Origin of the sequence: Streptomyces sp. NPDC057900 (assembly GCF_042887885.1) — a bacterium.
GTDB lineage: Bacteria > Actinomycetota > Actinomycetes > Streptomycetales > Streptomycetaceae > Streptomyces.
Genome location: NZ_JBHVOI010000014.1, coordinates 57,672 through 113,653 on the forward strand (window position 1 = coordinate 57,672; position 55,982 = coordinate 113,653).

The window sequence follows — 55,982 nt, forward strand, 5'->3', positions numbered from 1 at the left end:
TGGGGCACTCGGCGACCGGGCAGAGCGAGAACCGGATGTCGCCGGAGGTGACGGAGGTGGGTTCGCCGAAGGCCAGGTCGATGACGTCCCAGGAGTCGGGCACGTCCGCCATCCGGGTGTAGCCGGAACCGTTGGCGAAGCTGGAGTGCAGATAGCCGACGAGGGCGTGGGCCGGCAGGTCGGAGCCGCTCTCTCCCCCGCTGCCGCCCGCCGGGGTGGTGGCGGTGACGGCGGCCGACTTGGCGGACTCCCCCGCGGCGTTGGTGGCGGCGACCTGGAAGCTGTACGCGGTCGAGGCGGTGAGGCCGGTCACGGTAGCGGAGGTACCGGTGGTGGAGAGAACCTTCGTGCCACCCCGGTAGACGTTGTAACCGGTGGCGCCGGTGGCGGCCGTCCACGACAGCGGGACCGAGGACGCGGTGGCGGTGCCCGCCTTGAGGCCCGCCGGTACCGCCGGGAGGGCGACCGGGTCACCGCCGGGGCCGACGAGGCTGAGGTCGTCGGCGTAGTACGCGGGGGTGCCGTACCAGCCGTGCGTGTACACCTTGACCGAGGTGGTGGAGGCGCCGGTCTTGAACGTGGTGGTGAGCTTCTGCCAGGCCCCGGCGGACTGCGTCCAGGTGGACACGTCCGTCGTGCCGGTGCCCTCCGCGCCCAGGTAGACGTAGCTGCCCTGCACCCAGGTGCTCAGCGTGTACGTGGAGTCGGGCTTGACCGTGACGGCCTGGGAGCACTTGGCGTAGTCGCTGCCGGCCGGGGTCGCCTTCAGCGCCGAGGTACCGCCGTGCACGGGCGTGCTGACGGTGGCTCCGCTGCCGCCCGTACAGCTCCAGCCGTCCAGACCGGCCTCGAAGTTTCCGTTGCGGGCCAGATCGGCGTCGGCAGCGGCGGCGCTCGGCGCGGCGGCGGCCAGGCCGCCCGCTGCCAGCAGGGTGGCCGTGAGGGCGGCCAGCAGTCCGGTAATGCGGGCAGGGGGTCCCGTACGTTCCACAACGGCCTCCGTGCAGGGGGGAATCGGGTGGCCACAACATGGTCCAGACCAATCAGGTTGTCAAGACCTCTGGCACCGAAGCCCTCGTTCCCGCCCGCACGCACTCACCCCCGGCCCGTCCCCTTCGCGTACCGCGGTGCGCGAAGGGGACGGGGCCACCGGCCGCCTCGGGTCAGTTGAAGGCCGCGGAGAACCTCGTGACGGCCAGGCCCGCACCGTTCTCCCACGGTTCGAACCCCGCCTGGACGCTGGTGAGGTACCAGTCGGGCGTGGCCAGGCCCTCCGATATGGCCCCGTTGACGAAGTCCTTCACGTCGAAGCTCAGATCCGTCAGAGCCGAGGGGGCGACGTAGGAGATGACGTCGTTGCCGCCGTTGTTCCCCTTCCAGACGTCCCAGGTCTGTCCGGCGAGGGTGGCGACGCCCGTCTTGGAGCCGATCGGCTGGATGGGGCCGACCCTGTTCAGCCAGATCATGATCTCGGTCCGGTTGACCCCGTCCGTCTTCGGCGTCGGGTCCAGCCAGATGTCGTACGCGGCGTCATAGACGGCGCCGTCGGTGTACCTGTACGCGATCTCGCTGGGCGCGCTCCCGATCGCACTGACCTGCTTGGGCAGCACGGTGCCCGGCGAGCAGTTGGTGTAGTGGCAGCCCGCGTAGATCGACGGGTACGACTTGGGGGCACCGCCCGTGGACACGGAGCCGTCGGCCGTCGTGAGTTCGAAGCCGTCGCCGACCTGGTTGACGCACTGCGGGGCGGTGGTGCCCCAGGCGTTGTTCTGCACGACGTAGCCGCCGGGGGTGGTGGCCGACCCGAACTGTTCGCAGGTCTGCGCATCGGCGCCGGCCGGGGCGGCCGTGGCGGTCACGGCGACGAGCGATCCGGCAGCCAGGGCGAGCGCGGCGGCCAGGGTACGGATGCGGTGCGCACGGTGGGGCGTGGCAGTCACGGTAGTTCCTTCCGTTGGGCAGGTGTGGGGGTGGATCGTGGGGGTTCAGCGAAGCTTGGGAGCGCTCCCAAGCTTCGCTGCAACGGAACCCTACGAACCCCTCGCCCCCGCAACAACGTGTCACCCGTCAATGGCGTGAACTCACCCTTGGACGCGCGTAATCGACGCCGCGTGCACGCGCCGCCAGGAGCCGGACGCCTCCCCTGACCCGAGGCGAGCAGGCACGCCACGCGGACGATCAGCAGTCCGGGGCACCTCGATTTTCGGCCAGGAGCCTTCCGGAGAACGGCCGCCCTTCCTACTCCCGGCCCTCCCCCGCCGCGGCCCCGCCCACGGCCTCGTGCATCGCCAGTTCCAGCAGCGTGGCGTCGGTGAGCGTGCCCGATCCGTCCGGCGGGATCAGCCACCGCATGCCACCGGCGACCCGCCCCGGGTAGGGCGCCACGATCCAGGTCCCCTGGCCCGCGCCCCGCACCCCCGTCCCGATCCACCGGTCCGTGGTGCCCGGCGGCACGAAGAACCCCATGCGGGCGTCACCGAAGCCGGCCAGCACCGGTCCCGGCCGGTCGATGAGCCGGGTGAGCACGTCGAGCGTCGGGTAGCCCAGCTCTCCCGGGAGGATCAGCACGTCCCAGCGCCGGCCGGCGGGCAGGAGCGCGATCCCCCGGGGATTGCGCTCCCACTCCCACCGGCAGGCGTCCGGGTCCGGTGCCACCGACACAAGCCACTCGACCGCTGCCCTGACCCCCGAGCCAGCCATGACCCGCCTCCGTTCGGTATCGCACCCACATCGAGTCGCGGGTGCGTTCACCGGAGAGAGGGCGGTGACGGCGATCCATTACGCGGGTTCGGCTACCAACCGGTAGTGAGCTGGGTCACGCCGGCTCAGCTGTCGAAGCCGAGCCCCAGCCGGTCCATCGTGCGCAGCCACAGATTGCGGTGGCCGCCGTTGTCGTCGGCCCGCGCCAGGGAGCGCTTCGTCAGCTCGATCCCGGCCCACGCGAAGGGCTCCGGCGGGAACGGCATCGGCTTGCCGCGCACCATCTCCAGCGCGGTCCGCTCCGTCTCGTCACCGGCCAACAGGTCGAGCATCACCTCGGCGCCGAACCGGGTGGCCCCGACGCCGAGTCCGGTGTATCCGGCGGCATAGGCGACCCGGCCCCGGTGAGCGGTGCCGAAGAAAGCGGAGAACCGGGAACAGGTGTCGATCGCGCCGCCCCAGGCATGCGTGAATCGGACTCCGGCCAATTGCGGGAAGCATTCGAAGAACTGTCCGGCGAGCTTCAGGAACGTTTCCGGCCGCTGGTCGAGCGCGGCGCTCAGCCGGCCCCCGTACGGATAGATCGCGTCGTATCCGCCCCACAGGATGCGGTTGTCCGCGGAGAGCCGGAAGTAATGGAACTGGTTGGCGCTGTCGCCCAGTCCCTGCCGGTTCTTCCAGCCGATGGCGGCGAGCTGGTCCTCGGTCAGCGGCTCCGTCATCAGCGCGTAGTCGTAGACCGGGACGGTGTACGGGCGCACCCGCTTCACCAGCGAGGGGAAGATGTTGGTGCCGAGCGCGACGTGGCGGGCGAGCACCCTTCCGCCCGGCGTCCGGACCGCCATTCCGGTTCCGGTTCTGGCCAGCTCCAGGCCCCGGGTGTGCTCGTAGATCCGGACACCCAGGTCCAGACAGGCCTGCTTCAGGCCCCAGGCGAGCTTGGCGGGGTGCAGCATCGCGACCCCGCGGCGGTCCCAGAGGCCGCCCAGGAATGTCGGTGAGTCGACATGGGCGCGCAGCGCGTCACCGTCCAGGAACTCGACGCCGCCGAAGCCGCGCCGCTCCAGCTCCTGGTGCCATTCCCGCAGCTCTTCGAGCTGGTGGGGCTGGGTGGCGACATCGATCTCCCCGGTGCGCTCGAATTCGCAGTCGATGCCGTAGCGGGCGACCGCCTCCTCGATGGCGTCGAGGTTGCGGGCGCCCAGCTCCTCCAGCTTCTCGATCTCGTCCGGCCAGCGCTCCAGGCCGTTGGGCAGGCCGTGGGTGAGGGAGGCGGCGCAGAATCCGCCGTTGCGGCCCGAGGCGGCCCAGCCCGTCTCGCGCCCCTCGATCAGTACGACATCGCGTTCCGGTTCGCGCTCCTTGGCGAGCAGCGCGGTCCACAGTCCGCTGTAGCCGGCGCCGATGACGAGGAGGTCGCAGTGCTCGTCGCCGGTGAGCGCGGGGAGCGCCTCTGGCCTGCCGGGGTCGTCCAGCCAGAACGACAGCGGCTTGGCGCCGGCGATTGACTGGGCGGCGGCACTCATGGCAACTGGGGCCATGTTTTCCAACTCCTTAGAGACTTTCAGGGTCGTGCGTTGTTCTTCCGCCGGTTCGCTATCAGCTGGCCGGCGAGAACCACCAGTACCGCAATGATGAACATCGCCGTACCGATGACGTTGATCTGCACGGGCGTGCCGCGCTGTGCCGATCCCCAGACGAACATGGGGAAGGTCACGGTCGAGCCCGCGTTGAAATTGGTGATGATGAAATCGTCGAAGGAGAGCGCGAACGCGAGCAGCGCTCCCGCGGCGATTCCGGGGGCGGCGATCGGCAGCGTCACCCGTACGAAGGTCTGCACGGGCCCGGCGTACAGATCGCGGGCCGCCTCCTCCAGCCTGGGGTCCATCGACATGACCCGCGCCTTGACCGCCGTCACCACGAAGCTGAGGCAGAACATGATGTGCGCGATGAGGATCGTCCAGAAGCCCAGCTGCGCGCCCATGTTGAGGAACAGGGTGAGCAGGGACGCGGCCATGACGACCTCGGGCATCGCCATCGGCAGGAAGATCAGCGAGTTGATCGCGCCGCGCGCCCGGAATCGGTAGCGGACCAGGGCGAACGCGATCATCGTGCCGAGCACGGTCGCGCCGACCGTGGCCCAGACGGCGATCTGGAGGGAGAGCGAGAGCGAGCCGCACATGTCGGCGACGCCGCAGGGGTCCTTCCAGGCGTCCAGCGAGAAGCGCTGCCAGGAGTAGTTGAAGCGCCCGTTGGGCTTGTTGAAGGAGAACACCATCACGACGATGTTCGGCAGGATCATGTAGGCGAGGGTCAGCAGACCCGCGATGACGATCAGATGGCGTCGCAGCCAGCGCAGTACGGGCATCAGACCAGGTCCTCCGTCCCGGAGCGGCGGATGTAGACAGTGACCGCGATCAGTACGACCGCCATCAGGATGAAGGAGAGCGCGGCCGCCGTCGGATAGTCGAGGACGCGCAGGAACTGGGTCTGGATGACGCTGCCGACCATCTTGGTGTCGGTGGAGCCCAGCAGTTCCGCGTTCACGTAGTCACCGCTGGCCGGGATGAAGGTCAGCAGGGTGCCGGAGACGACGCCCGGCATGGAGAGCGGGAACGTCACCTTCCGGAAGGTGGTGGCGGGGGTGGCGTACAGGTCCCCGGCCGCTTCGTGCAGCCGGCCGTCGATCCGCTCCAGGGAGGTGTAGAGCGGCAGGATCATGAACGGCAGGAAGTTGTACGTGAGCCCGCAGACCACGGCCATCGGAGTGGCCAGCACCCGGTTGGACTCGGTCCAGCCGAGCCAGCTGGTGACGTCGAGGACGTGCAGGGTGTTCAGTACGTCGACGACCGCGCCGCCGTCCGCGAGGATCGTCTTCCAGGCGAGCGTGCGGATCAGGAAGCTGGTGAAGAACGGCGCGATGACCAGCACCAGCACCAGGTTGCGCCAGCGCCCGGCCTTGAACGCGATGAGATAGGCCAGCGGGTAGCCGAGCAGCAGGCAGAGGATCGTGGCGGTGCCCGCGTACAGCAGGGACCGGACGAACTGCGGGTAGTAGTCGCTCAGCGCGTCCCAGTACGTCTGGAAGTGCCAGGTGACCTCGAACCCCTTCTCCAGGGACCCGGTCTGGACGGACGTCGACCCCTGGTAGATCAGCGGCAGCGCGAAGAAGACGACGAGCCAGAGGATGCCGGGGAGCAGCAGCCAGTAGGGGACGAGGCGCTTGCGGGTGGAGGGCTTGCGCACCTTCGGCTCCTCGGCGGGAGCGGGTGGCGCCTCCTGGGTGACGCTCACGCCGCGTCCTCCACCGTCTCCACACCCGCGGCGATGTCCTGGTCGGCGTCGAGGCCGAAGGTGTGCGCCGGGTTCCAGTGCAGGACGACCTCGGCCCCCGGGGTGAGCCTGGAGTCGCGCTCGATGTTCTGCTCGTACACCTGGAGCGACTTTCCGGCCGGGCTCTCCACCACGTACTGCGTGGAGACGCCGATGAAGCTGGAGTCGGCGATCCGGCCGGTGACCCGGTTGCGGCCCTCCGCTATCGCGTCCGCGTCGTCGCGGTGCGCGAGGGAGATCTTCTCGGGGCGGATGCCCAGGAGGAGTTTGCCGCCCTTCGCGGCCGGCACGGGACATCGGTCGCTGGGCAGCCGCAGCTTGCCACCACTGGCCGATACGACGATGTCGGTGCCGGTGGAGACGACCTCGCCCTCGATGAGGTTCGAGGTGCCGAGGAAGTTGGCGACGAACGTCGTCCGGGGGTTCTCGTAGAGATCGGCGGGGTCGCCCAGCTGCTCGACCCGGCCCGCGTTCATCACCGCGACGGTGTCGGCCATGGTCATGGCCTCCTCCTGGTCGTGGGTGACGTGGACGAAGGTGATCCCGACCTCGGTCTGGATGCGCTTGAGTTCGAGCTGCATCTGGCGGCGCAGCTTGAGGTCGAGGGCGCCGAGCGGCTCGTCGAGGAGCAGCACCTGGGGGTGGTTGATCAGGGCGCGGGCGACGGCGACGCGCTGTTGCTGGCCGCCGGAGAGCTGGTGCGGTTTGCGCCGGGCGAAGTCGCCGAGCTGGACGAGCTCCAGCATGTCGTCGACCTGCTTCTTGACCGACTTGATGCCGCGCCGGCGTAGTCCGAAGGCGACGTTCTCCGTGATGTCGAGGTGCGGGAAGAGCGCGTAGCTCTGGAAGACGGTGTTGACGGGCCGCTTGTACGGGGGGAGGGCGGTGATGTCGCGGCCGCCGAGCGAGACGGTGCCGGTCGTGGCCTCCTCCAGGCCCGCGATCATCCGCAGGGTGGTGGTCTTGCCGCAGCCGGACGCGCCGAGGAGCGCGAAGAAGGAGCCTTGCGGGACGGTCAGATCGAGCGGTTGGACGGCGGCGAAGGAGCCGTACCTCTTGCTGATCCCGGTGAGGCGGACATCGCCGCCTGTCTGCTGCTGTGTCATGGAGGGCGGTCCCAGTGGTGTCAGAGGGGGATCGGGGGTTCTTCGGGACGGGGCGGGGGCGGGGGCGGAGTCAGGCGCCGATGAGCTTGGCGAACTTCTCCTCGTACGCCGTCTCTTCCTCGGCGGTCAGGGACCGGAAGGCGTGCGAGGCGGCCGCCATCTTCTTGTCCGGGAGAATCAGCGGGTTGTCGGCCATCGACCGGTCGATCTTGGCGAGTTCCTCGCGGACGCCGTCGACCGGGCAGACGAAGTTGATGTACGCGGCGAGCTCGGCGGCGACCGGCGGCCGGTAGTAGTGGTCCATGAGCTTCTCGGCGTTGGTCTTGTGCCGTGCCTTCACCGGGACCAGCATGTTGTCGCTGGATATGACGTAGCCGGCGGCGGGTATCGCGTACTTGATGTCCGGGTTGCCGGCCTGGAGCTGGATGATGTCGCCGGCCCAGGCGACGCAGGCGGCGATGTCGCCCTTGTCGAGGTCCGCGGTGTAGTCGTTGCCGGTGAACCGCCGGATCTGGTTGCGGTCGACGCCCTTCTGGATCCGGCCGATCGCGGCGTCGTAGTCGGCGTCGGTGAAGGTGGCGGGGTCCTTGCCCATGTCGAGCAGGGTCATGCCGATGGAGTCGCGCATCTCCGAGAGGAAGCTGACCCGGCCCTTGAGCTTCGGGTCGTCGAGCAGCTGGCTGACGGAGTCGATCCTGCGGCCGCCGGTCGCCTTGGCGTTGTAGGCGATGACCGTGGGGATGCCGGCCCAGGGGTAGGAGTAGGCGCGGCCGGGGTCCCAGTCGGGGGAGCGGAACTGGGCCGAGAGGTTGGCGTACGCGTTGGGCAGGTTGGAGGCGTCGAGCTTCTGCGCCCAGCCGAGCCGGACGATGCGGGCGGCCAGCCAGTCCGTGACGCAGATGATGTCGCGGCCGGTGTCCTGGCCGGCCGCGAGCTGCGGCTTGATCTTGCCGAAGAACTCGACGTTGTCGTTGATGTCCTCGGTGTACTTGACCTTGATCCCGGTCCGCTCGGTGAACTGCTCCAGAGTGGGCCGGTGCTTGCCGTCGTCGGTGACGTCCATGTACTCGGTCCAGTTGGAGAAGTTGACCTGCTTCTCCTTGGCCGAGTGGTCGTCGGAGGCAGCCGCGGCGTCCTCCTCCCGCTTGGCGGGAGGGATTCCGCACGCGCTGAGCACGCCGAGCCCGCCGAGTGTGAGCGCGCCGGTACCGGAGGCGCGCAGCAGTGATCGGCGGGTGAGGGCTCCCCTGCCGCTGGTCAGAGTGCGACGCATCGCGGCCAGCTGGGCCGCGGAGAGACGCTCGGGCTCGTACTGCTCCATGCGCGTTGCCCTTTCGGGTGGGTGTGCGGCCGGACAGGCCTGGTTATCGGTCCCCGAAGATCGTGCGGTGCCAGTCCTTGCGGGCGACCGCGGTGTTGTCGTACATCACGTGCTTGACCTGCGTGTACTCCTCGAAGGAGTACGACGACATGTCCTTGCCGAAGCCGCTGGCCTTGTATCCGCCGTGCGGCATCTCGCTGATGATCGGGATGTGGTCGTTGATCCAGACGCAGCCCGCCTTGATCTCGCGGGTGGCGCGATTGGCCCGGTACAGGTCGCGGGTCCAGGCGGAGGCGGCGAGCCCGTACGGGGTGTCGTTGGCGAGCGCGATGCCCTCGTCGTCGGTGTCGAAGGGCAGCACGACCAGGACCGGGCCGAAGATCTCGGCCTGGACGATCTCGCTGTCCTGGGCGGCCCCGGCGATCAGGGTCGGCCGGTAGTAGGCGCCGTCGGCCAGTTCGCCGCCGGGGGCCTCGCCGCCGGTGACGACGGTGGCGTAGGCGCGGGCGCGCTCGACGAAGGCGGCGACCCGGTCGCGTTGGGCGTGGCTGATCAGCGGGCCCAGATCGGTGTCCGGGGCGAACGGGTCGCCCACCCGGACGCTCTCCATCAGCTCCGCGACGCCCTGCACGAAGGCGTCGTACAGCGGGCGCTGGACGTAGGCGCGGGTGGCCGCCGTGCAGTCCTGGCCGGTGTTGATGAGGGAGCCGGCGACCGCGCCGTGGACCGCGGCTTCGAGATCGGCGTCGTCGAAGACGACGAAGGGGGCCTTGCCGCCGAGTTCGAGGTGGAGGCGCTTGACGGTGGAGGTGGCGATCTCCGCGACGCGCTTGCCGACGGCGGTGGAGCCGGTGAAGGAGGTCATCACGACGTCGGGGTGGCCGACGAGGTGTTCACCGGCGTCCTTGCCCGCGCCGTTGACGATGTTGATCACACCGTCCGGGATGCCCGCCTCGGTGGCCGCCTGCGCGAACATCAGCGAGGTCAGCGGGGTGATCTCGGCGGGCTTCAGCACGATGGTGTTGCCGGCGGCGACAGCCGGGAGGACCTTCCAGGCGGCCATCTGGAGCGGGTAGTTCCAGGGGGCGATGGAGCCGATGACGCCGATCGCCTCGCGCCGTACGTACGAGGTGTGGTCACCGGAGTACTCGGCGGCGGACTTGCCTTCCAGGTGGCGAGCGGCGCCCGCGAAGAAGGACGCGTTGTCGACGGTGCCGGGCACGTCGAACTCGGTGGAGAGCTTGACCGGCTTGCCGCACTGGAGGGACTCCGCGTACGCGAAGTCGTCCGCCTGCTCGGCGAGGACCGCGGCGAACCGGTGCATCGCCTCGGAGCGCTCGGCCGGGGTGGCCCCGGACCAGCCGGGGAAGGCCGCACGTGCGGCGGCGACGGCCGCGTCGACGTCGGCGGTGCCGGCCAGTTCGTAGGTGTGGACGGTCTTGCCCGTGGCCGGGTTCACCACGTCGTGGCTGCGTCCCGAAGTGCCGGGCCGCAGTCTTCCGCCGATGTACTGCGCGCCGTCCGCGAAGCGGTCCTGTACCTGGAAGCTGTTACCCATCACGCTCTCCTCCGCCGCTGTTCCCGGAGTGCGGGGCGGCGTAGCTCCTGCTCGATTTGAGTGCCGATCCTGACAGAGGGGACCGAGCCCAACAAGTGATTCCGTTGTTGCCTTTTGGTTACGCAACGGAATCTGTCGACCATGTGTCGCGTCAGTGCGGAATTCCCCGTACGTAGTGTCAGTGGCGGATGCCAGACTCACGTGTCATGGAACACATGGCAGAGCTCGTGGCGCGTGCCGGGCGGGGCGAGCACGTGAAGTATCTGAGGTTCTGGGGGCACCGGCCGCGGCCGGACGGGGAGATCGGCGCGAGCTGCCTCAGCCAGTGGTGGCCGTCACCGTTCGTGGTCGACGGTGTGGAGTACGCCTCTGCCGAGCACTGGATGATGGCCGGCAAGGCGCGGCTGTTCGGTGACGCGGAGGCGGAGACCCGTGCGGTGGCGGCGAAGAGCCCGGCCAAGGCGAAGAAGACGGGCCGGCTGGTCCGTGGCTTCGACGAGGCCGTCTGGGAGCGCGAGCGGTACGGGCTGGTGGTGGCGGGCAGCGTCCACAAGTTCGGCCAGGATCCGGCGCTGCGGAAGTTTCTGCTGGGGACGGGCGAGCGGGTGCTGGTCGAGGCCAGCCCGATGGACCGGATCTGGGGTATCGGGCTGGCGGCGGACGATCCGCGTGCGCAGGACCCGGCGGCCTGGCGGGGGCTCAATCTGCTCGGCTTCGCGCTGATGGACGCGCGGGCCGCGCTGCGCGACGGCGCGGACGGCATATGAGCGGGGCCCGCGGGGGCGTGGATTGCGCTCCACGCCCCCGCGGGCCCCGCCTGCCGGCCGCTGCTTACCGGGCGCCGTCCAAGGCACCCGGGGCAACCGCGGCCAGGGATGTCATCGCGCGTCCTCGATGACCAGGGACGTCCCGTAGGTGCTGCCGTCGTTGTAGTTGTCATCGTCGAACTCGTCCGCGTGCGCGGCGAAGAACCAGATGAGGCCGCCGATGATGGCGACGCCGATGGCTATGCCTATGGACCCCAGGATGAGCCCGGCCAGCGCCTGGCCGGCGTTGTCCGCCTCCCCGCGCGTGGCCCGCTTGCGGCCGATGATGCCGAAGATCAGCGCGAGCGTGCCCAGGATCAGACTGGGGATCCCGTAGACGCAGAAGAGGCAGACGGCGAGGATGCCCAGCACCATCGACGCCGTGCCCATGCCGTTCGAGGGCGCCACACCCCACGCCGTCTGACCGCCGTAGCCCGGGTAGCCGCCGCCGTACTGCGGGGCGGCCGGGTAGCCGTACTGGCCGACGGGCGGCTGGGCCGGTCCCACCGGGTAGCCGTACTGGCCGGCGGGCGGCGGGCTCTGCTGACCGGGACCGTTCGGGCCGATGGGCGGTGGCGGCACGGCCCCCGAACCGTACGGCCCGGACGGCGGCCCGGACGGCTGCCCCGCGTCGGCCGGGGCGCCGAAGCCGGACGTCGGGCCGAAGCCCGAAGTCGGCGCGGATCCCGCCGGGGCGTCCTGCGGCCCGTCGACGCCCGGCATCGCCGTGACGGTCTGCTGGTCGTGCACGGCCGGCGGTCCGGTGTCCGGGGGGCGCTTCTTGTCCAGCGGTACCCGGTTGTCCGGCGGAGCCCACGGATCGCGTGCCGCGGCCCCGTCCTCCGGCTGCTCTGTGTTGTCTGACATGGGCCTCCCCCATCGTGATGCCCGTCATGCTACGGCCAGCCCCCGTCCTACGATGACTTCCGTCCGCCGCCCGGTTCCACGTATGTCCGGGCCCCGCGCCACTCACTGCCCCCGGAGGATCCGATGTCCGATCTGCACCCCTTCATCGCGGGGCTGCCCAAGGCCGAGCTGCATGTCCACCACGTCGGTTCCGCCTCGCCCCGCATCGTCGCGGAACTGGCCGCGAAACACCCCGACTCCAAGGTCCCCACCGCCCCCGAGGCGCTGGCCGACTACTTCTCCTTCACCGACTTCGGGCACTTCATCGAGGTCTACCTCTCGGTCGTGGACCTGATCCGCACCCCGGAGGACGTCCGGCTGCTGACCTTCGAGGTCGCCCGCGACATGGCACGGCAGAACATCCGCTACGCGGAACTGACCGTCACCCCGTACTCCTCGACCCGGCGCGGCATCCCGGAACAGGGCTTCATGGAGGCCATAGAGGACGCCCGCAAGGCGGCGGAGGCCGAGCTCGGAGTGGTGCTGCGCTGGTGCTTCGACATCCCCGGCGAGGCCGGACTCGCCTCCGCGGAGGAGACCGCCCGGCTCGCCGTCGACCTGCGGCCGGAGGGGCTGGTCTCGTTCGGCCTCGGCGGGCCCGAGATCGGGGTGGACCGCCCGCAGTTCAAGCCGTACTTCGACCGCGCCATCGCGGCGGGCCTGCACTCGGTGCCGCACGCCGGCGAGACCACCGGACCGCAGACGGTCTGGGACGCGCTGACCGCGCTGCGCGCCGAGCGCATCGGCCACGGCACCAGCTCCGTCCGTGACCCGAGGCTGCTGGAGCACCTGGCCGAGCACCGGATCGCGCTGGAGGTCTGCCCCACGTCGAACATCGCGACCCGCGCGGTGGCGGACATCGAGGAGCACCCGGTCAAGGAGATGGTGAAGGCGGGTGTGCTGGTCACGATCAACAGCGACGACCCGCCCATGTTCGGCACCGACCTCAACAGCGAGTACGGGGTGGCGGCCCGCCTCCTCGGCCTCGACGAGCGGGGGCTCGCCTCGCTCGCGAAGAACGCCGTCGAGGCGTCCTTCCTCGACCCGGCGGGCAAACGCGGGCTGTCCGAGGAGATCGACACGTACACGACGGACTGGCTGGCGGGCACCGGCCGGTGACCCCGGGCGGTGACAATGGCCCCATGGCCACCCCAGTCACCGCCGTCGCGCACCGCGGCGATCCGTACCGCGTCCGCGAGAACACCCTCCGCTCGATCCGCTCCGCCCTCGAACGGGGGGCGGACGCGGTCGAGATCGACGTCCGGGTCACCCGCGACGGGGTGCCGGTCCTGCTGCACGACGCCACGCTGGAGCGGCTGTGGGGTCATGACGTGCGGCTGGACCGGCTCACCCGGCAGGAGCTGGCCGAGCTGACGGCGGGCGGCGTGCCGACCCTGCGCGAGGCGCTGCTCGCCGTCGGCGCGCACCGCGTCATGGTCGATCTGCCCGGCTCCACCGAGGCCTCGGTACGGAAGATCGTCGGGACGGTTCGGGAGTGCGGGGCCGGTGAGCGGGCCTACTACTGCGCGGGTCCCGAAGCGATGCTGCGGGTCCGGGCCGCCGATCCGTCCGCCGAGATCGCGATGACCTGGACGACCCTCGCGCCGCCCCGGGCGGCGCTGCTGGAGGCGGTACGGCCGCGCTGGCTGAACTACCGGTTCGGCCTGGTGAGCCGGGAGCTGGCCGACCGCAACCACCGGGACGGGCTGCTGGTCTCGGCCTGGACGGCGGACACCGGGCGCACCATGCGCAGGCTGCTGCGGGACGGTGTGGACTCCATCACCACCAACCGGGTCGATGTACTGCGCAAGGTGATCGCCAACTCCCCGGACCACGCCTCCTCTTGATCGGTCCGGCATCATGGACGCACCTCATCGTCCCGATGCCAGGCCCGGCGCCAGAGGAGCAGACGTGCCCGTCCCCCACCGCAACTCCCTTCCCGCCCAGGTCCGTTCGGACGTCGCACACAACGCCCGGGTCTGGAACTACTGGCTCGGCGGCAAGGACCACTTCCCGGTGGACCGGGCCGTCGGCGACCGCGTCACCGGCATGTACCCCAGCATCGGAGAGGTGGCGCGGGCCGACCGGGCGTTCCTGGGGCGGGCGGTGCGGTATCTGGCCGGTGACGCGGGCATCGGGCAGTTCCTGGACATCGGAACGGGGCTGCCGACCGCGGACAACACCCACGAGGTCGCCCAGCACACCGCGCCGGACGCCCGCGTCGTGTACGTCGACAACGACCCGATCGTCCTGGCGCACGCCCGCTCGCTGCTCACCAGTTCACCGGAGGGCGCGAGCGAGTACCTCGACGCGGACGCCCGCGATCCGGAGCAGATCCTGCGGGCGGCCGGGCGGACGCTCGACCTGGAGCGGCCGGTCGCGGTCATGCTCCTGGGCATCCTCAACTTCGTCCTCGACACGGACGAGGCGCTGCGCATCGTGCGGCGGCTGATGGACGCGGTGCCGCCCGGCAGTTACCTGGTCCTCACCCATCCCACGCTGGAGCTGGGCGGCGAGGGCAACGAGGCGGCGATGCGGTTCTGGAACGAGAACGCCACGCCTCCGATCACCGCCCGCAGCCGCTTCGAGTTCGCCGCGTTCCTGACCGGTCTCGATCTCGTCGAACCCGGCATCGTCTCCTGCGCGCGCTGGCGCCCCGCGCCCGGCACCCGGGCGGCCGAGGTCGCCCAGTTCGGCGCGGTGGCACGGAAGCGCTGACCCGGCGCGCCGAGGGGCCGCCCGGATCCGGCGGTACGGATCCGGGCGGCCCGGTGGCAGCGGCGGGGCGGGGAGACCGTGCCGCGAGCCGCTAACGGACCCGGCCGCTCCCCCGTTCCTCGGCCGAGGCCCCTGCCGGGGCCCCGTTGATCACGAACTGCGATCCGGGTTCGACAGTCACGTCCCCGTCGCGCGAACCGCTGATCGTCACATCGGTGAGCGTGGCGCTGCCCCGCGCGCCGCCCATGGCGAGGATGCCGGAGCCGTTGGGGGACCCGGAGATGTTCACGTTGCTGATCTTGACGTCCGGCATCTCGCCGCCGCCGGTCTTGAACTGGATGCCGTCGTACGTCGAGTCCTCGATGTCGGTGTCACGGATGGTGACGCCCGGGATGGCGGAGCCCTGGGGGAACAGGGTGATCGCGCCGAACTCCTGGTCCTCGTTCCAGAACGCGCCGCCGGTCCGGTAGAGCCCGTTGTTGGCGATCAGGGTCTCCCCGGAGAAGGGCACCGGGTCGTGGTCGGTGGCCAGCATGATGCCGGGGTAGTTCATGGTGTCGTACACCAGGTTGTTCTCGATCTTGTTGCCGTAGCCGCCGTAGACCGCGATGCCGTTGGCACGCCAGGGCAGCTGGATCGTGTTGTTGCTGAAGACGTTGTCGTGGCCGACGTCGACCGAGGGGTCCTTGACGTACTTGCTCGCCCATACCGCCAGCGAGTCGTCCCCGGTGTTGCGGAAGGACGAGTCGGTGACGGAGGAGTTGCGGGTGCCGTTGGTGAAGTTGATGCCGTCCGCGTAGGTGTTGCGGATGCGCATCCCGGTGAACTGGAGTCCGTCGCCGGGGCCCCACAGCTCCGGGATGTTGCTGTAGTCGCGGCCGACCCAGGTGGCGACGTTGGCGTGCTCGATCCAGACGTTGCTGATCTTGGTGTTCTTGCCGAACCGGCCGTTGAGGCCGACGCCGCCCTCGGCGTTGCCGTCACCGCCCCGGATGGTGCCGGAGCCGAAGATCGCGATGTCCGAGATCTTGGTGTTGTCGTCGATGTCGAACCCGAAGTTCCCCTCGTGCGGGTGGTTGATGCCGCCCGCGTCCTGCGGCGCGGTCAGCGTGTACAGCTGGGAGTGCCACATCCCGGCGCCCCGGATCGTGACGTCGCTGATGCCGACCTGGTTGTACTCCCCGCGGTTCTGCGGGTCGTCGGTGAGGATCTTCTGCTCCTGGCGCCACTGCCCGGCCGGGATCCACACGCAGTCGATCTCGCCGTTCTGGTCGGCGGTGACGGCCGCCTGGATCGCGTCGGTGTCGTCCTTGCCGTCGTCGGGCACCGCACCGTACTCGGTGATCGAGGTGCACTCGGCGGGCTTGCTCGCGGGCGGCGCCACCTGCTCAAGGTCGACCAGGTCGACGACGTAGTACGCGGCGTCGTCACCGGCGTCCCGCTGGAGGCGGAAGGTGGTGCCCTCGGGGTAGGTCTTGTCGAGCAGCGCGTGCGATTCGTCGAACAGCCGCCGCGCGTCGCCGCCGGGGTTGTTCGTCAGGCCTTCCGGGTCGTCGGTGCTGCCGTACAGCCAGCTGTGCTTGGACGACAGGTCCAGCTTCTGTACGAACGTGCCGTCGGCGTAGAGGCTCAGCGTCTTGTCCTGGCCGCCGCCGCCCGGCGCGTCGGGGATGGAGTTGCGGACGACGATGGAATTGGTGCTGCTCTTCGAGGTGAACTCCACGTACTGGCCGGTGGAGTCGAGGCGTACCGACTTGCGGCCCGAGGACTCGGTGGCGAAGTTGGTGTGGCCGAAGGTGCGGGTGGCGTCCGTCTCCAGCAGGGTGCCGTCGTAGCTGCCGTCCTCCGCCTCGTACTCGGCGAACGGGGTGGCCGCGCCCCGGGCGGCCGCGGCGGCGGACGGCTCGGGGGCCACCGGCGCCGCGTGCGCGGCCGGTACGAGCCATGCGGCGGTCAGGGCGGCGCCGAGCGCGACGGCGATGCCCGGCCGGCTCCAGTCTCTCCTTGTCACAGCGTGCGTTCCTCTCGGTGGGGGGAGGTGCGTGGGGGGATGGTGCGTTCGTGGGGGGGGTGCCGCTAGTTGCCGGTGTCCGGCTCGGGCCAGGCGGAGCAGTCGTCCCAGGTGGTGTCCCAGCCGGTGTTGCCGCCGCCGTCGGTGAGCGTGAAGGTGCCGGAGCCCTCGGGGTAGGGGCAGTTGTATACGCCTGCCGCGCCGGTCCCGGTGGCGGTGACGTTCGACATCGTCACGGCGCCGGGCGTCTCGGCCTGCACGACGACCGTGCCGACGCCGTCGACGGCCGACCCGTCGACCGTCACGTTCTTGACGTCCTTGCCGGTGCCGCCGCCGGAGACGAACTCGTAGGCGCTGTAGGGGCTGTCCGTGATGGTGGTGTCGGTGATGTTCACGTTCGCCTCGATGGCGCTGTCGTACGCGTCCACGCGCAGCGCGCCCATCGGGTGGCCCCAGTTGGGGTTGACGGCTCCGGTCCGTACGAGGGTGTTCCCGGAGACGGTGATGGTGCCGCCGAGCGGGAAGAACGGGTCGGCGAACTTCTGGTTGGAGACGGCGATGCCGCTGCCCAGCGCGTTGGTGTCGCTGATCAGGTTGTCCTTGACGGTGATGTCGCTGCCGCCGTAGATCGCGATGCCGTTCGCCAGGTTGGGCTGGGAGATGGTGTTGTTCGCGAAGGTGGAGTCGGTGTCGGCGGCGTTCAGCGACCACATGGCGAGCGAGTCGTCGCCCTGGTTGCGCAGGAAGTTGTCGCGCACCTGCACGCCGTGGGCGCTGCCGTTGAGGTTCAGTCCGTCCGCGGTGGTGTCGAGGATGCGGTTGTTCTCGACGACCAGGTTGTCGTTGTTGCCGGTGAGCCAGAGCCCGACCTTGAGGTGCTGCAGCCACATGCCGCTGACCCGGGAGTCCGGGCCGAGGGAGCCGTTGACGAAGTTGTCCGGGTTGCTGTCGACCCGCTCGGTGACTTCTCCGACGACCGCGAAGTCCTTGATGGTGACCTTGCCCGCGGAGCTGCTCTGGTTGATGAACCGGGAGGCGTGCACGACCGAGTGCCAGCTGCCCGCGCCCTGGATCGTCACGTTCTCGACGCCGCTCAGCTCGGAGTCCAGCCTGAAGTCGCCGGCCGGGATCCACACGGTGCCGCCAGCGGCCCTGGCCTCGGTGATCGCGTCCCGGAAGGCCTGGGTGGAGTCCTGCTGTCCGGTGGCGTCGGCGCCCTTGTCGACGACGGAGACCGCGCCGGAGGGTGCGGTGGCGGGCTCGTCCACCTGCTCGAAGTCGGCCACGTCGACGGTGACCTCGGTGGACGCGGCCTCCAGCTTCACCTTGTCACCGGCCGCCAGGTCCCGGCCGAGCAGGAGACGGGCGTTGTCGAAAAGGTGATGGGTCTTGGCGCCGGCGATCCAGGGGGTGTCGACGTAGCTGTACTTGGACGTGACGGCCAGCGACGCGTCGAGCTTGGTGCCGTTGACGTAGACGGCGAGTGAACCGCTCTGCCCGTCCGGCACGTTGTAGGCGACGTTCACCGCGTTGGCGGCCCGGTCGAGGGTGAACTCGACGCTCTGCCCGCTGCTCAGCCGTACCGCCTGCCGGCCGGAGGCCTCGGAGGCGAGGGTGCCCTGGGTGTAGTCGGGGCCGATCTTCTGGCCGGTGGTGGAGGCGGACTCCGCCTCCGTGGAGCTGAACGGGAGGGTGGCGCCGGCCGCTGCCGCCGCTCTCGGCTCCGGGGCCCGCTGGGCGGAGGCCTGGCCGGTGACGCCGATGACCGTACCCACGAGGGCGACCGCGACGGCGAGGACATACGAACTGCGCGTGGGGGATGACGTGCGCATGACACTCCAATTCTGCTGTGACTGGTGCTTCCCGGTGGGGGAGGTGGGGGGCGAGGGAAGCGCCTGTCACTCAAGCATCACGGACACATGAAGACAAGATGTCGCTCAGATATTGCAAATTTTCGACAACACGTTGAAACAACCAACTGTCGCCCGGACGCTGCGTGAAGAGAGCCGGGCCGCACCACGAAGAACCGGCACCACGCGCATTCCGCGTGGTGCCGGTTCCGGTCCTTCAGTGCCCGCCGAAAGCCCTGGCCACGGGCGATCGGGGCGGTTGCCTCACAACCCGACTATGGAGTTCCACTTCTTGGCGAACTCGGTGCGCTCCTCGGAGGTGATGTCGCGGGCGATCGCGAGGCGCTTGCGCATGGCGTCGTCGGGGAAGATCAGCGGGTCCTCGGCGAGTGCGGCGGTCTCCTCGTCCTTGGAGGAGGCCAGCACCTCGCGGGCGGCCGGGACCGGGCAGACGTAGTTGACCCAGGTCGCCAGTTCCGCGGCGACCTCGGGCTCGTAGTAGTAGTCGACGAGCTTCTCCGCGTTGCGCTTGTGGTGGGCGAGGTTGGGGATCATGAGTGATTCCGCCCAGAGCTCGGCACCCTCCTCCGGCACGACGAACTCGATCTCCGGGTTGTCCGCCTGGAGCTGGATGACGTCACCGGAGTAGGCCTGGCAGGCGAGCACGTCCCCGGTGGAGAGGTCCTTGATGTAGTCGTTGCCGGTGAAGCGGCGGATGTGTTTCGTCTTCACCAGCTTCTCCACCTGGTCGCAGATGTCGTAGAAGTCGTCGCGCTTCCACCGGGTGATGTCGACCCCGTTGCCCTGCATCAGCAGCGCGAAGGACTCGTCGAGCCCGGAGAGCAGCGTCACCTTGCCGCGCAGATCGTGCGCCCACAGATCGCTCAGGTGCTTGATCTCGCGGCCCAGCCGCTTGCGGTTGTACGCGATGCCGGTGATCCCGGACTGCCACGGGACGCTGTGGGTGCGGCCCTTGTCGAAGGCGGGCGAACGCAGCTGCGGATCGAGGTACTTCGCCACGTTGGGCTGCTTGGCCCGGTCCATCTCCTGGACCCAGCCGAGCCGGACGAACCGGGCGGCCATCCAGTCGCTGATGACGATGAGATCGCGCCCGGTCTGCTGGTGGTTCATCAGCGCGGGGCTGATCTTCCCGAAGAACTCGTCGTTGTCGTTGATCTCCTCGGTGTACGTGACGGAGATCCCGGTGCGCTTGCTGAAGGCGTCCAGGGTGGGCCGCTTCGACTGGTTCTCGTCGTCGGTGTCGATGTAGAGCGGCCAGTTGGCGAAGTGCAGGGTGTGGTCACTGGCGGAGGAGTCGCGCCCGGCCCGGTCGCCCGGCTTCACATAGGCGGCGGGCACTCCGCAGCCGGCCAGCGCGGCACCGGCCGTGCCCGCCCCGAGGGCGCGGAGCAGGGACCGGCGGGACATGGGGTTCTTCGGGATCGCTCGCACCTGCGAAGGATGCCGCCCGTGGGGTACGGCGGGCAATGGACCAACCGTCCAGCGGTGGCGGTCCGCCGCGCACACCCTGTCGAGGGTCCCGCGCGGGGGCGGGGTACGGCACGGCCCCGGGCGCTCGCACAGTGCGCCCGGGGCCGTGCCCGTACCGGATGGAGCGGCGGTCAGCCGTCGAGGGACGTCATGACGTGCTTGATCCGGGTGTAGTCCTCGAAGCCGTACGCGGAGAGGTCCTTGCCGTAGCCGGACTTCTTGAACCCGCCGTGCGGCATCTCGGCGACGAGCGGGATGTGGGTGTTGATCCACACGCAGCCGAAGTCGAGGTTCTTGGACATCCGCATGGCGCGGCCGTGGTCCTTGGTCCACACCGAGGAGGCCAGGGCGTACTCGACACCGTTGGCCCACTCCAGCGCCTGCGCCTCGTCCGTGAACGACTGGACGGTGATGACCGGGCCGAAGACCTCGTTCTGGATGATCTCGTCGTCCTGCTTCAGCCCGGAGACGACGGTCGGGGCGTAGAAGTAGCCCTTCTCGCCGACCCGGTGGCCGCCCGCCTCGACCCTGGCGTGGGCGGGGAGGCGCTCGATGAAGCCGCTGACCTGCGCGAGCTGGTTGGCGTTGTTGAGCGGGCCGTAGAGCACGTCCTCGTCGTCCGGCTGCCCGGTCTTCGTGTCGGCGGCGGCCTTGGCCAGCGCGGTGACGAACTCGTCGTGGATCGACTCGTGGACCAGCACGCGGGTGGCGGCCGTGCAGTCCTGGCCGGCGTTGAAGTAGCCGGCCACCGAGATGTCCTCGACGGCCTTGGCGATGTCGGTGTCCTCGAACACGACGACCGGCGCCTTGCCGCCGAGCTCCAGGTGGACCCGCTTGACGTCCTTCGCGGCGGACTCCGCGACCTGCATGCCGGCCCGGACAGAGCCGGTGATGGAGGCCATCGCCGGGATGCGGTGCTCGACCATCGCGCGGCCGGTGTCCCGGTCGCCGCAGATGACGTTGAAGACGCCCTTGGGCAGGATCTGCCCGATGATCTCCGCGATCAGCACGGTGGAGGCCGGGGTGGTGTCGGACGGCTTGATCACCACGGTGTTGCCCGCGGCGAGCGCCGGGGCGAACTTCCAGACGGCCATCATCATCGGGTAGTTCCACGGCGCGACCTGCGCGCAGACGCCGACCGGCTCGCGGCGGACGATGGAGGTCAGCCCCTCCATGTACTCGCCGGCCGAGCGGCCCTCCAGCAGCCGGGCGGCACCCGCGAAGAAGCGGATCTGGTCGACCATCGGCGGGAGTTCCTCGGTACGGGTGAGCCCGACCGGCTTGCCGGTGTTCTCGGACTCGGCCGCGATGAGGTCCTCCGCGCGCTCCTCGAAGGCGTCCGCGATCTTCAGCAGGGCGCGCTGGCGCTCCGCGGGGGTCACGTCGCGCCAGGCGGGGAACGCCGCGGCGGCGGCCTCCATGGCGGCATCGACATCGGCGCCGCCGGAGAGCGGCGATGTCGCGTAGACCTCCTCCGTCACCGGGTTGACCACGTCGATGGTCCGCCCGTCGGCGGCGTCACGGAACTCTCCGTTGATGTAGTTGCGCAGACGGCGCACCTCGGTGGTCACAGCCGGCCCTCCTGCTCTGAAGTCCAATGGGTGAGACGCCCAGCGTAGTCGCTCGGGTAACGCTTTCGACATACCTAACCGCCGTGAACTTCGGATTCAGTGAGATCCAGGTCCCTCAACAACGAATTTCATCGATCGAGGGTTGCGAGACGGACGAGTCCCGGTGCACAGTGGCTCCGTGGCCAGTCGCAGCGCAGACTCCAGGAACGGGAACGGATCGTCCTCAACGGTCGATGCCGTGTCCCTCGCGATCATCGAACAGCTCCAGGAGGACGGACGGCGTCCGTACGCCGCGATCGGCAAGGCCGTCGGCCTCTCCGAGGCGGCCGTGCGCCAGCGCGTCCAGAAGCTGCTCGACCAGGGCGTGATGCAGATCGTCGCCGTCACCGATCCGCTCACTGTGGGATTCAGACGGCAGGCGATGGTCGGGATCAACGTCGAGGGCGACCTCGACCCCGTCGCGGAGGCCCTGTCGGCCATGGCCGAGTGCGAGTACGTGGTGATGACCGCGGGCTCCTTCGACCTGATGGTGGAGATCGTCTGCGAGGACGACGACCACCTGCTGGAGACGATCAGCAAACGCATCCGGGCCATTCCCGGAGTGCGCTCCACCGAGAGCTTCGTCTACCTCAAGCTCAAGAAGCAGACCTATATGTGGGGAACCCGATAGCCGTGAGCAAGGACCTCAGCCGAACCGCGTACGACCACCTGTGGATGCACTTCACCCGCATGTCGGACTACGAGAACGCGCCCGTTCCCACCATCGTGCGTGGCGAGGGCACCTACATCTTCGACGACCAGGGCAAGCGCTACCTCGACGGGCTGTCCGGCCTGTTCGTGGTCAACGCCGGCCACGGCCGCCACGAGCTCGCGGAGGCGGCCTACAAGCAGGCGCAGGAGCTGGCCTTCTTCCCGGTGTGGTCCTACGCCCACCCGAAGGCCGTCGAACTGGCCGAGCGCCTCGCGGACTACGCCCCGGGCGACCTCAACAAGGTCTTCTTCACCACCGGTGGCGGCGAGGCCGTCGAGACCGCGTGGAAGCTCGCGAAGCAGTACTTCAAGCTCAAGGGCAAGCCGACCAAGTACAAGGTCATCTCGCGCGCGGTCGCCTACCACGGCACCCCGCAGGGCGCCCTGTCCATCACCGGGCTGCCGGCTCTCAAGGCCCCCTTCGAGCCGCTGGTGCCCGGCGCGCACAAGGTGCCGAACACCAACATCTACCGCGCCCCGCTCTTCGGTGACGACCCCGAGGCCTTCGGCCGCTGGGCCGCCGACCAGATCGAGCAGGAGATCCTCTTCGAGGGCCCCGAGACCGTCGCGGCCGTCTTCCTGGAGCCCGTGCAGAACGCGGGCGGCTGCTTCCCGCCCCCGCCCGGCTACTTCCAGCGCGTGCGCGAGATCTGCGACCAGTACGACGTGCTGCTCGTCTCCGACGAGGTCATCTGCGCCTTCGGCCGGCTCGGCACGATGTTCGCCTGCGACAAGTTCGGCTACGTGCCGGACATGATCACCTGCGCCAAGGGCATGACCTCGGGCTACTCCCCGATCGGTGCCTGCATCATCTCGGACCGGCTCGCGGAGCCGTTCTACGAGGGCGGCAACACCTTCCTGCACGGCTACACCTTCGGCGGCCACCCGGTCTCCGCGGCGGTCGGCCTCGCCAACCTCGACATCTTCGAGAAGGAAGGCCTCAACCAGCACGTCCTCGACAACGAGAACGCCTTCTTCACCACGCTCCAGAAGCTCCACGACCTGCCGATAGTCGGTGACGTCCGGGGCAACGGCTTCTTCTACGGCATCGAGCTGGTCAAGGACAAGGCCACCAAGGAGACGTTCACCGACGAGGAGACCGAGCGCGTCCTGTACGGCTTCCTCTCCAAGGCGCTGTACGAGAGCGGCCTGTACTGCCGGGCCGACGACCGTGGCGACCCGGTCGTCCAGCTCGCCCCGCCGCTGATCTCCGACCAGTCCACGTTCGACGAGATCGAGTCCATCCTGCGGTCCGTACTGACGGAGGCCTGGACGAAGCTCTGACCGATCGCTCGACCGGCTGATCGAGCGAGCCCGGCTTGACCACCGCTTGACCCTCCACGGACGGTCCTCCAGCGGTCATTTCATACGGTCCACGCGGCCCGGATGCGCCCAATCGAGTGGGAAGAAGCGCACCCGGGCCGCGTGCTGTGCGCACACCGCGGTCCGAATCCTTACGGTGCCGAGTGACCGATCGGCCCTCTCTTCGTTCCCCCGTACGGGGGAACGGGATATCTGATCTGAACCGAGGTGTACGCCATGGTGGCCCCGCCGGACAACGACGTGATCTGGGCGCGCTCCCTGCACCACTCCCACAACGGCTCACCCGCGCTCGGCGGGGTGTCCCTGGGGATCCGCGACGGCGAGATCCTCGCCGTGACCGGCCCGCGCGGCAGCGGCAAGACGACCCTGCTGCACTGCCTGTCCGGCCAACTGGTGCCCACCGAGGGCGAGGTGTGGTTCAACAGCGTCCCCGTCCACACCATGGGACCCCGGCTGCGCGAACGGCTGCGCCGCGACAAGTTCGGCTGGATCGCCCCCGAGCCGCAACTCGTCCCCGAGCTGACCACCTGGGAGAACACCGCCCTGCCGCTGCTGCTGCGCGGCGCCTCGCACCGGGAGGCCAAGAAGGCCGCCATGGAGTGGCTGGAGCGCCTCGACATCGGCATGTGCGCCAGGAAGCGGCCGCACACCCTCCAGCAGAGCCAGCGGCAGCGGATCTCGGTGGCCCGCGCGCTGGCCACCGCCCCCGCGGTGATCTTCGCCGACGAGCCCACCGCGACCCTGCACCGCACCGACCGCACCCATGTCCTGCGCACCCTCACCAGCGCGGCCCGCTCGCACGGCATCACGGTGGTCCTCGCCACCCACGACGCGGAGATCGCCGCCCTCGCGGACCGCACGGTGCCGCTGCTGGACGGGCGCCGGGTCGCCACCGGCAAGCTGACCGCCGGGACCGACACGGAGGGCCGCGCGGCGTGCTCGCTCTCCGTCTAGCCCGCGGTTCCCATCCCCTGGTCCTGGTACGGCGGCTGCTGGTCGCGGCCGCCTCCGCCGGGGTCGGCTTCCTGCTGCTCTGCACCCTGGGCTACGCCTCCGGGCACCCGGCGCACTCCGCCGGTTCCGTGCTGCGGCTGCTGTGGTGCCTGGTGCCACTGGCCGCCACCGTGCAGTTCGCGGTCGCCGTGGCCCGGACCGACCCGAGCACCCGCCCGCGCCCCGGGCTGTCCGCCGTGGGCCTGGGCCCGGTCCGGCTCAGTGCGCTCGCCGCGGTCTCCACCGCCGTCTCGTGCACCCTCGGCTCCATGGTGGCGCTGCTCTTCTTCCTCCACCTGCGCGGCGACCTGTCCGGGCTGCCGTTCGACGGCGCGGCGGCCGGGCTGCTGGGCGCGGACGCGTCGCTGCCGCTGGCCGCCGTCGTCGTCCTGCTGACCCTGGTGCCCGCGGCGGCGGCGACCGCGAGCGCGCTGGCGCTGCGCACCAGTCCGGTGCGGGCGGCGGGCGTACAGGACGGTGTGCGGGACCTGCTGCCCGAGGAGCAGGTGCCCGCTCCGGCCGCGCCCCCTGCCGGGCTGCCGTGGGGCGTCGCCCTGACGGCCGCCGGCCTCGCGGTCGAGGCGTACGCGAGCCGCGGCTCGTCGGGCAGCCCGTTCCCGCTCCCCGGAAAGCTGGACTCCACCCCGGTCTGGGTCCTGGTGGGGTGGACGCTGACGGCGATCGGCCTCGCCACCGCGGGCCCCGGGCTGACCCATCTCGCCGGACGGCTGCTCCAGGCGGTGCGGCCCGGAGCCGTACGGCTGCTGGCGGGCCGGGTCCTGATGGACGAGGCGCGCCGGATCGGCCGGCCGCTGGGCGTCGTCTGCGCGGTGCTCTCGGCCGTCATCGCCGCCTTCGCCCTGTACGGGACGGGCCCCCGCCCCTTCGGACCGCTCACCGCACTCGGCGCCGTACTCGTCATCGGCTGCACGACGGCGACGCTGCTGACCTCCGCGCTGGAGGCGCGGCAGGCCCGCGCGGAAACAGCACAGGCCCTGCTGCGGCTCGGCGCCCCGGCCTCGGCCCTGCGGGCCGCGACAGCGCTGCGCGCCGCCGCACTGCTCCTCGTCTTCGCGCCGCTGACCTGGGCGATCGCGGAGCTGGCCGCCCTGCCGCTGACGGGCTGAACGGCGGGCCGGACGGCATCGAGTCGCCCGCCCCGCCCGTCCGTGGCGTGAGGCCGTGGAGACCCGACGAGAGTTCGCCCGGCTGTGGGCGAAGCAGCCGGGCCCGCTCCGCGGACACGTTCACCGCGCACCGCCGTCGGGCCGTTACGAGGGGTCGGCCAGCAGCCCCGCCAGCCGCTCGTACGTCCCGTCCCAGCCCCACTCCGCCCGTACCCGGTCGCGCCCCTTCTCCCCCATCGTGGCGGCGGTGACGCGGTCCTGGAGGAGGCCGATGAGCCGGGCCGCGATGGCCGCCACGTCCCGTCCGTCGATCAGGTGCCCGGTCACCCCGTCGCACACCGTGTCGGCCGCGCCGCCCGAGTCCCCGGCCAGTACCGGCAGTCCCGCCGCGGCAGCCTCCAGGAACACGATGCCGAGGCCCTCCACCTCCAGGCCCCGGCGCCGGGTGCGGCACGGCATCGCGAAGACATCGGCCGCCGCGAAGAACTCCGGCATCTCCGCATGCGGGTGCCCGCCCGCCAGGACGACCGCGTCCGCCAGCCCGGCCGCGGCTGCCGCACGGCGCAGCGAGCGCGCGCCGGGGCCGTCGCCGACCAGCAGCAGGGTCGTTCCCGGCACCGCCCGCCTGATCCCTGGCAGCGCGCGTACCAGCATGTCCTGGCCCTTGCGTGGAACGAGCCGCGCGGCGCAGAGGATCACCGGCCGGTCGTCCAGCCCGTACCGCCGCCGGACCGAGCTCTCCCCCGGGCGGGCCCGGAAGGCGTCGGCGTCCACCCCGGGCACCAGGCGCACCATCCGGCGCGCGGCCACCGGTCCGAGGGCGGCGGCGATCGGCAGCCGGGTCGCCTCTCCGAGATGGGTGACGGTGTCCGTGGCCGCCCCGATCCGCCGCAGGAGGGCCCGGGCACCCGGGGTGCGCGCCCACCAGACCTCGTGGCCGTGGGTGGTGGCCACGATCCGCCGCACCCCGGCTTCCCGCCGCAACCGGTCCGCCATCAGGGCCAGCGGCGCGGCCGCGCCGAACCAGACGCGGTCGCAGCCGTACCGCCGGGCCAGGGCGGCCGCCCGGCTCGCGACGCGCGGCGTGGGAAGCAGCATCCGGGCCCGGTCGCGGACCACCGGGTAGGACAGTGCGGCATCGTGTGCGGCGGCACCGGGCTCGGAGGAGGTGTAGACGACCACGGAATCGGCGGGAAAGCGGCTGGTCATCGCATGGACGAACGTCTCGATGCCGCCCTGCCGGGGCGGGAAGTCGTTGGTGACGACGAGAGTGCGGGCCATCGGGGCGTTCCTTCGGGTTCGGGCCGGTTCGCCGTGCCGTGCTGCGACACGGCCCAGACGGCGAGGACCAGCGGATATACGAGGTAGCCGAATCGGGTGGCGGGCATGAAGGCGGTGGCGAGGCCCAGCCCGAGAGCCAGCCGCAGTGCGGCGGCGGGTGCCGTGCCGGGTGGCCGGACGATCAGCGAACCGGCCAGCGCCAGGGCGCAGCAGAGGAGCAGTACGAGTGCGACGGTCCGGCCTCCGGGCAGCCAGGTGGCGAGCAGGTGTCCGGGGAAGGGCGTGGCCGCCGGTGACACGGCGTCGGTCAGGCCGAGCGGGTACCCGACGACGTGCGTGACGAAGGACGCCGGATCACGCAGTGCTGCCGGGAGCACGAGTACGGCGGTGGTGAGCACCGCCACGAGGGCGCAGCGCAGCGGCGATCCGCGCCCGGCGGTGCCGCCCCGGCGCATCGACACCAGGAGCACGAAGGCCACCGGGAGCGCGGGCCACGCGGTCCACTTGAGGGCTGCGGCCAGCCCCGTCACCAGACCGGCGGCGACCGGTCTGTCCCGCCCGGCAAGTGAGAGGCCCAGGCACATGAGCCCGGCCACCGGGAGATCGACGCCGCCCACCGCCAGCGGCAGGGCGACGAGAGGACAGGCGGCCAGCGCGAGCAGCGGCGGGCGCCTGGCGCAGAGTGCGAGTGCCGCGAGGAAGGCGGCTCCGGTCCACAGCCGGGGGTCGGTCAGCGGGCCCGCGCCGAAGAGCGCGTGCGGAATCCCGAAGACCGCCATCGCGGGGAGGTAAGGGTCGAAGTCCGCCACCGCCACGGGGTCGGGGGCGTACGGAGAACCGGTCGTCAGCAGCGACTGCGACGAGCGCGCGACGACTTCCACCTCCAACTGCGCCCGGCCCATGAGCACGAGGACCAACAGCGGCAGCACCACGGCGCCGACGGCCGCGAGCGCGGCCGCTGTACGGCGCCTCCCGCGAGCGGCGGGCCACACCGCGCCCGCGTATCCGAAGGCGGCCGACACACCCCAGATCCGGTGCGGGACGAGTCCGGAGCACAGCGCGAGGAGCAGGGCCGCCGCGGCGCAGCCGGCCCACCCGGCCGCGGCGCGCACGGGGCCGGTACCGAACAGGGCGGCGCGGACTGCGCGTTGCGCAGTCGATACGGTCTCCGCCGCCGCCGCGGGACCTGCTGTTACGTCCATGAACCGAGGCTAGGAACGCGGCTCCCACGGCACGTCACACCGGAATCCGGTGTTCGTTCTCAACCCGTGGCATGAGACGCGACGGGGAATTCCACCTCTGCTCCGATGCGCCGACGGCCGCTCGTGCCGAACAATCCTGGGTATGAACAGCACGATCACGCCCCGCGCCCGGGTCCAGCGGGTGCGCCTGTGGGCGCGCCGGTGGGCGGCGGCGCCCGCGTACCCGTGGCTGACCGGGGGCGCGCTGACGCTGTTCGCGACGGGGGAACTGATCGCCGTTCCGGGTTCGGTGATCACCACGTTCGGGGTGCTGGTCTGTACGGCCTCCCTGATGTGGCGGGGCACCCGGCCCGCCGTCGGCTTCCTGACCGTCGGCGCGGCCCTGCTGAGCTTCGGGACGGACGGCAACATGGCGTACGCGACCGTGGCCGGCACCCTGATAGGCAGCTACACGCTGGGCCGGCACCGTGTGCAGCACCCGGCCCTGCTCGTCGTCGGGGGTGCGCTGGCCTCGCTCACGGTCAACCTCGTGCACATCGACCGCTGGGCACGCGCCGGATCACCGGGGCTGCCCATGATCCAGGGCACCGACCGGTTCAGCCTCGGGCTGTACGCCGAGACGCTGGCGCTGACGGTGGTGATCCTGGGGGCCGTGAGCATGGGCGACGCGGTGCGCGCACGGGAGGAGACCCGCAAGGAGCGGGCCGCCGCCCAGTCCAGACTGCTGGTGATGGAGCGACGGCAGGCGGCGGAGGCGGAGCGGGCCGCCATCGCGCGGGAGTTGCACGACATGATCGCCCACTCCGTGTCCATGATCGCCGTGCAGGCGGAGGGGGCGACCTACACCACCCCCGGGCTGTCCCCGCAGGCCAGGGACGCCTTCCAGCAGATCGCCGGGACGGCGCGTGCGTCCATGAGCGAGTTGCGGCGGATGCTCGGTGTGCTGCGCACCGACCGGGAGCCGGGTACGGCGACGGCCCCGCAGCCGACGCTGGCCGGGCTGGACGACCTGGTGGAGCAGCATCGGGCCGTGGGGGGCAGGGCCGAGCTGCGGATCAGCGGTGAACAGCCGGAGCTGCCGCCCTCCTGGGAGCTGTCGGCCTTCCGTATCGTGCAGGAGGCGCTGACCAATGTGCGGTGCCACGCACCGGGGGCCCGCGCGGTGGTGGAACTCGTCTACGGGAGCGGCCTGCTGGCCGTCCGCGTCGGGGACGACGGGCCGGGGCCGCGCGGACCGCTGGCCGGGGGCACCGGCCATGGGCTGGTCGGGATGAACGAGCGGGCGGCGCTGCTCGGTGGCAGGCTCACCGCGGGGCGGGCCCCGGGCGGCGGCTTCCTCGTCGAGGCCGAGCTCCCGTGGTGATCCGGGTGATCGTCGCGGATGACCAGGCCGTCGTGCGGACCGCGTTCGCCGGGCTGCTCGCCACCCAGCCGGACATCGAGGTGGTGGGCGAGGCGGAGGACGGGACGGCGGCTGTCCGGATGGCCGCCGAGCACCGCCCCGATCTGGCGCTGCTCGACATCCGGATGCCGGGGCTGAACGGCATCGACGCGGCGCGCGAGATCATCGCCGGGTCCGGCGGTGCGACCAGGGCACTGATGCTGACGACGTTCGGGCTCGACGAGTACGTGTACGACGCGCTGACGGCGGGGGCCAGCGGATTCCTGCTGAAGGACGCGACGTTCCCCGAACTGCTGCACGCGGTAAGGGTGGTGGCCGACGGCCGGGCGCTGCTCTCCCCGGACATCACGGGCCGGCTGATCGCGGAGTTCACCCGCCAGCGGGTCGCCGCTCCGCCCGCGCGGTCCGTCGACGGCCTGACCGGCCGGGAGGTGGAGGTGCTCGTCCTGATCGCCCGGGGCCTGTCGAACGCCGACATCGCAGACCGGCTCACCATCACCGCCCACACGGTCAAGACCCATATCAACCGGTTGTTCGCGAAGATGGAGCTACGGGACCGGGCCCAGGCAGTGATCCTGGCGTACGAACTGGGACTGGTCGTGGCCGGGACCGGCTCGGGCGGGACACGGCCGGCAGGACCGGCCGGCGGCCGGTGATCCCGGGGCCGTCAGAAGACGGCGGGCAGTACGACGCTCTCCGCCGCGTCGAAGGTGACGCCGACGACCGCGCCCTCCTCCGGTGTACCGCGCAGGGCGCACTCGGCGTCGAGGGCCGGGCCGTGTTCCGGGGTCAGGGTCACGGCGACGTGGTTGCCCCGGAAGGTGCGGGCGGCCACGGTGCAGCGCAGCCCGTCCTCCGGGGCGCCGATCAGGACTCCGGCCGGCCGGACCAGCAGGTCGCAGGCGCCCTGCGGTGATCCGGCGGGCACCGGCACCTTGCCCCAGTCCGTGTCCGCGGCCTCTCCGGTGACGGTCGCCTCCACCACGTTGTCGAAGCCGAGGAATCGGGCGACGAAGGCCGACGCGGGATGCTGCCAGACCTCCAGCGGGGTGCCCACCTGGGCGATGCGTCCGTCGCGCATCACGACGACGCGGTCGGCCAGCGCGAAGGCCTCACCCTGGTCGTGGGTGACGGCGAGCACGGTCGTGCCCAAGCGGGCGAAGAGCGTACGCAGTTCGACGACGAGGCGTTCGCGCAGACTGCGGTCGAGCTGGCCCAGCGGCTCGTCCAGCATCAGCAGCCTGGGCCGGGGCGCGAGCGCGCGAGCCAGGGCGACGCGCTGCTGCTCGCCGCCCGAGAGCGCGGCGACGGCCCGCCGCTCGGCGCCGGGCAGCCCCACCAGATCGAGGAGTTCGGCGACCTTGCGGTCCTGCTCGCCCCGGCTCACACCGTGCATCCGCAGCCCGAAGGCGACGTTGGCGCCGGCGTCCCGATGCGGGAAGAGCTGGTGGTCCTGGAACATCAGGCCGAGCCCGCGCCGGTGGACCGGAACCCCGGCCTGGTCCGCGCCGTCGAGCAGTACCCGGCCGCCGTCCAGGTGCTGGAGACCGGCCACCACCCGCAGCAGCGTCGACTTCCCGCTGCCGCTCGGTCCCAGCACACAGACGATCTCGTGGTCCGCGACCTCCAGGTCCACCGCGTCCAGCGCCACCCGGTCACCGAAGCGCACGGTGGCCGATTCGAGTCTCAGCATTGTGTCAGCATCCCTAGAACTCGCCGGATCGGTCGGTGCGGATACGTTCGAGCAGCAGCAGCGACACCGCGCACACGAGCATCAGAATGGTGCTGAGGGCCATCGCCTGGCCGTAGTTGAGATCCCCGGACCGCCCGAGCAGCCGCGCCACCGCGACCGGAAGCGTCGGATTGTCCGGCCGCGCGATGAACACCGTCGCGCCGAACTCCCCGAGCGACACGGCGAACGCGAAGCCCGCAGCCACCAGCAGCGCCCGGCGCACCAGCGGCAGATCCACCTCGCGCCAGGCCCGCAGCGGCGAGGCGCCGAGCACCGCGGCCGCCTCGCGCAGCCGCCCGTCCACCGCGCGCAGCACCGGCAGCATGGTCCGTACGACGAACGGCACCCCGACCAGCGCCTGGGCGAGCGGCACCAGGATCCAGGAGGTCCGCAGATCGAGCGGCGGCTTGTCCAGGGTGATCAGGAATCCGAAGCCGACGGTGACGGCGGAGACCCCGAGGGGCAGCATCAGCAGCGCGTCGAAGCCCCTGACCAGCCGCCCGGCCCGCCTCGTCAGCGCCGCCGCGGCCAGGCCTCCGACGACCAGCGCGATGGCGGTCGCGACCAGGGCGTACCGCAGCGAGTTCCCGATCGCTTCGAGCGGCGCGACCAGGAACGTACCGCTGTTCGCGTCCGCAGAGGCCAACGCCCGGTAGTAGCCGAGGCCGTGGCCGCCGGGCAGGTCGAGCGAGCGCTCCACCAGGATGGCGAGCGGCAGCAGGATCAGCACCAGCACGGTCAGCAGGACGCCTCCGAGCAGCGCCCACTGGCCCGCGCCGCGCGGTCTGCGGGCGGTCTGTGCCGGGTCGACGAGCTTCAGCGCGGTCTCCCGGCGCCGTACGGTCCAGGCGTGCACGGCGAGGATCGCGCCGACGGCGGCGAACTGCACGAGCGTGAGCACGGCGGCCGTCGGCAGGGCGAGCAGCTGCGCGGTCTGGCGGTAGATCTCCACCTCCAGCGTGGAGAATCCGGGCCCGCCGAGGATCTGAACGACGCCGAAGGAGGTGAAGGTGAAGAGGAAGACCATCAGGGCGGCCGCCGCCACGGCGGGGGCGAGCGCCGGAAGCGTCACCCGCCGCCAGGCGGCGAACCGTCCGGCGCCGAGGACCCGCGCGGCCTCCTCCTGCCGGGGGTCCAGCTGTGACCAGAGCCCGCCGACGGTGCGCACGACGACCGCGTAGTTGAAGAAGACGTGCGCCAGCAGGATCGCCCACACCGTGGTGTCGAGCCGGACGCCCCACAGGTCGTCGAGGAAACCGCCGCGCCCCAGCAGCGCGAGGAACGCAGTGCCCACGACGACGGTCGGCAGGACGAACGGCACCGTGACGACGGCCCGGAGCAGCTGCTTGCCCGGGAAGTCGAACCGGGCGAACACATAGGCGCCCGGCAGCGCGATCAGGAGGGTCAGCGCGGTCGAGGCCAGCGCCTGCCAGAGCGTGAACCAGAGCACGTCCTGGATGTCGGACCTGCCCAGCACCTCGCCGATCCGTCCGAACTGCCACACCCCGCCGTCCTTCAGGCCGCGTCCGACGATCGCGACGACGGGGTAGGCGAAGAACACCGCGAAGAAGGCGACGGGCACGGCCATCAGACCGAGCCGCACCGCGCTCCCGCGCCGCGACCGGGAGCGCGCGGCCTTCCCGCGCGCGCCCGGTCCGCGTACGGGGGGCTTCGCTACTTCACTACGAGCGAGGACCATGACTGGACCCACTGCTCACGGTTCTTGGCGATCGCGTCCGGGGCGACGGTCGCGGGCTTGTCCGAGGTGGCCCCGAACTTCGTGAAGAGTTCCGGCACCTTCGCGCCCTTGGTGACCGGGCTGACGAACATGTTGAGCGGCATGTCCTCCTGGAACTTCTTGCCGATCATGAAGTCCAGCAGGGCCTTGCCGCCCGCCTCGTTCTTCGCGCCGTCGAGCAGACCGGCGAACTCGATCTGCCGGAAGCACGTCCTGGTGGCGACCCCGGTCGGGGCGGTCTTGGGCCGCGGGTCCGCGTACAGCACCTCGACGGGCGGGCTGGAGGCGTAACTGACCACGAGCGGCCGGTCGGCCTTGGCCTTCCTGCCGCCCGCGGAGCCGGAGAACTCCTCGTTGTACGCCTGCTCCCAGCCGTCGACGACCTTGACGCCGTTGCTCTTCAGCTTCTTCCAGTAGTCCTGGTAGCCGTCCTGGCCGTAGGTGGCGACGCTGCCGAGGAGGAAGCCGAGGCCGGGCGAGGAGGTCGCGGCGTTCTCGGTGACGAGGAGGTTCTTGTACGCGGGCTTCGCCAGGTCGTCGAAGGTCTTCGGCGGCGCGAGCTTCTTGTCGGCGAAGTACTTCTTGTCGTAGTTGACGCAGATGTCGCCGGTGTCGACCGGAGTGACCCGGTGCTTCGCCGCGTCCAGCTGGACGTCGGACGCGACCTGGCCGAGGCCCTTGGCGGCGTACGGCGTGAAGAGGCCGTTGTCGAGCGCGCGCGAGAGCAGGGTGTTGTCGACGCCGAAGAACACGTCACCGCGCGGTGATCCCTTCGTCAGGATCTCCTGGTTGAGGGCGGCGCCCGCGTCCCCGCTCTTCAGGACCTTGACGGTGTAACCGGTCTCCCGGGTGAACTCCTTCAGTACGCCCTTGGACGCGTTGAAGGAGTCGTGGCTGACGAGCGTGACGGTCTTGGAGCCGGATCCCCCGGTGCCGGACGATCCGGACGACGCGTCGTCCGAGCCGCCGCAGCCGGCGAGCGCGGTCGCGCCGATCGCGGCGGCGACGGCCGCCACCGCGACCTTCTTGGTGGTGCTCATGTGATTCCTCCTGGAGATGACCAGGAAGAGACGCGGCCCTGCCCGCGCCGGTGGAGAACCGGAAGCGGGCAGGGCGCAACAGCTTGAGTAAGGTCCGAACTTCCTACCCGGAATGACCCGGGCGAGGTTCAGAGGGTCTGCGGCCAACCTGTCCTTGGTGCCGCACTCTCAGCGCTGTGGCGCTCCCCTGTCGGAATATGAAGTTGAATTCACGCCCAGGCTACACGGCCGGTTCCGGCCTCAGCGCTCGGATGCCGCGAGCTGTCCGCAGGCCCCGTCGATCTCCTGGCCCCGGGTGTCGCGCACGGTCACCGGCACCCCGTGGGCGGCGATGGCCTCGACGAACGCCTTCTCGTCCTCCGGCCGCGATGCCGTCCACTTCGAGCCCGGGGTCGGGTTCAGCGGGATCAGGTTGACGTGCACCCGCTTGCCCTTGAGCAGCCGGCCGAGCCGGTCACCGCGCCAGGCCTGGTCGTTGATGTCCCGGATCAGCGCGTACTCGATGGAGATGCGGCGGCCGGACTTCTCCGCGTACTCCCAGGCCGCGTCCAGCACCTCGCGCACCTTCCACCGGGTGTTCACCGGGACGAGGGTGTCGCGCAGCTCGTCGTCCGGGGCGTGCAGCGAGACGGCGAGACGGCACTTGAAGCCCTCGTCCGCGAAGCGCAGCATCGCCGGCACCAGGCCGACGGTGGAGACGGTGATGCCGCGCTGCGACAGCCCAAGCCCGTCGGGCTCGGGGTCCGTCAGCCGGCGAATGGCGCCGACCACGCGGTTGTAGTTGGCGAGCGGCTCGCCCATGCCCATGAAGACGATGTTGGAGAGCCGCGCCGGGCCCCCGGGGACCTCGCCGTCGCGCAGCGCCCGCATGCCGTCCACGATCTGGTGGACGATCTCCGCGGTGGAGAGGTTGCGGTCGAGACCGGCCTGCCCGGTGGCGCAGAACGGGCAGTTCATCCCGCAGCCGGCCTGCGAGGAGATGCACATCGTGACGCGCTCGGGATAGCGCATCAGGACGGACTCCACCAGCGTCCCGTCGTGCAGCTTCCACAGGGTCTTGCGAGTGGTGTCGTCGTCACAGCTGATGTGGCGGACCACGGACATCAGCTCGGGGAACAACGCCTCCGCGAGCTTGTCCCGCGACCCGGCCGGAATGTTGGTCCACTCCGACGGGTCGTGCGCGTACCGCGCGAAGTAGTGCTGCGAGAGCTGCTTGGCGCGGAACGGCTTCTCGCCGGTCGCGGCGACGGCTTCCTTGCGCTCGGCGGGCGTGAGGTCGGCGAGGTGCCGCGGCGGCTTCTTGGCTCCGCGGGGCGCGACGAAAGTGAGTTCTCCGGGCTTAGGCATGGTTCATCCAGTGTCGCAGACACGCGGCGATGCCCCGCCCACCTCCAAAAGGGCCCTGATCCGGGCCCGACGGGGTACCCGGAGGGACAGGGACAGCTCGCCGACTCAGCAGGAGGTATCAGCCGTGCACACCGTGAAGCACTGGTTCAGCCACAGCCTGGCCGCACAGGGCCTGGTCCTCTTCGTGCTGGGACTGGGCTTCGGAGCCCTGTTCCGCCGGGACGATCATCCGGCCTTATGGGCGGTCCAGAGTCTGCTCTACACCGCCGTGATCATCGGCATCCTGGCGTACCAGCGCCGCCGGACCAGCCGGGCGGCCGGCACACGGCCCGGCACGGTCGTCGACCTCAACCGCAGGATCCGGCACCGCGAGGTGCCCGAGGACCCCGAGGAGCGGGCGGTCCTGCGGCGGCTGGTCGAGGAGCAGCTCGGGAAGATGGAACGGGGCAGCCGGTGGCTCCCCTACTGGCTGGGTTTCATGGGCCTGATCGCGGTGGTCATGGTGGTTCTCGGGGCCACGTCGGGCTCGCTGGCCTCTCCCGTGGTCTTCGCCGTGGGCGTGATCGTGTTCTGCTCCTGGGTCCTGTGGATGCGCAAGCGGGCGATGGAGCTCCATCACCACATGCGCTCGGCCCTGCGGGAACGTGGCTGACGTCACCGGACACGCGTGAGGGCCCACCGTCCGGGGACGGTGGGCCCTCACGCGTGGTGCCGCGTACGGACGCTCAGCCGGAGCCGACGAAGAGGACCATCAGCAGCCAGACCACCGGCGCGGTCGGCAGCAGGGAGTCCAGCCGGTCCATGATGCCGCCGTGCCCGGGGAGCAGGGTGCCCATGTCCTTGATGCCGAGGTCCCGCTTGATCATGGACTCGCCCAGGTCGCCGAGGGTGGCGCTGGCGGCGACCGCGAGGCCGAGCAGCAGGCCCTGCCACCAGGAGCCGTCGTCGATCAGGAACTGCATGCACAGCGCACCGGCCACCATCGCGAAGCTCACGGCGCCGAAGAGGCCCTCGCGGGTCTTTCCGGGGCTGATCCGGGGGGCGAGCTTGTGCTTGCCGAACCGCCAGCCGACGGCGTACGCGCCGGTGTCGCTGACCACGGTCAGCAGCAGGAAGGTCAGCACCCGCATGGGCCCGTCGTGCGCCGTCAGGAGCATGGCGACGAAGGTGGCCAGGAACGGTACGTAGAACGCGGCGAAGACGCCGGCCGTGACGTCCTTGAGGTAGCCCTCCGGCGGTTCGGTCATCCGCCAGACGAGAACCGCGAGAGCGGTCAGGGCCATCGCGGCCCAGGCGCCCTCGGCGCCTCGCGCGTAACCGGCCACGACCATGGCGGCGCCACCGACCGCGAGGGGTACGAGCGGCGCCTTGATGCCCTTGCGCTCCTCCAGCCGGGAGGTGAGCTCCCAGAGGCCGACGACGACGGCGACCACGATCACACCGACGAAGACGGCCTTGACGACGAAGAGCGATGCGACGACGACGGCACCCAGCCCCACGCCGACCCCTATGGCGGATCCGAGATCACGGCCCGCACGTTTCTTCTGCGGGGGTGGCGGCGCGGTGGACATGGGCTCCTGCGGCTTCTCGTCGCGGAACAGGGGGCCGCCGCTCAGGCGTGCGGCCCCCTGGTCCCGGTCATCACGGCTCTCAGCTTCTCTACCTGCGTCGGGAACGTCCGGCACGATGGGCATGGGCCGAGTCTGCTGGGCGTTATGCACATCGTATGCAGGACCCGCCGGAACGGACCGCATCTCGGGAGCGGCCCCGTGGCCGGCGTCCTGCGGGACGCCCCAGGAAGAGTCGTTCATCAGACTTCGAGCAGCTCGGCTTCCTTGTGCTTCAGCAGCTCGTCCACCTGTGCGACGTACTTCGCGGTGGTGTCGTCGAGCTCCTTCTCGGCACGACGGACCTCGTCCTCGCCGGACTCCTTGTCCTTGACGAGCTTGTCGAGGGTCTCCTTGGCCTTGCGGCGGACCGCGCGGATCGAGATCTTGGAGTCCTCGGCCTTGGTCTTCGCGACCTTGATGTAGTCGCGACGGCGCTCTTCGGTGAGGTCGGGGAAGTTCACCCGGATGATATTGCCGTCGTTGCTCGGGTTGACGCCGAGGTCGGAGTCGCGGATGGCCTGCTCGATGTTGCGCAGCGCCGTCTTGTCGAACGGCGTCACGACGGCCATCCGGGGCTCGGGCACCGAGAAAGAGGCCAGCTGGTTGATCGGGGTCAGCGCGCCGTAGTAGTCGGCGACGATCTTGTTGAACATCGCCGGGTGCGCACGGCCGGTACGGATCGCGGCGAAGTCCTCTTTCGCGACCACGACGGCCTTCTCCATCTTCTCCTCGGCCTCAAGGAGGGTTTCTTCGATCACCACGTGCTCCTGCGTGTCTTGAGTGGGCCCGGCGTGCTCGGGCCCGGCGGGTCCTGCGTCGCGTCCTCACCTGCACGGTGTCCGACCGGCAGGCCGTTGTCCATCCTTCGGGCCCCTGCTCGGGCCCCGGGAACCACCGGGTCTCCCCGGCCCGGCCCCCCGGTTCTCAGGCCCGGGTGCTCCGGTCGCTCACGAGTGAGCCGATCTTCTCACCCTTGACGGCGCGGGCGATATTGCCCGCCGTCGTCAGCTCGAAGACGAGGATCGGCAGCTGGTTGTCACGGCAGAGCGTGATGGCGGTGGCGTCGGCGACCTTGAGATCGCGGGCGAGCACCTCGCTGTACTCCAGCGCGTCGAACTTCACCGCTCCGGGGTTGGTCTTCGGGTCGGAGTCGTAGACCCCGTCCACACCGTTCTTACCCATCAGCAGCGCCTCGGCGTCGATCTCCAGGGCGCGCTGGGCCGCGGTGGTGTCGGTGGAGAAGTACGGCATGCCCATACCGGCGCCGAAGATGACGACGCGGCCCTTCTCCAGGTGCCGTACGGCGCGCAGCGGGATGTACGGCTCCGCGACCTGGCCCATGGTGATGGCGGTCTGGACGCGGGAGTCGATGCCCTCCTTCTCCAGGAAGTCCTGGAGCGCCAGGCAGTTCATGACCGTGCCGAGCATGCCCATGTAGTCGGACCGGGCCCGGTCCATACCGCGCTGCTGGAGCTCGGCGCCGCGGAAGAAGTTGCCGCCGCCGATGACGATCGCGATTTCCGCGCCGTCCCGGACGACCGCCGCGATCTCGCGTGCGATGGCGTGTACGACGTCGGGGTCGACACCGAGACCCCCGCCACCGGCGAACGCCTCTCCGGACAGCTTCAGCATGAAGCGTCCGGACACCTTGCCGTCGTCGCGCCTGTGGTCACCTTTTGCGGCGTCCGCGCCCTTGTTCATGGAGATTCTCCTCGTGCACATACGAAGAAGGCCATTGCCGGTGGGTCCGATGTCCCTCAGCGGCAATGGCCTCCTCGTCAGATCTGCGGTCGTACGGCGGTGTGCGGCCGTCGACTGCACCAGACCCTATCGGGGTCCACCGTTTTTCGCGGACGGACTCAGATGCCGACCTTGATGCGCGAGAAGCGCTTCAGGGTGACACCGGCCTCGTCCAGGACCTTCTGGACGGACTTCTTGTTGTCCAGCGCGTACGGCTGGCCGAGGAGGGTGGCCTCCTTGAAGAAGCCGTTGACGCGACCCTCGACGATCTTCGGGAGCGCGGCCTCGGGCTTGCCCTCGGCGCGCGTGGTCTCCTCTGCGACACGACGCTCGGTCTCGACGATCTCGGCCGGGACGTCCTCGCGGGAGAGGTACTTCGGCGCGAAGGCGGCGATGTGCTGGGCAAGGCCCTTCGCCAGCTCCGCGTCGGCCTTGTCGAGCTCGACCAGGACACCGATCTGCGGCGGCAGGTCGGGCATGGTGCGGTGCATGTACACGGAGACGTAGGCGCCGTTGAACTGCGCGAAGCGGTCCAGGACGATCTTCTCACCGAGGTTGGCGTTGGCCTCGTCGACGTACGCCTGAACCGTCTTGCCGGCCTCGATCTCGGAGGCGAGCAGCGCGGCCAGGTCGGCCGGGGAGGTGGCGGCGACGTGCTCGGCCAGCGCGTTGGCGACGGCCTGGAACTTCTCGCCCTTGGCGACGAAGTCCGTCTCGCACTTCAGCTCAAGAAGGACACCGGAGGTGTTGTCCTCGGAGATGCGGGAGACGACGGCGCCGTTCTCGGCCGAACGGCCCTCGCGCTTGGCGACGCCCTTCTGGCCCTTGATACGAAGGGCCTCGACGGCACCTTCGACACTGCCGTCGGCCTCGTCGAGCGCCTTCTTGCAGTCCATCATGCCGGCGCCGGTGAGCTCACGGAGCTTCTTGACGTCAGCGGCGGTGTAGTTCGCCATGAGTCTGAATTCTCTCTCGAAGTCTGAAAGATCTACGGGTGAACGGCGGGGGCGGTGCCTGTGCGGCACCGGCCCCCGCCGTCTTCAGCCGTGACGGGTGTCAGGCCTGCTCGCCGTCCGCGGCCGGGGCCTCGGCGGCGGGGGCCTCGACGGCCGGCGTCTCGGTGGCGGGCGCCTCGGCAGCAGCCTCGGCGGCCGGGGCGTCAGCGGCCTCGGCGTCCGCGACCTTCTCGGTCTCGGCGGAGGTCTGGACCTCGGCGTCGGCCTTCTTGTCGCCCTCCAGCAGGTCACGCTCCCACTCGGCGAGGGGCTCGCCGGCGGCCTTCTCGCCCGGCTTCGAGTCGCCGGTCGCTGCGCCGGAACGGGCGATGAGGCCCTCGGCGACGGCGTCGGCGATCACGCGGGTGAGCAGGGTGACGGAGCGGATCGCGTCGTCGTTGCCCGGAATCTTGTAGTCGACCTCGTCGGGGTCGCAGTTGGTGTCCAGGATCGCGACGACCGGGATGTGGAGCTTGCGCGCCTCACCGACGGCGATGTGCTCCTTCTTGGTGTCGACGATCCAGACGGCGCTCGGCACCTTCTGCATCTCGCGGATACCACCGAGGGTCTTCTCCAGCTTGGCCTTCTCGCGGGAGAGGACCAGGAGCTCCTTCTTGGTGAGGCCGGAGGCGGCCACGTCCTCGAAGTCGATGAGCTCAAGCTCCTTCAGACGCTGAAGGCGCTTGTAGACGGTGGAGAAGTTGGTGAGCATGCCACCGAGCCAACGCTGGTTGACGTACGGCATGCCGACGCGCGTCGCCTGCTCGGCGATGGCCTCCTGGGCCTGCTTCTTCGTACCCACGAACATGATGGAGCCGCCGTGGGCGACGGTCTCCTTGACGAACTCGTAGGCGCGGTCGATGTATGACAGCGACTGGAGCAGGTCGATGATGTAGATGCCGTTGCGCTCCGTGAAGATGAAGCGCTTCATCTTCGGGTTCCAGCGACGGGTCTGGTGACCGAAGTGGACGCCGCTTTCCAGCAGCTCCCGCATCGTGACGACGGCCATGGCCGTACTCCTTGAGGTACTCGGTTATCGCGACCGCAGGATTGCTGTCGCGCCTGACGCCCCGACGCGCCGTGCCACAAGGGACCGAGGAGCGCGGCCACCTCCGTTGAGAGGGAGATGGCGGGGCGTGCGAAGTCGACCCGGTGACCCGGATCGCCACAAGAAGTGTACGGGACCCACTGAGTGCCGGGTGACGGCGCTGTCCACAACCGGCCGGTACTCCACAGATCCGGTCCATGATCCCCGCGGACCGGGCCGCCGGGGGACGGTTGTGCCATGCGAAACACAGCTGACCAGGACGGATCCAGGACCCGCTCCGGGGGCCGCCGCGCACCGGGCGGCGGGCGGGACGGTGAGCGGGGCTGCGGGCCGGGGCGCCTGGCGCGCGCGTTATCCGCTGCGGCCACCGCGGCGGCGCTTCTCGCGGCGGGGTGGTGCGGGGCGGCGGGGTGGTGGGGCGGGACGGCGGCCGCCGCGGACCGGCCACCCCCGGCCGTGGCGGCGCCCCCGGCCGCCCCTGCACCCGCCGCTCCCCCGGTGGATCCGCCGCCCGCGCGCGGACGGGTCTGGCCGCTGGCGGGGCGGCCCGTGGTCGTACGGGGATGGGAGCCGCCCGCCACGGACTACGGGCCGGGGCACCGCGGGGTGGATCTCGCCGCCGGACCGGGTACGGAGGTGCTCGCGGCCGCTTCCGGCCGGGTCTCGTTCGCGGGCGGCGTCGCGGGGCGCGGGGTGCTGGCGATCGAGCTCGCGGGAACGGGCGATCCGCCGCTGCGGACGACGTACGAGCCGGTGCGCCCGCTGGTCGCGAAGGGGGAAGAGGTCACCGCGGGGCAGGTGGTGGCGGTCATGGCGGCGGGGCCGTCCCACTGCGCGTCCGGCTGTCTGCACTGGGGGCTGCGCCGCGCGTCGGTCTACCTGGACCCGCTGTCACTGCTGCCGCCCGGGCTGTTGCGGCGCGGACCGTCCCGGCTGCTGCCGGTGGCCGGTGTGCCCGAACCCGGTCAGGAGGCCGGCTCGCCGGGGGCGCCCCGGACGCCGCAGAGGATCATGGCGACGGCGGTGTCCGCGATCACGGCGGGCTCCTCCGCCACGCTGAGCTCGATACGCCGCACCGCCGCGTCGACGGAGCCCTGGAGCAGCATCGCCGCCAGCCGGGGCTGCTCGTGGCCGAGGTCGCCGAGCGCCTCCACGATCATGGCGATCAGCCCGCCGTGGGCGGCGCGGATCTTCTCCCGGGCGCCCGCGTCCAGCTCGCTCGCGGAGATCGCGACGACCGCCCGGTGGCGCCGGTCCCCCACGAGATCGAGCTGCCGTCGTACATACGCCTCGATCTTCTCCGCCGGCGTATCCGCCCGTTCCATCGCGTTCTCCACCTCGGCCGCCCAGACGGGGAAGTCGACGGTGCAGAGCTCCTCCACGACGGCGGCGCGGGAACGGAAGTACTCGTAGACGGAGGACCGGGCGAGGCCCGTGCGCTCGGCGAGGGCGGGGAAGGTCAACGCCTCCGTGCCTCCCTCGGACAGCAGGGAACGCGCTGCGTCCAGGAGGGCGCCGCGCTGCATGGTCCGGTGCTCGGCCACGGAGGCCGCTCGAATCCTGGGCACGCGTCCACTCTACGGCGACCGCTGCCCGGAAGGGGGTGGGTGGCCCCGATAGGCCGGCCCGGGTGGACAGCGCCGGACTTCCCCGGAGGCGGCCTCAGCGTCCGGCGTCGGCCAGTTTCGCGCGCAGTTGCAACACGGACTTCGTGTGGATCTGGCTGACCCGGCTCTCGGTGACCCCGAGGACGTTGCCGATCTCGGCCAGGGTGAGGCCCTCGTAGTAGTAGAGCGTGACCACGGTCTTCTCGCGGTCCGGGAGGGTGTTGATCGCGCGGGCGAGCAGCCGCCGGAGCTCGCGGCCCTCAGCCACTTCCACCGGATTGTCGGCGGCGGTGTCCTCCAGCGTGTCCATCAGGCTGAGCCGGTCGCCGCCCTCGCCGCCCACATGGAGCAGCTCCTCCAGCGCGACCACGTTCGCCAGCGACAACTGGCTGAAAACCGCGTGCAGTTCCTCCAGCCCGATCTCCATCTCCGCGGCGACCTCCGCCTCGGACGGGGTGCGCCGCAGCCGCGCCTCCAGCGTGGCGTAGGCGCGTTCCACCGCACGGGCCTTCTGACGCACGGAGCGGGGAATCCAGTCCAGCGCCCGGAGTTCGTCGATCATCGCGCCGCGGATGCGGGTGATCGCGTACGTCTCGAACTTGATCGCCCGCTCGATGTCGAACTTCTCGATCGCGTCGATCAGTCCGAAGACCCCGGAGGAGACGAAGTCCGCCTGCTCGACGTTGGACGGAAGCCCCACACTCACCCGGCCGGCCACGTACTTCACCAGCGGTGAGTAGTGCAGGATCAGCTGCTCCCGCAGCCGCTCGTCGCCCGTGGTCTTGTACGAACGCCACAACTCGTCGAGGGAGGAGGGAGCGGGAGGGCGCACAGTGCCACGCGCAGCCGGTGGTACTGCCGCGCGGTCAGACCCGGAGGTGTGCTGGGGCATGTGGTGCCTTGAGCCGTTCTGCAGTGAAGTGCTGGGGAATGTGCGTCTGGGGCGGAATCCTTGTGAGCGTAGCGTGACTGAAGTGTCGCGGTGCGCGCAGGATATGGGATCGGAGCCGCGCGCTTCCGGGAGACCGGACACGGCACCGGATCCGGTTACGGAGACGGCCGCGCACCCGGCCGAATACATGGGGGACATGGCTGGCGGCCGGGGCCGACACGTCGCGCGCCGGCCCCGGAGACGTTGCCGAACGATCCGCCGAGGTCATCGGCATCACCTTTTCACCCGAATGCTCCAGGTCAAGTACCGCCTCGCCGCGCGTCGTCATTGCAAGTCGGCCGCCGCGTCAACCGCCATCCATCGCCATGACGTTCGACGAACCCCAGTGAGTGCAGTTCGTACAGCTTGGCGAGCGCCTCGTCGGCGCTCGTCCCGGCGGTACGGGCCGCCTCGCGCGCATCGGCGGTGCCACGGGCCGGAAGGGCGTCGAGCACCCTGGCGCAGCCGGTGTCCAGCAGGTCCCTCGGCAGCACCGCGCCGCGTCTGGGCGGGGCGAGTTCCCCCATGTCACCGACCAGTTCGATGATTTCGGAGGCGTCCGTCACCAGCACCCCTTCGCCACGCAGGAGTTCGTGGACGCCTGCTGACAGACCGCTGGTGGCGGGCCCGGGGACGCCCATGGTGAAGCGGCCGAGCCGCTGGGCGCAACGCGCCGTCACCAGGGAACCGCTGCGGTATTCGGCCTCCACCACAACGGTTCCCCTCGTCAACGCGGCGATCACCCTGTTCCGGAGGATGAACCGGCTGCGCGTGGGGTGTTCGGCAGGCGGCAGCTCACCGATGACGAGCCCCTGTTCGGCGACGCGCCCGATCAGTTCCGCATGTCCGCGGGGGTACACGACGTCCACCCCGCAGGCCAGCACCGCCGCCGTCGCCCCGCCCGCGGCGAGAGCACCCCGGTGAGCGGCCCCGTCGACCCCGAACGCCGCGCCCGAGACGACCACCCACCCGCGCTCCGCGAGACCGGCGCCGAGGGTCGTCGCCATGTGCGCCCCGTACGGGGTGCAGGCGCGGGCGCCGACCACCGCGACCGAACGCAGCGCCCAGAGCCGCAGATCGGCCCTCCCCCGCACCCAGAGCCCGGTCGGCCGGGCGTCCCCCAGGTCGTCCAGCTGGCTCGGCCACTCCTGGTCGCCCGGACAGACGAAGCGCCCGCCGGCCGCGGCCACCGCCGCCAGGTCCCGCGCGGGGTCCGCCGCCTCCGCCCGCAGCCGGTAGCCGGCCAGCCGACGCGCCGTCATACCGCTGAGCCGCTCGGCCGATCCGTCCCTGGCCGTGATCCGCCGCAGCAGTTCCCCGGCGCCGCACTCCCGCAGCCAGCGGCCGCCCCGTTCGTCCCCCGGCTCCAGGACCCGCGTCAACGCGACCCGCGCCAGCCGCTCCCCGTCCCCCGCCGCCCCCGCCCCCTGCCCCGGCAGCGCCACTGACTGCACCGCCCACGGCCCCGTCATGCCGCCCCCGCCGTCATCGGAGCCCCGCGCGGAATGCCGGTGCGCAGCTCCAGGGCCACCGCGATGTCCGAGGCGTCCGGCCGGTCCGCGCCCCGCAGATCCGCGAGGGTCCACGCCACCCGCAGGACCCGGTCCAGGCCGCGCGCGGTGAGCATGCCCCGTTCCATATCGCGCTCGGCCGCCAGCAGCGCGCCGGGCGCCGCCACCAGGCGGGTCCTCAGCTCGTGGCCGGGCACCTCGCTGTTGGTGGTCCAGGGGGTACCGGCCAGCCGCTCCGCCGCCCGTGCCCGCGCCTCCCGCACCCGGGCGGCGACCGTCGCCGTGGACTCGCCGCGACCGCCCTGGCCCATCAGGTCCGCGCGCCTGACCGGGTCGACGGTCACCCGCAGATCCACCCGGTCGAGCAGCGGACCGGAGAGCCGGGCCTGATAGCGCCGGACCGAGGAGGGCGGGCATTCGCAGCCGGCCCCGCTCAGGGTGTGCCGTCCGCACGGGCAGGGGTTGGCGGCCAGCACCATCAGGAAGCGGGCGGGCAGCCGGACCACACCCGCGCTGCGCGCCACCACCACATGCCCCGACTCCAGCGGCTGGCGCAGGGCGTCCAGGGCGCGCACCGAGAATTCCGGTGCTTCGTCCAGGAAGAGGATGCCGCGGTGGGCCAGTGACACCGCGCCCGGCCGGGGCAGCCCGTTGCCCCCGCCGACCAGGGACTGCATGGTCGCCGAGTGGTGCGGTGCGCAGTAGGGCGCCCGGGAGACCAGGGGCTCGCCCGGCGGCAGGATGCCGGCCACCGAGTGCACCGCGGTGACCTCAAGGGACTCCTGCCTGGTCAGGGCGGGCAGGATCGCGGGCAGCCGTTCGGCGAGCATGGTCTTGCCCGCGCCCGGCGGTCCGGACAGCAGGAGGTGGTGACCGCCCGCCGCCGCGACCTCCAGGGCCTTGCGCGGCCGCTCCTGGCCCGCGACGTCCGCCAGGTCCGGCCGGTTTCCCTCGCCCTGCGCCGAGCCGCGCGCGATGCCGGTGCCCATACCGGCGCCGGGCACCATCAGACCGGCCAGCATGGTGTCCGGGCGCCCCTGGTCGTGCGGCTCCCGTTCCTCCGGCACCGGTTCGTCGCAGAGCACCGCGATCAGCTGCCGCAGGCTCCGCACCCCGAGCACGGAGACCCCGGGTACCAGCGCCGCCTCGCCCGCCGTCTGCTCGGGGACGACCACCTGCCGGTAGCCGGCCTCCGCGGCGGCCAGCACGGCGGGGAGCACTCCGCGCACCGGGCGCACCCGGCCGTCGAGCCCCAGCTCGCCGATCATCACGACGTCCGCGATCGACGCGGGGTCGATCCGCTCGGCCGCGCCGAGTACCGCGCACGCCACGGCGAGATCGAAGCCCGAGCCGCCCTTGGGTACCGACGCCGGGGACAGGCCCACCGTGAGCTTCTTCTGCGGCCACTCCGCACCGGAGTTGGTGACCGCCGCCCGCACCCGGTCGCGGCTCTCCACCAGGCTCTTGTCGGGCAGCCCCACCAGGGTGAACGTCGCCACCCCGGCCTCCAGGTCCGCCTGGACCTCCACCACCACGCCCTCGACGCCGACCAGGGCGACCGAGCAGGCCCGCGCGAAAGCCATCAGGCCACCCCCCGCGCGTGCTCGGCCAGCGGCGCACCGCGTCTGGGCAGCACCACGCCGACCAGGTCGATCCGCACGCCGCCGGGCGGCGGGCCGCCGTGCCGGTCCAGCCAGAGTTCGGCCAGCCGGCGCAGCCGGTCCGCCTTGGCCGGTGTCACGGCGGCCATCGGGTGCTCGAAGCCACCCGCCCTGCGCGTCTTCACCTCACAGATGACGAGCGCGTCGCCGTCCAGCGCGACGATGTCGATCTCGCCGGTGCGACAGCGCCAGTTCCGTTCCAGTACGGACATGCCGGCTTCGGTCAGCAGCCGTGCCGCCAGATCCTCGCCGTACCGCCCGAGTGCCCCCCGTGCGTTCATTTCGGCACCACCTCCGGCACCGACTCTGACGCGTCCGCCCGCAGCTAGTGGATCTTGGTGGACAAGTGGGCGGATGTGGAAAACTCAGCCACCCGGAAGTTCGAGATCGCTCTTGTTGAGCTCCTCGATGTTGACGTCCTTGAACGTCAGCACCCGGACCTGCTTCACGAACCGGGCCGGCCTGTACATGTCCCAGACCCAGGCATCCGCCATGGACACCTCGAAAAACACCTCGCCCTGGACCGAGTGCACCTGCATCTCGTAGTCATTGGTGAGGTAGAAGCGCCGTTCGGTCTCGATCACATATTTGAACAGACCGACGACATCGCGGTACTCCCGGTAGAGCTTCAGCTCCATCTCGGTCTCGTACTTCTCGAGGTCCTCGGCGCTCATTGGCATGTTCCCCTTCAGCCGTGCGTGCCCCCATTGTGCGCCAGGCCGGGCGCCCCGGACGCTCAGGCGATTTCGGGAGCCAGAACCAACGGCGTACGCGGGGGACCCTCGTCGAGCAGCGTGTGCAGCAGCCCGGCGAGTCTGGTCGGGTACACCGTCTCACGCGTCGACGACAGTTCGGCGGAGGTCCACCACCTCAGGCCCGCGACACTGCGCCGTTCCAGCCCGGTCTGCCCACTCGTGTCCGTCAGGGTCTGTGCCGTACGGGCGAGGAAGTACCACTCGTCCTGCTCCCAGCGCCTGCCGTCGAACGGAAAGGAACACATCCGTTTCCACAGGAGCGGGCCCAGTTCGACGTCCCTGATCCCGGTCTCCTCCGCCAGTTCGCGCAGCGCCGCCTGCTCGCGGGTCTCGTCGCCCTCCAGCCCTCCGCCCGGGGTGAACCACCAAGTGCTCGCCGGGTCCTCCGGTTCGAACCCGTGCATCAGCAGAACGCGGTCGTCCGGATCGAGGAGAACCAGGCGGGAGACCTTGCGCCTCTCAACGGACACCGGCGGCCGCCTTCCCCTGCCTGTTCCGCTTCGACCGGGCGGAGCGGGCCGCGAGGGGGCCGTACACGGACCCGCCCAGGATGAGCAGCACGCCCGCGATCACCGCCGCGAGCTGGAGCTTGACCGGCCCCGGAGAGGAGACTCCGCCGGGCAGGGCGGCGAAGGCGCCGGGCCGCTCCACCATGCTGCCCAGCGGCCATGCCACGGCGTCCACCCGGGCCGTCACGGCGCTGCGGGGCACCGAGCCCTGTCCGCCGTCCTCCAGGTGGACCCGGGAGTCCAGCGAGACCAGGCGGTCGTCGCCCAGGAGGAAGAGCTGTCCCTTGGGCACCTGGGCCGTGAAGCCGTTCGCGGAGGCGGGGCCGTCGGAGCGCAGATACGGTTCCGCAACGGGTATGCCGTTGATCGTGAGCCGGCCGTCCTTCTCGCAGCAGGCGACCTTGTCGCCACCGACGCCGACGACCCGCTTCACCATCGGCATATCGCCCCACGCCGGATCGGTGAAGACCACGACATCGCCCCGGCGCACCTCGCTGCCGTCCACCCGTTGCGCGAGGACCCGGTCGCCCGCGTTCACCGTGGGGGTCATCGACTCGGTCGGCACGGTGTACGGCCGGTACACCACGGCCGCCCAGGCGAACCCGCCGAGGAAGAGCACACAGCCGACGGCCACCACCAGCCCCGACAGCTTGCCGCCGAGCCGGCCGCGGCCGTCATCCGTACGTCCTGATCCACTCATCCCAGCGTCCCCCATCGGAGATCGACAATCGCTGATCCGAGTCGGCACCCTACCCGGCGGTACGCCCGCCGGTCAGTTTCCGCCGGCGCCGGATCACGAGCGGCAGGGCGCCGGCGAGGCCGAGCGCGCCGGGCGCCACGGCGGCAGCGGTGTTGATCCCCTGCTGGTCGAAGGTGTCCGGGACGGGCAGGGTCGCCCAGCGGTTTACCGGCCACGCGACCAGGACGGCCCGGCCCACGACGTCGTCCACCGGCACGAAGCCCTTGTTCACGTCGTTGGTGTGGTACCGCGAGTCCGAGGAGTCCTGCCGGTGGTCGCCCATCACCCAGATCTTGCCGTCGGGCACCTTGAACGGGCCGAAGGGCATGTCGTCACAGGGTGTGCCGCCGGGGAAGATGTACGGCTCGTCGAGCGGCTTCCCGTTGACGACGACCGGACCGCCCTTCTTGCAGGACACCGTGTCGCCACCGACCGCGATCGTCCGCTTGATCAGGTCCTTCTCCTGCGACGAGGGCATCAGGCCGATGAAGCTGAGGAAGGTCTGCACCGCGTTCGACTCGGGCGTCGGCTCGCCGTCCAGCCAGCCGCTCGGGTCGTGGAAGACGACGACCTCACCGCGCTCCGGCTCGGAACCGAACCACGGGGTGAGCTTGTCGACCAGCACCCGGTCGCCCTGCTGAAGGGTGTTCTGCATCGAATCCGACGGAATCGAGAACGCCTGCACCAGGAACGTCTTGATCAGCAGCGCCAGAACCAGCGCGATACCGATCAGGAGCGGCAGCTCCTTCCAGAGGGGACGGGGCTTCTTCGCCCGCTTGCCCCCCTGTTCCGGGATGCGCGCGGCTTCCGGCGCGGCCGGACCCGGTGTCCCTGCCACGGGATCGAGGGCAGCGTCAGCGGGCTGCTCCGTCCCCTCCGTGGACTGTCCGTGTCCGGATCGCGCTCCGTCTGCCACGTCGCTCACATTCATTCCTCACTCTGCGCCAACGACGGCCCACCCGGGCCCGCCGATCACCAACCCACCCCCCTGGACAACGAGCGGGGGTTCCCGGGGCTACTTCCGCCGCGCCGCCGCGGCCCTGCTGCGCCTGCGCCAGAGCACGAGGGGCACCGCGCCCGCGAAGCCCAGCGCGCCCGGTGCCATCGCGGCCGCGGCGTTGATCCCCGGCTGGTCGAAGGTCTTCGGGACGGGCAGGGTCGCCCAGCGGTTGATCGGCCACGCGACCACGATGGCCCGGCCCACGACCTCGTCGTTGGAGACGGTGCCGCCGCCCGGCAGCTGCTGGTGGTAGCGGGAGTCGAGGGAGTTCTGACGGTGGTCGCCCATCACCCAGATACGGCCCTTGGGCACCTTGACCGGGCCGAACGGCTCGTCGTTGCAGGCGGTGTTCCCCTTGAAGATGAACGACTTGTCGTCCAGCGCCTTGCCATTGACCGTGACCGGGCCGTTGTTCTTGCACTCCACCGTGTCACCGCCGACCGCGATGACGCGCTTGATCAGGTCCTTCTCCTCCGCGGACGGCATCAGCCCGATGAAGCTCAGGAACTTCTGCACCGCGTTCGGATTGGCCGTCGGGGTGTTCTCCAGCCAGCCGCCCGGATCGTGGAAGACGACGACCTCACCGCGCTCCGGCTCGGAACCGAACCACGGGGTGAGCTTGTCGACCAGCACCCGGTCACCGCGCTGAAGCGTGTTCTGCATCGAATCCGACGGAATCGAGAACGCCTGCACCAGAAACGTCTTGATCAGCAGCGCCAGAACCAGCGCGATACCGATCAGGAGCGGCAGCTCCTTCCAGAAGGAGCGGGGCTTCTTCCTGGCCGTACTGCCACTGCCCTGGGCGTCGTCGTCACTCTCCGTCCGGTCCGCCGTCGTCCCGGCCGACTCGGTGTTCCCCGGAATGTCCGGCCGGTCCTCGGGTTCGTCGTGTCCGGATCGTGCGCCCACCGCCAAATCCCCCACATCTGCTCCTTATTCCGTGCCACCGCCTGCGCCCTAGCCGGTGCAGGCCAACCACTCCCATAACGAGCGGGAGTTCCGCAGGGGTCGGGAGCCGGATCATTCCGTTGGGATCCTGGGACACACTATTCGACGGTCCCGGGGCAGCCGCCGTCCCGGCGCGCGGGTCAGGGACCGAGGAGAACGCGGAACGTTCCTCAAGCTTCGTCCAGTGCCCGACTGGCCAGCCGATGACCACGGCCCGTCCCACTACGGCATCTTCGGAGACCGTGCCGTCGGCCGTCTTGTCCAGGTGGAAACGTGAATCGGCGGAATTGGAGCGATGGTCACCCATCACGAAGATTCGTCCGGCTGGAACCTTTACCTCGAATTTGATCGTGGAAGGGGGATTGCCGGGAAAGAGGTAGGGCTCGTCGATCGGCCGGCCGTTGACCATGAGGCGGCCGTCCTCGTCGCAGCACTTCACCGTGTCGCCGCCGACGGCGACCACGCGTTTGATCAGGTCCTGTTCGTCGTCCGACGGCAGCAGCCCGATGAAGGTCAGTGCCTCCTTCACCTGCTTGATGACGACGGGCGACTCCTTCGCCTTCACCGGATTCGGCGGCGGCCAGTCGGAGGGGTTCTTGAACACGACCACATCGCCACGCTGCGGCCGGGTCCCGAACCACGGGGTGAGCTTGTCCACGAGGACCCGGTCACCGATCCGGATGGTCTGTTCCATCGACCCCGACGGGATCACGAAGGCCTGCACCAGGAACGTCTTGAGGACCAGCGCGATCACCACCGCGACGGCGATGAGCAGGGGTATCTCCTGGACGGCCGATCTGCGCCGCTTCCGCTTCACCTTGCGGGCCAGCCGGCGCCGCTCCGCCCTGGTGGGCAACGAGCGGGACGCCGTCTCGTCGCCCCCCGGCGCCCGTACCCCGGGACCGGCGGCGTCCTGCCGCCGCCCCCGGTTACCCATGCGTCGCCCCCGGTGCGGGCACGCCGTCGAAGGCCCCGGTGCCCGGCAGCGAGGCCACCCGCCCCAGCGGCCAGCCGATCCAGTCGACCCTGCCGATCACCTTGTCCACGGGCACCATGCCGCCGCCCGGTTCGCCCAGGTGATCGCGGGAGTCCCGGGAACGGCTGCGGTGGTCGCCCATCATCCAGAGCGTGCCGTCCGGCACCACGATGTCGAACGGGGCCCGGGAGGGCGCATCACCCGCGAACAGGTAGCCCTCGTCCAGCGCCCGGCCGTTGACCTGGATCCTGCCCCGCTTGTCGCAGCAGACCACCCGGTCGCCCCCCACGCCCACCACCCGTTTCACGAAGTCGGTCTCGGCGGGCTCCGCGAGCCCCAGGGAGGCCGCCGCCCCGTGCAGCAGCCCGGTGACGGGGTTCTCCGGCGGCGCCTCCTGCATGAAGGAGCCGGTGCCGTCGAAGACCACCACGTCCCCGCGCCGGGGTTCGGAGCCGAAACGGTACGCCAGTTTGTTGACCAGCACCCGGTCCCCGACCCGCAGCGTGGACTCCATCGAGCCACTCGGGATCAGAAAGGGCTGCACCACGAAGATGCTGAAGAGCAGGACGAAGACCGAGCAGACAGCGCCGAGCGCGACCGTGCGCCGCCATGACATCGCGGCGGCGAAACGGTGCGGGATACGCGAAAAGCGCGACCCCTCCTCCGGCCCCGTGGGGGCTGCGGAGGAGCGGTCGCGCTCCGTGGTTCTTGCTTCCGTGTCCATCGGGGCCAGAGCTTATCCGGCCGTGCCGCGGACCTGGGAGCCAGCTCAGCGGTCGCGCTTCTCCTTGATCTTCGCGGCCTTGCCGCGCAGCTCACGGAGGAAGTACAGCTTGGCGCGACGGACGTCACCGCGGGTGACGAGCTCGATCTTCTCGAAGATCGGGCTGTGCACCGGGAAGGTGCGCTCGACGCCGACGCTGAAGGAGACCTTGCGGACCGTGAAGGTCTCGCCGACGCCCGCGCCCTGGCGGCGGATGACGATGCCCTTGAACTGCTGGATACGGGAGCGGTTGCCCTCGATCACGCGGACGTGAACGTTGACGGTGTCACCGGGGCGGAACGCCGGGACGTCGGTACGCAGCGAGGCGGCGTTGACGCCATCGAGCAGGGAAGTCATGTTGTCTGCTTTCTTCGCCGATGCCACAGGTCATCGACGGGAGAGTGATGAGATTCGGGTGCTGATCGCGTCGGACGGGCGTCTTTCCCCCTGTGGCAGGGGCGCACGCGGACGTACAGCAGCGGCCTATTCTTCCACGGCCTCGGGCCTGCGCCAAAATCGGCCGCCCGGCTCGGGCGACCAGCCGAGGATCGAGAGCATCTCGCGGTCCTTCTTGTCGAAGCCCGCCGCCTCGCAACGCTCGATCAGATCGGGCCGGTTGAGCGCGGTACGGCGGAACGCCTCGTCCCGGCGCCAGCGCGCGATCCGCCCGTGGTGGCCGCTGAGCAGCACGTCCGGAATGCCCCGGCCGCGCCACTCGGGCGGCTTGGTGTAGACGGGCCCCTCCAGCAGATCGGCCATCGCGCCGGGTGCGAAGGAGTCGTCCCGGTGCGATTCGGCGTTGCCGAGCACGCCGGGCAGCAGCCGGGCCACCGCCTCCGTGATCACCAGCACCGCGGCTTCCCCGCCGGCCAGCACGTAGTCGCCGATGGACACCTCCACGACCGGCATCCGGCCGGCGTACTCCTCGGTGACCCGCCGGTCGATGCCCTCGTAGCGGGCCGGGGCGAAGATCAGCCAGGGGCGCTCTGACAGCTCGACCGCGAGTTCCTGGGTGAACGGCCGGCCGCTCGGCGTCGGCACCACGAGCAACGGGGAGTGCGCCCCGGACTCGTAGCCGTCGGCCAGTGTCTCGTCCAGGGCGTCGCCCCACGGCTCGGTCTTCATGACCATGCCGGGGCCACCGCCGTAGGGGGTGTCGTCGACCGTGTTGTGGCGGTCGTACGTCCACTCCCGCAGATCGCGCACGTGCACGTCGAGCCGGCCGCGGGCGCGGGCCTTGCCGACGAGCGAGACGTTCAGCGGTTCGAGGTACTCGGGGAAGATCGTGACGACATCGAGGCGCATCAGGTGTCTTTCCCGCCCTCGGCTCCGTCGGCCGCCGCGTCCTCGTCCCGCGAGGAGGCCACGACCGCCTCGCTCTCGTCGATCAGACCGGGCGGCGGCGTGATCACCGCGCGCTGCTCCTCCAGGTCGATCTCGGAGACGATCTCCTCGACGAACGGGATCATCACCTCGGTACCGTCCGGGCGCTCCACGATGAAGAGGTCCTGGGACGGCAGGTGCGTGATCTCGGTGATCCGGCCGATCTCGGTGCCGTCGGCGAGCACCACGTCCAGGTCCATCAGCTGATGGTCGTAGAACTCCTCGGGGTCCTCCGGGAGCTCCTCCGGGTCGACCTCGGAGATCAGCAGCGTGTTGCGCAGCGCCTCGGCGGCCGTACGGTCCCGTACGCCCGCGAAACGCAGCAGCAGCCTGCCGCTGTGCACCCGGCCGGTCTCGATCGTCAGCGGTCCCGCCGAGGCCGGCTCCGTGGCCAGTACCGCGCCGGGGCCGAGCCGGAGCTCCGGCTCGTCCGTGCGCACCTCGACGGTGACCTCGCCCTTGATGCCGTGGGCGCGACCGATCCGCGCGACTACCAACTGCACCTTGTGTCTCTCCTGTCATACGACGACGGGCCGGGGCGGGCGCATGGCCCTCCCCGGCCCGTGCCGGTGTTCAACTCTGTCAGCGAACCTGATCCACATCGACGAGGTCGACGCGGATACCACGGCCGCCGATGGCTCCGACGACGGTACGCAACGCGCGTGCGGTGCGGCCGTTACGGCCGATCACCTTGCCGAGGTCGTCGGGGTGGACCCGTACCTCAAGCACACGGCCGCGACGCAGGGTGCGCGAGGCGACCTGCACGTCCTCGGGGTTGTCGACGATGCCTTTCACGAGGTGCTCAAGAGCCTCCTCGAGCATGATCAGGCCTCGGTCGACTCGGCGGGCGCAGCTGCGTCAGCAGCCTCGTCCGCCTTCTTGTCGGCCTTCTTCGCCTTCTGCGTGATGGCCTCGCCCTTGGACTCCTCAGCGGTGTCCTTGGTCAGGGCCTCGAACAGGGCGCGCTTGTCAGCCTTGGGCTCCGGCTGCAGAAGCGGCGCGGGGGCCGGGAGACCCTTGTGGGCCTGCCAGTCACCGGTGAGCTTCAGGATCGCGAGGACCGGCTCGGTCGGCTGGGCGCCGACGGACAGCCAGTACTGCGCGCGCTCTGCGTTGACCTCGATGCGCGAGGGGTTCTGTACCGGGTGGTACAGGCCGATCTCCTCGATGGCCCGGCCATCACGGCGGGTACGGGAGTCGGCGACGACGATGCGGTAGTGAGGCGAACGGATCTTGCCCAGACGCTTCAGCTTGATCTTGACTGCCACGGAAGTGGTGTCTCCTGGTCTATGACGTGGTTGGGCACAACGAAGATGCCACGTGGGGTTGCGGTACTCGGGTGCCCGATGGACGCGTCAGCCGGAGGAGAGAGGGGTCCTATGCGACTGTCGAGTACAGCTAGCCATTGTGCCACACCACATCGGCTCACCCCACCGCGACCACTGCCTCCGGGATCCGGAACGGCTTTCCGCAGCCGCCGCAGACGATCGGGGCCTGCGCGAGGACCGAGGGGACCACACGCACATTGCGACCGCAGTCGCAGACGGCCTTGACCCGCACGCCCCCTCCGGAGGAGCCGTGCCGGGCGGCCGGGCCGCGGAAGGAGCGCTTGGTGTCGGCGGCGGTGGCCACGGTGTGCGCCTTGAGGGCGCGCTGCAGCCGTTCCATCGTCGGCCGGTACCGGCGCTTGGCCTCGGGGTTGAGGGTGACCAGCGAGAAGCCACTGCTGGGGTGGGGCTCCTCGGCGTGGTCGAGGCCCAGCTCCTCGGCGATCGCGAGGAATCGGCGGTTGTGATAGCGGCCGGCGCGTGAGGTGTCTCGGACACCTCTCGCGGCGGCGATGCCGTGGACTGCCTCATGGAGCAGCCGTTCGAAGGAGAGCTCGGCGCCACAGGCGGACGAGGACTCTCCGATCAGGGACTCGGGCGCGGCAAGATCGGGCAGCTCGGGGTGGTACCGCTGAATGTCGGCCCACGCCTGTGCCAGCTCTGCGGCAAGTACAGGTGGTGTCGTGCTCACGTCGTGACAACGAGCGCGAGTGCCCCGGTGTTCCGATTCCGGGCCATCCCAAATAATTTGCACGTACCAGTCAGTTGCCGTTCATGCGTCCTGACGAGGGCGGGTGCGCTGATCTGCGGAGAACTCTCACAGCTCGCACCAAGGTGGTACGTAGCGACGTGTACGCCCGAGCGCGTAGACGGCGCGTACGCCCCCTGGGCCCGCACCACCCGGGCTCCCGGTGCGGCAGCGGGCGCGGCCCTCGGGAACCGACAGTACCGGGGCCGGGTCCGCACCTCCCACCCCTCCCCCGGCCAGGGTGACGGCACCGTCCGGCGCTCGACGTGCCCGGCCCCGCCCGCCGGGTGAGACTGGACCGGCGGGCGGTACCGGAGACAACCATTGCCCGTAGACCCCTGGACGCGGCGGCGGATGCGCAGTTCCCTGGCATACGGGGGAAGCGCGGCCGCGGACACGGGGGAACCGTCCACTCGGACAGGAC

54 protein-coding genes, 1 pseudogene and 1 riboswitch (1 of these 56 only partly in view) are annotated in these 55,982 nt (G+C 70.6%); of the genes and pseudogenes, 12 read left to right on the plus strand and 43 right to left on the minus strand.

The genetic code is table 11. From position 1 onward, the window contains the following. The 9 genes from ACFVQ0_RS32565 to ACFVQ0_RS32605 all read right to left on the minus strand — a co-directional run. Positions 1-991: the 5' portion of a chitinase gene (locus ACFVQ0_RS32565; protein ID WP_390092801.1), read on the minus strand. The gene continues 839 nt to the left of window position 1, outside the view; 991 of the gene's 1,830 nt are visible here — the first part of the coding sequence; the start codon lies at positions 989-991; the stop codon falls past the left edge of the window. A gap of 172 nt (positions 992-1,163) precedes the next feature. Continuing rightward, a complete protein-coding gene (locus ACFVQ0_RS32570) occupies positions 1,164-1,940 on the minus strand; it encodes a glycoside hydrolase (RefSeq protein WP_390092802.1) in 777 nt (258 codons plus the stop codon). Positions 1,941-2,238: 298 nt separating this feature from the next. After that, on the minus strand, positions 2,239-2,700 hold the full coding sequence (locus tag ACFVQ0_RS32575) for a hypothetical protein (RefSeq protein ID WP_390092803.1): 462 nt from the start codon (positions 2,698-2,700) through the stop codon (positions 2,239-2,241). Between the two features lie 125 nt (positions 2,701-2,825). Further along, positions 2,826-4,241, minus strand: a complete 1,416-nt coding sequence (locus tag ACFVQ0_RS32580; protein ID WP_390092804.1) for an NAD(P)/FAD-dependent oxidoreductase — start codon at positions 4,239-4,241, stop codon at positions 2,826-2,828. Between the two features lie 23 nt (positions 4,242-4,264). Continuing rightward, positions 4,265-5,068, minus strand: coding sequence for an ABC transporter permease (locus ACFVQ0_RS32585; protein WP_073739146.1), 804 nt, complete (start codon positions 5,066-5,068; stop codon positions 4,265-4,267). Continuing rightward, positions 5,068-5,994: an ABC transporter permease gene (locus ACFVQ0_RS32590; protein ID WP_390092805.1), complete on the minus strand. Its 927-nt coding sequence runs from the start codon at positions 5,992-5,994 to the stop codon at positions 5,068-5,070. The genes ACFVQ0_RS32585 and ACFVQ0_RS32590 overlap by 1 nt, the downstream gene beginning before the upstream one ends. After that, positions 5,991-7,139 (minus strand): ABC transporter ATP-binding protein, encoded by a 1,149-nt coding sequence (locus ACFVQ0_RS32595; RefSeq protein ID WP_390092806.1) that lies wholly within the window; start codon positions 7,137-7,139, stop codon positions 5,991-5,993. Before ACFVQ0_RS32595 ends, ACFVQ0_RS32590 begins: the two co-directional genes overlap by 4 nt. Before the next feature lie 70 nt (positions 7,140-7,209). Then, a complete protein-coding gene (locus ACFVQ0_RS32600; RefSeq protein WP_390092807.1) occupies positions 7,210-8,460 on the minus strand; it encodes a spermidine/putrescine ABC transporter substrate-binding protein in 1,251 nt (416 codons plus the stop codon). Between the two features lie 43 nt (positions 8,461-8,503). Next, positions 8,504-10,018 carry a gamma-aminobutyraldehyde dehydrogenase gene (locus ACFVQ0_RS32605; protein ID WP_390092808.1) on the minus strand — a complete coding sequence of 505 codons (1,515 nt, stop codon included), beginning with the start codon at positions 10,016-10,018 and terminating at the stop codon, positions 8,504-8,506. Positions 10,019-10,233: 215 nt separating this feature from the next. Between ACFVQ0_RS32605 and ACFVQ0_RS32610 the strand changes: the two genes are divergently transcribed. Beyond that, entirely contained in the window at positions 10,234-10,785 is a 552-nt protein-coding gene (locus ACFVQ0_RS32610) for an NADAR family protein (protein WP_390092809.1), read from the plus strand. A gap of 111 nt (positions 10,786-10,896) precedes the next feature. On the opposite strand, the gene ACFVQ0_RS32615 is transcribed toward ACFVQ0_RS32610, so the two are convergent. Next, positions 10,897-11,691 (minus strand): DUF4190 domain-containing protein, encoded by a 795-nt coding sequence (locus ACFVQ0_RS32615; protein WP_390092810.1) that lies wholly within the window; start codon positions 11,689-11,691, stop codon positions 10,897-10,899. 123 nt (positions 11,692-11,814) lie between these two features. Here ACFVQ0_RS32615 and ACFVQ0_RS32620 point away from each other — a divergent pair, with 123 nt between their 5' ends. The 3 genes from ACFVQ0_RS32620 to ACFVQ0_RS32630 all read left to right on the plus strand — a co-directional run bounded on the left by ACFVQ0_RS32620 (position 11,815) and on the right by ACFVQ0_RS32630 (position 14,448). Further along, entirely contained in the window at positions 11,815-12,849 is a 1,035-nt protein-coding gene (locus ACFVQ0_RS32620) for an adenosine deaminase (RefSeq protein WP_390092811.1), read from the plus strand. A 23-nt stretch (positions 12,850-12,872) separates the two neighbouring features. Further along, positions 12,873-13,577, plus strand: a complete 705-nt coding sequence (locus tag ACFVQ0_RS32625; RefSeq protein WP_390092812.1) for a glycerophosphodiester phosphodiesterase — start codon at positions 12,873-12,875, stop codon at positions 13,575-13,577. Between the two features lie 64 nt (positions 13,578-13,641). Beyond that, a complete protein-coding gene (locus ACFVQ0_RS32630; RefSeq protein ID WP_390092813.1) occupies positions 13,642-14,448 on the plus strand; it encodes an SAM-dependent methyltransferase in 807 nt (268 codons plus the stop codon). Between the two features lie 91 nt (positions 14,449-14,539). Here the strand turns inward: ACFVQ0_RS32630 and ACFVQ0_RS32635 are convergent, their stop codons facing one another. The 4 genes from ACFVQ0_RS32635 to ACFVQ0_RS32650 form a co-directional block, all read right to left on the minus strand. After that, positions 14,540-16,459, minus strand: a complete 1,920-nt coding sequence (locus ACFVQ0_RS32635; RefSeq protein WP_390092814.1) for a right-handed parallel beta-helix repeat-containing protein — start codon at positions 16,457-16,459, stop codon at positions 14,540-14,542. A gap of 65 nt (positions 16,460-16,524) precedes the next feature. Beyond that, positions 16,525-18,291, minus strand: a complete 1,767-nt coding sequence (locus tag ACFVQ0_RS32640; protein ID WP_390092815.1) for a glycosyl hydrolase family 28-related protein — start codon at positions 18,289-18,291, stop codon at positions 16,525-16,527. A gap of 282 nt (positions 18,292-18,573) precedes the next feature. Then, positions 18,574-19,737 (minus strand): spermidine/putrescine ABC transporter substrate-binding protein, encoded by a 1,164-nt coding sequence (locus ACFVQ0_RS32645; RefSeq protein WP_390092878.1) that lies wholly within the window; start codon positions 19,735-19,737, stop codon positions 18,574-18,576. Between the two features lie 194 nt (positions 19,738-19,931). Beyond that, positions 19,932-21,371: a gamma-aminobutyraldehyde dehydrogenase gene (locus ACFVQ0_RS32650; protein ID WP_390092816.1), complete on the minus strand. Its 1,440-nt coding sequence runs from the start codon at positions 21,369-21,371 to the stop codon at positions 19,932-19,934. A 178-nt stretch (positions 21,372-21,549) separates the two neighbouring features. Between ACFVQ0_RS32650 and ACFVQ0_RS32655 the strand changes: the two genes are divergently transcribed. The 4 genes from ACFVQ0_RS32655 (at position 21,550) to ACFVQ0_RS32670 (ending at position 25,564) form a co-directional block, all read left to right on the plus strand. Beyond that, entirely contained in the window at positions 21,550-22,041 is a 492-nt protein-coding gene (locus ACFVQ0_RS32655; protein WP_390092817.1) for an Lrp/AsnC family transcriptional regulator, read from the plus strand. Next, on the plus strand, positions 22,026-23,405 hold the full coding sequence (locus ACFVQ0_RS32660; RefSeq protein WP_390092818.1) for an aspartate aminotransferase family protein: 1,380 nt from the start codon (positions 22,026-22,028) through the stop codon (positions 23,403-23,405). Before ACFVQ0_RS32655 ends, ACFVQ0_RS32660 begins: the two co-directional genes overlap by 16 nt. Positions 23,406-23,660: 255 nt before the next feature. Further along, on the plus strand, positions 23,661-24,398 hold the full coding sequence (locus tag ACFVQ0_RS32665; protein WP_390092819.1) for an ABC transporter ATP-binding protein: 738 nt from the start codon (positions 23,661-23,663) through the stop codon (positions 24,396-24,398). Further along, complete coding sequence (locus tag ACFVQ0_RS32670) at positions 24,380-25,564, plus strand: hypothetical protein (RefSeq protein ID WP_390092820.1); 1,185 nt, start codon at positions 24,380-24,382, stop codon at positions 25,562-25,564. The genes ACFVQ0_RS32665 and ACFVQ0_RS32670 overlap by 19 nt, the downstream gene beginning before the upstream one ends. Before the next feature lie 144 nt (positions 25,565-25,708). Here the strand turns inward: ACFVQ0_RS32670 and ACFVQ0_RS32675 are convergent, their stop codons facing one another. Together ACFVQ0_RS32675 and ACFVQ0_RS32680 are read right to left on the minus strand one after the other, a co-directional pair. After that, entirely contained in the window at positions 25,709-26,845 is a 1,137-nt protein-coding gene (locus tag ACFVQ0_RS32675; RefSeq protein ID WP_390092821.1) for a glycosyltransferase family 4 protein, read from the minus strand. After that, the gene (locus ACFVQ0_RS32680) at positions 26,770-28,047 is read right to left on the minus strand and encodes a glycosyltransferase 87 family protein (protein ID WP_390092822.1); all 1,278 of its coding nucleotides are present in this window, start codon (positions 28,045-28,047) and stop codon (positions 26,770-26,772) included. The genes ACFVQ0_RS32675 and ACFVQ0_RS32680 overlap by 76 nt, the downstream gene beginning before the upstream one ends. Positions 28,048-28,189: 142 nt before the next feature. Here ACFVQ0_RS32680 and ACFVQ0_RS32685 point away from each other — a divergent pair, with 142 nt between their 5' ends. After that, entirely contained in the window at positions 28,190-29,410 is a 1,221-nt protein-coding gene (locus tag ACFVQ0_RS32685) for a sensor histidine kinase (RefSeq protein ID WP_390092823.1), read from the plus strand. Next, positions 29,404-30,105, plus strand: a complete 702-nt coding sequence (locus tag ACFVQ0_RS32690; protein WP_390092824.1) for a response regulator — start codon at positions 29,404-29,406, stop codon at positions 30,103-30,105. Before ACFVQ0_RS32685 ends, ACFVQ0_RS32690 begins: the two co-directional genes overlap by 7 nt. An 11-nt stretch (positions 30,106-30,116) precedes the next feature. Here the strand turns inward: ACFVQ0_RS32690 and ACFVQ0_RS32695 are convergent, their stop codons facing one another. The 4 genes from ACFVQ0_RS32695 to rlmN form a co-directional block, all read right to left on the minus strand. Next, a complete protein-coding gene (locus ACFVQ0_RS32695; protein ID WP_390092825.1) occupies positions 30,117-31,142 on the minus strand; it encodes an ABC transporter ATP-binding protein in 1,026 nt (341 codons plus the stop codon). Between the two features lie 13 nt (positions 31,143-31,155). Beyond that, positions 31,156-32,769, minus strand: a complete 1,614-nt coding sequence (locus ACFVQ0_RS32700) for an ABC transporter permease (RefSeq protein WP_390092879.1) — start codon at positions 32,767-32,769, stop codon at positions 31,156-31,158. Between the two features lie 86 nt (positions 32,770-32,855). Further along, on the minus strand, positions 32,856-33,959 hold the full coding sequence (locus ACFVQ0_RS32705) for a thiamine ABC transporter substrate binding subunit (protein ID WP_390092826.1): 1,104 nt from the start codon (positions 33,957-33,959) through the stop codon (positions 32,856-32,858). Positions 33,960-34,041: 82 nt separating this feature from the next. Next, positions 34,042-34,158, minus strand: a riboswitch (TPP riboswitch). Between the two features lie 41 nt (positions 34,159-34,199). After that, on the minus strand, positions 34,200-35,306 hold the full coding sequence (gene rlmN, locus ACFVQ0_RS32710; RefSeq protein WP_390092827.1) for a 23S rRNA (adenine(2503)-C(2))-methyltransferase RlmN: 1,107 nt from the start codon (positions 35,304-35,306) through the stop codon (positions 34,200-34,202). A gap of 124 nt (positions 35,307-35,430) precedes the next feature. On the opposite strand from rlmN, the gene ACFVQ0_RS32715 reads away from it, so the two are divergent. Next, on the plus strand, positions 35,431-35,958 hold the full coding sequence (locus ACFVQ0_RS32715) for a hypothetical protein (RefSeq protein ID WP_390092828.1): 528 nt from the start codon (positions 35,431-35,433) through the stop codon (positions 35,956-35,958). Positions 35,959-36,031: 73 nt separating this feature from the next. Here ACFVQ0_RS32715 and ACFVQ0_RS32720 read toward each other — a convergent pair whose 3' ends face one another. The 5 genes from ACFVQ0_RS32720 to rpsB form a co-directional block, all read right to left on the minus strand. Then, entirely contained in the window at positions 36,032-37,117 is a 1,086-nt protein-coding gene (locus ACFVQ0_RS32720) for a phosphatidate cytidylyltransferase (RefSeq protein WP_390092829.1), read from the minus strand. Continuing rightward, entirely contained in the window at positions 37,117-37,674 is a 558-nt protein-coding gene (gene frr, locus ACFVQ0_RS32725; protein ID WP_024488459.1) for a ribosome recycling factor, read from the minus strand. The genes ACFVQ0_RS32720 and frr overlap by 1 nt, the downstream gene beginning before the upstream one ends. A gap of 166 nt (positions 37,675-37,840) precedes the next feature. Next, a complete protein-coding gene (pyrH, locus tag ACFVQ0_RS32730) occupies positions 37,841-38,617 on the minus strand; it encodes a UMP kinase (protein ID WP_390092830.1) in 777 nt (258 codons plus the stop codon). A 158-nt stretch (positions 38,618-38,775) separates the two neighbouring features. Continuing rightward, positions 38,776-39,612: a translation elongation factor Ts gene (tsf, locus tag ACFVQ0_RS32735; protein WP_390092831.1), complete on the minus strand. Its 837-nt coding sequence runs from the start codon at positions 39,610-39,612 to the stop codon at positions 38,776-38,778. A 100-nt stretch (positions 39,613-39,712) separates the two neighbouring features. Continuing rightward, positions 39,713-40,660, minus strand: a complete 948-nt coding sequence (gene rpsB, locus ACFVQ0_RS32740; protein ID WP_311302948.1) for a 30S ribosomal protein S2 — start codon at positions 40,658-40,660, stop codon at positions 39,713-39,715. Positions 40,661-40,936: 276 nt separating this feature from the next. Here rpsB and ACFVQ0_RS32745 point away from each other — a divergent pair. After that, positions 40,937-41,527: pseudogene (locus tag ACFVQ0_RS32745) on the plus strand (peptidoglycan DD-metalloendopeptidase family protein); the annotation flags it as partial. 137 nt (positions 41,528-41,664) lie between these two features. On the opposite strand, the gene ACFVQ0_RS32750 reads toward ACFVQ0_RS32745, so the two are convergent. The 18 genes from ACFVQ0_RS32750 to ACFVQ0_RS32835 all read right to left on the minus strand — a co-directional run bounded on the left by ACFVQ0_RS32750 (position 41,665) and on the right by ACFVQ0_RS32835 (position 55,501). Continuing rightward, positions 41,665-42,243, minus strand: a complete 579-nt coding sequence (locus ACFVQ0_RS32750; RefSeq protein ID WP_390092880.1) for a TetR/AcrR family transcriptional regulator — start codon at positions 42,241-42,243, stop codon at positions 41,665-41,667. A gap of 118 nt (positions 42,244-42,361) precedes the next feature. Beyond that, positions 42,362-43,198 (minus strand): RNA polymerase sigma factor WhiG, encoded by an 837-nt coding sequence (gene whiG, locus ACFVQ0_RS32755; RefSeq protein WP_073739112.1) that lies wholly within the window; start codon positions 43,196-43,198, stop codon positions 42,362-42,364. 299 nt (positions 43,199-43,497) lie between these two features. Then, on the minus strand, positions 43,498-44,709 hold the full coding sequence (gene dprA / locus ACFVQ0_RS32760) for a DNA-processing protein DprA (RefSeq protein ID WP_390092832.1): 1,212 nt from the start codon (positions 44,707-44,709) through the stop codon (positions 43,498-43,500). Further along, entirely contained in the window at positions 44,706-46,331 is a 1,626-nt protein-coding gene (locus ACFVQ0_RS32765) for a YifB family Mg chelatase-like AAA ATPase (RefSeq protein WP_390092833.1), read from the minus strand. The genes dprA and ACFVQ0_RS32765 overlap by 4 nt, the downstream gene beginning before the upstream one ends. After that, on the minus strand, positions 46,331-46,690 hold the full coding sequence (locus ACFVQ0_RS32770) for a YraN family protein (RefSeq protein WP_311302951.1): 360 nt from the start codon (positions 46,688-46,690) through the stop codon (positions 46,331-46,333). The genes ACFVQ0_RS32765 and ACFVQ0_RS32770 overlap by 1 nt, the downstream gene beginning before the upstream one ends. Before the next feature lie 84 nt (positions 46,691-46,774). Continuing rightward, positions 46,775-47,083: a DUF2469 domain-containing protein gene (locus tag ACFVQ0_RS32775; protein ID WP_003965949.1), complete on the minus strand. Its 309-nt coding sequence runs from the start codon at positions 47,081-47,083 to the stop codon at positions 46,775-46,777. 62 nt (positions 47,084-47,145) lie between these two features. Beyond that, on the minus strand, positions 47,146-47,634 hold the full coding sequence (locus ACFVQ0_RS32780) for an NUDIX hydrolase (protein ID WP_390092834.1): 489 nt from the start codon (positions 47,632-47,634) through the stop codon (positions 47,146-47,148). Further along, positions 47,624-48,373 (minus strand): signal peptidase I, encoded by a 750-nt coding sequence (gene lepB, locus ACFVQ0_RS32785; protein ID WP_390092835.1) that lies wholly within the window; start codon positions 48,371-48,373, stop codon positions 47,624-47,626. The genes ACFVQ0_RS32780 and lepB (ACFVQ0_RS32785) overlap by 11 nt, the downstream gene beginning before the upstream one ends. 49 nt (positions 48,374-48,422) lie before the next feature. Then, positions 48,423-49,343 carry a signal peptidase I gene (lepB, locus tag ACFVQ0_RS32790; RefSeq protein WP_390092836.1) on the minus strand — a complete coding sequence of 307 codons (921 nt, stop codon included), beginning with the start codon at positions 49,341-49,343 and terminating at the stop codon, positions 48,423-48,425. 84 nt (positions 49,344-49,427) lie between these two features. Then, positions 49,428-50,327 carry a signal peptidase I gene (gene lepB / locus ACFVQ0_RS32795; protein ID WP_390092881.1) on the minus strand — a complete coding sequence of 300 codons (900 nt, stop codon included), beginning with the start codon at positions 50,325-50,327 and terminating at the stop codon, positions 49,428-49,430. Continuing rightward, a complete protein-coding gene (gene lepB / locus ACFVQ0_RS32800) occupies positions 50,224-51,297 on the minus strand; it encodes a signal peptidase I (protein WP_390092837.1) in 1,074 nt (357 codons plus the stop codon). Before lepB (ACFVQ0_RS32800) ends, lepB (ACFVQ0_RS32795) begins: the two co-directional genes overlap by 104 nt. After that, complete coding sequence (gene lepB / locus ACFVQ0_RS32805) at positions 51,290-52,060, minus strand: signal peptidase I (RefSeq protein WP_390092838.1); 771 nt, start codon at positions 52,058-52,060, stop codon at positions 51,290-51,292. Before lepB (ACFVQ0_RS32805) ends, lepB (ACFVQ0_RS32800) begins: the two co-directional genes overlap by 8 nt. Before the next feature lie 45 nt (positions 52,061-52,105). Then, on the minus strand, positions 52,106-52,456 hold the full coding sequence (gene rplS, locus ACFVQ0_RS32810) for a 50S ribosomal protein L19 (RefSeq protein ID WP_024492231.1): 351 nt from the start codon (positions 52,454-52,456) through the stop codon (positions 52,106-52,108). A 126-nt stretch (positions 52,457-52,582) separates the two neighbouring features. Then, positions 52,583-53,404 carry a tRNA (guanosine(37)-N1)-methyltransferase TrmD gene (trmD, locus tag ACFVQ0_RS32815; protein WP_390092839.1) on the minus strand — a complete coding sequence of 274 codons (822 nt, stop codon included), beginning with the start codon at positions 53,402-53,404 and terminating at the stop codon, positions 52,583-52,585. Then, positions 53,404-53,985, minus strand: a complete 582-nt coding sequence (gene rimM / locus ACFVQ0_RS32820; protein WP_390092840.1) for a ribosome maturation factor RimM — start codon at positions 53,983-53,985, stop codon at positions 53,404-53,406. Before rimM ends, trmD begins: the two co-directional genes overlap by 1 nt. 79 nt (positions 53,986-54,064) lie before the next feature. Continuing rightward, on the minus strand, positions 54,065-54,304 hold the full coding sequence (locus ACFVQ0_RS32825) for an RNA-binding protein (protein ID WP_024492228.1): 240 nt from the start codon (positions 54,302-54,304) through the stop codon (positions 54,065-54,067). Positions 54,305-54,306: 2 nt separating this feature from the next. Beyond that, on the minus strand, positions 54,307-54,750 hold the full coding sequence (rpsP, locus tag ACFVQ0_RS32830; protein ID WP_073739096.1) for a 30S ribosomal protein S16: 444 nt from the start codon (positions 54,748-54,750) through the stop codon (positions 54,307-54,309). Positions 54,751-54,907: 157 nt separating this feature from the next. Further along, a complete protein-coding gene (locus tag ACFVQ0_RS32835) occupies positions 54,908-55,501 on the minus strand; it encodes a hypothetical protein (RefSeq protein WP_073739095.1) in 594 nt (197 codons plus the stop codon). Between the last annotated feature and the right edge of the window lie 481 nt (positions 55,502-55,982).

What these genes read in the sequence shown, in the direction of transcription:
- ACFVQ0_RS32575 (WP_390092803.1), bottom strand. Translation starts at nt 2,700, where the DNA reads ATGGCTGGCTCGGGGGTCAGGGCAGCGGTCGAGTGGCTTGTGTCGGTG.
- ACFVQ0_RS32580 (WP_390092804.1), bottom strand. Translation starts at nt 4,241, where the DNA reads ATGGCCCCAGTTGCCATGAGTGCCGCCGCCCAGTCAATCGCCGGCGCC.
- ACFVQ0_RS32585 (WP_073739146.1), bottom strand. Translation starts at nt 5,068, where the DNA reads ATGCCCGTACTGCGCTGGCTGCGACGCCATCTGATCGTCATCGCGGGT.
- ACFVQ0_RS32595 (WP_390092806.1), bottom strand. Translation starts at nt 7,139, where the DNA reads ATGACACAGCAGCAGACAGGCGGCGATGTCCGCCTCACCGGGATCAGC.
- ACFVQ0_RS32600 (WP_390092807.1), bottom strand. Translation starts at nt 8,460, where the DNA reads ATGGAGCAGTACGAGCCCGAGCGTCTCTCCGCGGCCCAGCTGGCCGCG.
- ACFVQ0_RS32605 (WP_390092808.1), bottom strand. Translation starts at nt 10,018, where the DNA reads ATGGGTAACAGCTTCCAGGTACAGGACCGCTTCGCGGACGGCGCGCAG.
- ACFVQ0_RS32610 (WP_390092809.1), top strand. Translation starts at nt 10,234, where the DNA reads ATGGCAGAGCTCGTGGCGCGTGCCGGGCGGGGCGAGCACGTGAAGTAT.
- ACFVQ0_RS32615 (WP_390092810.1), bottom strand. Translation starts at nt 11,691, where the DNA reads ATGTCAGACAACACAGAGCAGCCGGAGGACGGGGCCGCGGCACGCGAT.
- ACFVQ0_RS32620 (WP_390092811.1), top strand. Translation starts at nt 11,815, where the DNA reads ATGTCCGATCTGCACCCCTTCATCGCGGGGCTGCCCAAGGCCGAGCTG.
- ACFVQ0_RS32625 (WP_390092812.1), top strand. Translation starts at nt 12,873, where the DNA reads ATGGCCACCCCAGTCACCGCCGTCGCGCACCGCGGCGATCCGTACCGC.
- ACFVQ0_RS32640 (WP_390092815.1), bottom strand. Translation starts at nt 18,291, where the DNA reads ATGCGCACGTCATCCCCCACGCGCAGTTCGTATGTCCTCGCCGTCGCG.
- ACFVQ0_RS32645 (WP_390092878.1), bottom strand. Translation starts at nt 19,737, where the DNA reads ATGTCCCGCCGGTCCCTGCTCCGCGCCCTCGGGGCGGGCACGGCCGGT.
- ACFVQ0_RS32665 (WP_390092819.1), top strand. Translation starts at nt 23,661, where the DNA reads ATGGTGGCCCCGCCGGACAACGACGTGATCTGGGCGCGCTCCCTGCAC.
- ACFVQ0_RS32675 (WP_390092821.1), bottom strand. Translation starts at nt 26,845, where the DNA reads ATGGCCCGCACTCTCGTCGTCACCAACGACTTCCCGCCCCGGCAGGGC.
- ACFVQ0_RS32680 (WP_390092822.1), bottom strand. Translation starts at nt 28,047, where the DNA reads ATGGACGTAACAGCAGGTCCCGCGGCGGCGGCGGAGACCGTATCGACT.
- ACFVQ0_RS32685 (WP_390092823.1), top strand. Translation starts at nt 28,190, where the DNA reads ATGAACAGCACGATCACGCCCCGCGCCCGGGTCCAGCGGGTGCGCCTG.
- ACFVQ0_RS32695 (WP_390092825.1), bottom strand. Translation starts at nt 31,142, where the DNA reads ATGCTGAGACTCGAATCGGCCACCGTGCGCTTCGGTGACCGGGTGGCG.
- ACFVQ0_RS32700 (WP_390092879.1), bottom strand. Translation starts at nt 32,769, where the DNA reads ATGGCCGTGCCCGTCGCCTTCTTCGCGGTGTTCTTCGCCTACCCCGTC.
- ACFVQ0_RS32705 (WP_390092826.1), bottom strand. Translation starts at nt 33,959, where the DNA reads ATGAGCACCACCAAGAAGGTCGCGGTGGCGGCCGTCGCCGCCGCGATC.
- rlmN (WP_390092827.1), bottom strand. Translation starts at nt 35,306, where the DNA reads ATGCCTAAGCCCGGAGAACTCACTTTCGTCGCGCCCCGCGGAGCCAAG.
- ACFVQ0_RS32720 (WP_390092829.1), bottom strand. Translation starts at nt 37,117, where the DNA reads ATGAACGACTCTTCCTGGGGCGTCCCGCAGGACGCCGGCCACGGGGCC.
- pyrH (WP_390092830.1), bottom strand. Translation starts at nt 38,617, where the DNA reads ATGAACAAGGGCGCGGACGCCGCAAAAGGTGACCACAGGCGCGACGAC.
- tsf (WP_390092831.1), bottom strand. Translation starts at nt 39,612, where the DNA reads ATGGCGAACTACACCGCCGCTGACGTCAAGAAGCTCCGTGAGCTCACC.
- rpsB (WP_311302948.1), bottom strand. Translation starts at nt 40,660, where the DNA reads ATGGCCGTCGTCACGATGCGGGAGCTGCTGGAAAGCGGCGTCCACTTC.
- whiG (WP_073739112.1), bottom strand. Translation starts at nt 43,198, where the DNA reads ATGCCCCAGCACACCTCCGGGTCTGACCGCGCGGCAGTACCACCGGCT.
- dprA (WP_390092832.1), bottom strand. Translation starts at nt 44,709, where the DNA reads ATGACGGGGCCGTGGGCGGTGCAGTCAGTGGCGCTGCCGGGGCAGGGG.
- ACFVQ0_RS32765 (WP_390092833.1), bottom strand. Translation starts at nt 46,331, where the DNA reads ATGGCTTTCGCGCGGGCCTGCTCGGTCGCCCTGGTCGGCGTCGAGGGC.
- ACFVQ0_RS32770 (WP_311302951.1), bottom strand. Translation starts at nt 46,690, where the DNA reads ATGAACGCACGGGGGGCACTCGGGCGGTACGGCGAGGATCTGGCGGCA.
- ACFVQ0_RS32775 (WP_003965949.1), bottom strand. Translation starts at nt 47,083, where the DNA reads ATGAGCGCCGAGGACCTCGAGAAGTACGAGACCGAGATGGAGCTGAAG.
- lepB (WP_390092835.1), bottom strand. Translation starts at nt 48,373, where the DNA reads ATGAGTGGATCAGGACGTACGGATGACGGCCGCGGCCGGCTCGGCGGC.
- lepB (WP_390092836.1), bottom strand. Translation starts at nt 49,343, where the DNA reads ATGAATGTGAGCGACGTGGCAGACGGAGCGCGATCCGGACACGGACAG.
- lepB (WP_390092837.1), bottom strand. Translation starts at nt 51,297, where the DNA reads ATGGGTAACCGGGGGCGGCGGCAGGACGCCGCCGGTCCCGGGGTACGG.
- lepB (WP_390092838.1), bottom strand. Translation starts at nt 52,060, where the DNA reads ATGGACACGGAAGCAAGAACCACGGAGCGCGACCGCTCCTCCGCAGCC.
- rplS (WP_024492231.1), bottom strand. Translation starts at nt 52,456, where the DNA reads ATGACTTCCCTGCTCGATGGCGTCAACGCCGCCTCGCTGCGTACCGAC.
- trmD (WP_390092839.1), bottom strand. Translation starts at nt 53,404, where the DNA reads ATGCGCCTCGATGTCGTCACGATCTTCCCCGAGTACCTCGAACCGCTG.
- ACFVQ0_RS32825 (WP_024492228.1), bottom strand. Translation starts at nt 54,304, where the DNA reads ATGCTCGAGGAGGCTCTTGAGCACCTCGTGAAAGGCATCGTCGACAAC.